Origin of the sequence: Gordonia sp. SMJS1 (assembly GCF_029866425.1) — a bacterium.
Classification (GTDB): domain Bacteria; phylum Actinomycetota; class Actinomycetes; order Mycobacteriales; family Mycobacteriaceae; genus Gordonia; species Gordonia hongkongensis.
Genome location: NZ_CP123381.1, coordinates 1,264,106 through 1,320,655 on the forward strand (window position 1 = coordinate 1,264,106; position 56,550 = coordinate 1,320,655).

52 protein-coding genes, 1 pseudogene and 1 riboswitch (2 of these 54 only partly in view) are annotated in these 56,550 nt (G+C 68.6%); of the genes and pseudogenes, 24 read left to right on the forward strand and 29 right to left on the reverse strand.

Annotated elements, in window-relative coordinates:
• Window positions 1-179 carry the 5' portion of a pyridoxal phosphate-dependent aminotransferase gene (locus QAD21_RS05755; RefSeq protein ID WP_280360752.1) on the reverse strand. The gene continues 988 nt to the left of window position 1, outside the view, so 179 of the gene's 1,167 nt are visible here — the first part of the coding sequence; the start codon lies at window positions 177-179; its stop codon lies off the left edge, out of view.
• Window positions 180-276: 97 nt separating this feature from the next.
• Here QAD21_RS05755 and QAD21_RS05760 point away from each other — a divergent pair, with 97 nt between their 5' ends.
• The 3 genes from QAD21_RS05760 (at window position 277) to QAD21_RS05770 (ending at window position 2,762) form a co-directional block, all read left to right on the forward strand.
• Window positions 277-1,956 carry a protein kinase gene (locus QAD21_RS05760; protein WP_280360754.1) on the forward strand — a complete coding sequence of 560 codons (1,680 nt, stop codon included), beginning with the start codon at window positions 277-279 and terminating at the stop codon, window positions 1,954-1,956.
• A 132-nt stretch (window positions 1,957-2,088) separates the two neighbouring features.
• On the forward strand, window positions 2,089-2,361 hold the full coding sequence (locus QAD21_RS05765) for a type II toxin-antitoxin system prevent-host-death family antitoxin (RefSeq protein WP_280360756.1): 273 nt from the start codon (window positions 2,089-2,091) through the stop codon (window positions 2,359-2,361).
• Window positions 2,358-2,762 (forward strand): type II toxin-antitoxin system VapC family toxin, encoded by a 405-nt coding sequence (locus QAD21_RS05770; RefSeq protein ID WP_280360757.1) that lies wholly within the window; start codon window positions 2,358-2,360, stop codon window positions 2,760-2,762. Before QAD21_RS05765 ends, QAD21_RS05770 begins: the two co-directional genes overlap by 4 nt.
• 1 nt (window position 2,763) lies before the next feature.
• Here QAD21_RS05770 and QAD21_RS05775 read toward each other — a convergent pair whose 3' ends face one another.
• From QAD21_RS05775 to allB, 4 genes are all read right to left on the reverse strand, one after another.
• A complete protein-coding gene (locus QAD21_RS05775) occupies window positions 2,764-4,431 on the reverse strand; it encodes a DNA repair helicase XPB (protein WP_321179980.1) in 1,668 nt (555 codons plus the stop codon).
• Between the two features lie 75 nt (window positions 4,432-4,506).
• Window positions 4,507-5,436, reverse strand: a complete 930-nt coding sequence (locus tag QAD21_RS05780) for an oxygenase MpaB family protein (protein WP_280360780.1) — start codon at window positions 5,434-5,436, stop codon at window positions 4,507-4,509.
• Between the two features lie 55 nt (window positions 5,437-5,491).
• Window positions 5,492-7,840 (reverse strand): helicase-associated domain-containing protein, encoded by a 2,349-nt coding sequence (locus QAD21_RS05785; protein WP_137810534.1) that lies wholly within the window; start codon window positions 7,838-7,840, stop codon window positions 5,492-5,494.
• A 57-nt stretch (window positions 7,841-7,897) separates the two neighbouring features.
• Complete coding sequence (allB, locus tag QAD21_RS05790) at window positions 7,898-9,271, reverse strand: allantoinase AllB (protein WP_137810533.1); 1,374 nt, start codon at window positions 9,269-9,271, stop codon at window positions 7,898-7,900.
• Between the two features lie 246 nt (window positions 9,272-9,517).
• Here allB and QAD21_RS05795 point away from each other — a divergent pair.
• A pseudogene (locus QAD21_RS05795) lies at window positions 9,518-11,029 on the forward strand (NCS1 family nucleobase:cation symporter-1).
• Between the two features lie 18 nt (window positions 11,030-11,047).
• Window positions 11,048-11,770, forward strand: coding sequence for an aspartate/glutamate racemase family protein (locus QAD21_RS05800; RefSeq protein ID WP_068970589.1), 723 nt, complete (start codon window positions 11,048-11,050; stop codon window positions 11,768-11,770).
• Here QAD21_RS05800 and QAD21_RS05805 read toward each other — a convergent pair.
• Entirely contained in the window at window positions 11,767-12,375 is a 609-nt protein-coding gene (locus tag QAD21_RS05805) for a TIGR03086 family metal-binding protein (protein WP_068970588.1), read from the reverse strand. The two genes, QAD21_RS05800 and QAD21_RS05805, sit on opposite strands and share 4 nt — an antisense overlap.
• A 94-nt stretch (window positions 12,376-12,469) precedes the next feature.
• Between QAD21_RS05805 and QAD21_RS05810 the strand changes: the two genes are divergently transcribed.
• On the forward strand, window positions 12,470-13,234 hold the full coding sequence (locus tag QAD21_RS05810) for an alpha/beta hydrolase (RefSeq protein WP_137810532.1): 765 nt from the start codon (window positions 12,470-12,472) through the stop codon (window positions 13,232-13,234).
• A gap of 10 nt (window positions 13,235-13,244) precedes the next feature.
• Here QAD21_RS05810 and QAD21_RS05815 read toward each other — a convergent pair whose 3' ends face one another.
• Window positions 13,245-13,655, reverse strand: a complete 411-nt coding sequence (locus tag QAD21_RS05815) for an STAS domain-containing protein (RefSeq protein WP_137810531.1) — start codon at window positions 13,653-13,655, stop codon at window positions 13,245-13,247.
• An 87-nt stretch (window positions 13,656-13,742) separates the two neighbouring features.
• A complete protein-coding gene (locus QAD21_RS05820) occupies window positions 13,743-14,198 on the reverse strand; it encodes a hypothetical protein (RefSeq protein ID WP_240199402.1) in 456 nt (151 codons plus the stop codon).
• A 93-nt stretch (window positions 14,199-14,291) separates the two neighbouring features.
• On the opposite strand from QAD21_RS05820, the gene QAD21_RS05825 reads away from it, so the two are divergent.
• From QAD21_RS05825 to QAD21_RS05835, 3 genes are all read left to right on the forward strand, one after another.
• Complete coding sequence (locus tag QAD21_RS05825; protein ID WP_280360785.1) at window positions 14,292-14,672, forward strand: helix-turn-helix domain-containing protein; 381 nt, start codon at window positions 14,292-14,294, stop codon at window positions 14,670-14,672.
• 129 nt (window positions 14,673-14,801) lie between these two features.
• Window positions 14,802-16,061 carry an IS256 family transposase gene (locus tag QAD21_RS05830; RefSeq protein ID WP_096905832.1) on the forward strand — a complete coding sequence of 420 codons (1,260 nt, stop codon included), beginning with the start codon at window positions 14,802-14,804 and terminating at the stop codon, window positions 16,059-16,061.
• Between the two features lie 246 nt (window positions 16,062-16,307).
• Window positions 16,308-17,702: an HNH endonuclease signature motif containing protein gene (locus QAD21_RS05835; protein ID WP_249356464.1), complete on the forward strand. Its 1,395-nt coding sequence runs from the start codon at window positions 16,308-16,310 to the stop codon at window positions 17,700-17,702.
• Here QAD21_RS05835 and QAD21_RS25315 read toward each other — a convergent pair whose 3' ends face one another.
• The 9 genes from QAD21_RS25315 to QAD21_RS05875 all read right to left on the reverse strand — a co-directional run bounded on the left by QAD21_RS25315 (window position 17,703) and on the right by QAD21_RS05875 (window position 26,104).
• Window positions 17,703-18,074 carry a prolyl oligopeptidase family serine peptidase gene (locus tag QAD21_RS25315; protein WP_307814825.1) on the reverse strand — a complete coding sequence of 124 codons (372 nt, stop codon included), beginning with the start codon at window positions 18,072-18,074 and terminating at the stop codon, window positions 17,703-17,705.
• Complete coding sequence (locus QAD21_RS05840; RefSeq protein ID WP_307814824.1) at window positions 18,014-18,688, reverse strand: alpha/beta hydrolase; 675 nt, start codon at window positions 18,686-18,688, stop codon at window positions 18,014-18,016. Before QAD21_RS05840 ends, QAD21_RS25315 begins: the two co-directional genes overlap by 61 nt.
• A gap of 4 nt (window positions 18,689-18,692) precedes the next feature.
• Window positions 18,693-19,343 (reverse strand): hypothetical protein, encoded by a 651-nt coding sequence (locus tag QAD21_RS05845; protein WP_068972653.1) that lies wholly within the window; start codon window positions 19,341-19,343, stop codon window positions 18,693-18,695.
• A 73-nt stretch (window positions 19,344-19,416) separates the two neighbouring features.
• Window positions 19,417-20,355: a TAXI family TRAP transporter solute-binding subunit gene (locus tag QAD21_RS05850; RefSeq protein WP_137810528.1), complete on the reverse strand. Its 939-nt coding sequence runs from the start codon at window positions 20,353-20,355 to the stop codon at window positions 19,417-19,419.
• Between the two features lie 9 nt (window positions 20,356-20,364).
• Window positions 20,365-21,756, reverse strand: coding sequence for an MFS transporter (locus QAD21_RS05855; RefSeq protein ID WP_137810527.1), 1,392 nt, complete (start codon window positions 21,754-21,756; stop codon window positions 20,365-20,367).
• A gap of 115 nt (window positions 21,757-21,871) precedes the next feature.
• On the reverse strand, window positions 21,872-23,314 hold the full coding sequence (locus tag QAD21_RS05860; protein ID WP_068972649.1) for a HAMP domain-containing sensor histidine kinase: 1,443 nt from the start codon (window positions 23,312-23,314) through the stop codon (window positions 21,872-21,874).
• 3 nt (window positions 23,315-23,317) lie between these two features.
• Entirely contained in the window at window positions 23,318-23,980 is a 663-nt protein-coding gene (locus QAD21_RS05865) for a response regulator transcription factor (RefSeq protein ID WP_068972650.1), read from the reverse strand.
• Between the two features lie 37 nt (window positions 23,981-24,017).
• Window positions 24,018-24,833 carry a bifunctional allantoicase/(S)-ureidoglycine aminohydrolase gene (locus tag QAD21_RS05870; protein WP_137810526.1) on the reverse strand — a complete coding sequence of 272 codons (816 nt, stop codon included), beginning with the start codon at window positions 24,831-24,833 and terminating at the stop codon, window positions 24,018-24,020.
• Entirely contained in the window at window positions 24,830-26,104 is a 1,275-nt protein-coding gene (locus QAD21_RS05875) for an aldolase/citrate lyase family protein (RefSeq protein ID WP_137810525.1), read from the reverse strand. Before QAD21_RS05875 ends, QAD21_RS05870 begins: the two co-directional genes overlap by 4 nt.
• Before the next feature lie 153 nt (window positions 26,105-26,257).
• On the opposite strand from QAD21_RS05875, the gene QAD21_RS05880 reads away from it, so the two are divergent.
• Window positions 26,258-27,019 carry an IclR family transcriptional regulator gene (locus tag QAD21_RS05880; protein ID WP_058251688.1) on the forward strand — a complete coding sequence of 254 codons (762 nt, stop codon included), beginning with the start codon at window positions 26,258-26,260 and terminating at the stop codon, window positions 27,017-27,019.
• A gap of 11 nt (window positions 27,020-27,030) precedes the next feature.
• Here the strand turns inward: QAD21_RS05880 and QAD21_RS05885 are convergent, their stop codons facing one another.
• Both QAD21_RS05885 and QAD21_RS05890 read right to left on the reverse strand, forming a co-directional pair.
• Entirely contained in the window at window positions 27,031-29,403 is a 2,373-nt protein-coding gene (locus QAD21_RS05885) for a protein kinase (RefSeq protein WP_165630421.1), read from the reverse strand.
• A gap of 126 nt (window positions 29,404-29,529) precedes the next feature.
• Window positions 29,530-31,644: a protein kinase gene (locus tag QAD21_RS05890; RefSeq protein ID WP_165630420.1), complete on the reverse strand. Its 2,115-nt coding sequence runs from the start codon at window positions 31,642-31,644 to the stop codon at window positions 29,530-29,532.
• 100 nt (window positions 31,645-31,744) lie between these two features.
• Here QAD21_RS05890 and QAD21_RS05895 point away from each other — a divergent pair, with 100 nt between their 5' ends.
• Genes QAD21_RS05895 through QAD21_RS05910 form a run of 4 tightly spaced genes read left to right on the forward strand, consistent with a single transcriptional unit; the run spans window position 31,745 to window position 33,501 of the window.
• Window positions 31,745-32,017 (forward strand): hypothetical protein, encoded by a 273-nt coding sequence (locus QAD21_RS05895; protein WP_058251633.1) that lies wholly within the window; start codon window positions 31,745-31,747, stop codon window positions 32,015-32,017.
• Window positions 32,018-32,022: 5 nt separating this feature from the next.
• The gene (gene moaC, locus QAD21_RS05900; RefSeq protein WP_165630419.1) at window positions 32,023-32,574 is read left to right on the forward strand and encodes a cyclic pyranopterin monophosphate synthase MoaC; all 552 of its coding nucleotides are present in this window, start codon (window positions 32,023-32,025) and stop codon (window positions 32,572-32,574) included.
• Entirely contained in the window at window positions 32,567-33,058 is a 492-nt protein-coding gene (locus tag QAD21_RS05905) for a molybdenum cofactor synthesis domain-containing protein (protein ID WP_165630418.1), read from the forward strand. The genes moaC and QAD21_RS05905 overlap by 8 nt, the downstream gene beginning before the upstream one ends.
• Window positions 33,055-33,501, forward strand: coding sequence for a molybdenum cofactor biosynthesis protein MoaE (locus QAD21_RS05910; RefSeq protein WP_165630417.1), 447 nt, complete (start codon window positions 33,055-33,057; stop codon window positions 33,499-33,501). The genes QAD21_RS05905 and QAD21_RS05910 overlap by 4 nt, the downstream gene beginning before the upstream one ends.
• A gap of 129 nt (window positions 33,502-33,630) precedes the next feature.
• Here the strand turns inward: QAD21_RS05910 and QAD21_RS05915 are convergent, their stop codons facing one another.
• The 5 genes from QAD21_RS05915 to QAD21_RS05935 form a co-directional block, all read right to left on the reverse strand.
• On the reverse strand, window positions 33,631-34,251 hold the full coding sequence (locus tag QAD21_RS05915; RefSeq protein WP_165630416.1) for a transglycosylase family protein: 621 nt from the start codon (window positions 34,249-34,251) through the stop codon (window positions 33,631-33,633).
• Between the two features lie 6 nt (window positions 34,252-34,257).
• Window positions 34,258-34,474, reverse strand: a riboswitch (cyclic di-AMP (ydaO/yuaA leader).
• A 225-nt stretch (window positions 34,475-34,699) separates the two neighbouring features.
• Window positions 34,700-34,948, reverse strand: coding sequence for a hypothetical protein (locus QAD21_RS05920; protein WP_058251628.1), 249 nt, complete (start codon window positions 34,946-34,948; stop codon window positions 34,700-34,702).
• Window positions 34,949-34,959: 11 nt separating this feature from the next.
• The gene (gene moaA, locus QAD21_RS05925) at window positions 34,960-36,048 is read right to left on the reverse strand and encodes a GTP 3',8-cyclase MoaA (protein WP_205334244.1); all 1,089 of its coding nucleotides are present in this window, start codon (window positions 36,046-36,048) and stop codon (window positions 34,960-34,962) included.
• Between the two features lie 13 nt (window positions 36,049-36,061).
• A complete protein-coding gene (locus QAD21_RS05930; protein ID WP_058251687.1) occupies window positions 36,062-36,607 on the reverse strand; it encodes a flavin reductase family protein in 546 nt (181 codons plus the stop codon).
• A 5-nt stretch (window positions 36,608-36,612) separates the two neighbouring features.
• On the reverse strand, window positions 36,613-36,822 hold the full coding sequence (locus tag QAD21_RS05935; RefSeq protein WP_058251626.1) for a hypothetical protein: 210 nt from the start codon (window positions 36,820-36,822) through the stop codon (window positions 36,613-36,615).
• A gap of 230 nt (window positions 36,823-37,052) precedes the next feature.
• On the opposite strand from QAD21_RS05935, the gene QAD21_RS05940 reads away from it, so the two are divergent.
• Window positions 37,053-37,466: a cold-shock protein gene (locus QAD21_RS05940; RefSeq protein ID WP_205334249.1), complete on the forward strand. Its 414-nt coding sequence runs from the start codon at window positions 37,053-37,055 to the stop codon at window positions 37,464-37,466.
• A gap of 6 nt (window positions 37,467-37,472) precedes the next feature.
• On the opposite strand, the gene QAD21_RS05945 is transcribed toward QAD21_RS05940, so the two are convergent.
• Both QAD21_RS05945 and QAD21_RS05950 read right to left on the reverse strand, forming a co-directional pair.
• Entirely contained in the window at window positions 37,473-37,985 is a 513-nt protein-coding gene (locus QAD21_RS05945; RefSeq protein WP_205334245.1) for a DUF2771 family protein, read from the reverse strand.
• Complete coding sequence (locus QAD21_RS05950) at window positions 37,982-39,835, reverse strand: MFS transporter (protein WP_280361613.1); 1,854 nt, start codon at window positions 39,833-39,835, stop codon at window positions 37,982-37,984. The genes QAD21_RS05945 and QAD21_RS05950 overlap by 4 nt, the downstream gene beginning before the upstream one ends.
• A 240-nt stretch (window positions 39,836-40,075) precedes the next feature.
• Between QAD21_RS05950 and QAD21_RS05955 the strand changes: the two genes are divergently transcribed.
• On the forward strand, window positions 40,076-40,882 hold the full coding sequence (locus tag QAD21_RS05955) for a DUF3027 domain-containing protein (RefSeq protein ID WP_078113542.1): 807 nt from the start codon (window positions 40,076-40,078) through the stop codon (window positions 40,880-40,882).
• A 17-nt stretch (window positions 40,883-40,899) separates the two neighbouring features.
• Entirely contained in the window at window positions 40,900-43,716 is a 2,817-nt protein-coding gene (locus tag QAD21_RS05960; protein ID WP_280360800.1) for a hypothetical protein, read from the forward strand.
• Here the strand turns inward: QAD21_RS05960 and QAD21_RS05965 are convergent.
• Window positions 43,673-44,269, reverse strand: a complete 597-nt coding sequence (locus tag QAD21_RS05965; protein WP_068971694.1) for a TetR/AcrR family transcriptional regulator — start codon at window positions 44,267-44,269, stop codon at window positions 43,673-43,675. The genes QAD21_RS05960 and QAD21_RS05965 overlap by 44 nt on opposite strands.
• Window positions 44,270-44,358: 89 nt before the next feature.
• Between QAD21_RS05965 and QAD21_RS05970 the strand changes: the two genes are divergently transcribed.
• Window positions 44,359-45,498 (forward strand): acyl-CoA dehydrogenase family protein, encoded by a 1,140-nt coding sequence (locus QAD21_RS05970; RefSeq protein WP_068971693.1) that lies wholly within the window; start codon window positions 44,359-44,361, stop codon window positions 45,496-45,498.
• Between the two features lie 19 nt (window positions 45,499-45,517).
• Here the strand turns inward: QAD21_RS05970 and QAD21_RS05975 are convergent, their stop codons facing one another.
• The gene (locus tag QAD21_RS05975) at window positions 45,518-46,249 is read right to left on the reverse strand and encodes a hemerythrin domain-containing protein (protein WP_280360803.1); all 732 of its coding nucleotides are present in this window, start codon (window positions 46,247-46,249) and stop codon (window positions 45,518-45,520) included.
• Between the two features lie 111 nt (window positions 46,250-46,360).
• Between QAD21_RS05975 and QAD21_RS05980 the strand changes: the two genes are divergently transcribed.
• Window positions 46,361-46,942, forward strand: coding sequence for a phosphatase PAP2 family protein (locus QAD21_RS05980; RefSeq protein ID WP_205334252.1), 582 nt, complete (start codon window positions 46,361-46,363; stop codon window positions 46,940-46,942).
• 250 nt (window positions 46,943-47,192) lie between these two features.
• Here the strand turns inward: QAD21_RS05980 and QAD21_RS05985 are convergent, their stop codons facing one another.
• Window positions 47,193-48,452, reverse strand: a complete 1,260-nt coding sequence (locus tag QAD21_RS05985; RefSeq protein WP_205334253.1) for an HNH endonuclease signature motif containing protein — start codon at window positions 48,450-48,452, stop codon at window positions 47,193-47,195.
• Window positions 48,453-48,454: 2 nt separating this feature from the next.
• Here QAD21_RS05985 and QAD21_RS05990 point away from each other — a divergent pair, with 2 nt between their 5' ends.
• From QAD21_RS05990 to QAD21_RS06010, 5 genes are all read left to right on the forward strand, one after another.
• Entirely contained in the window at window positions 48,455-49,801 is a 1,347-nt protein-coding gene (locus tag QAD21_RS05990) for an ISL3 family transposase (protein ID WP_280360303.1), read from the forward strand.
• 390 nt (window positions 49,802-50,191) lie between these two features.
• Window positions 50,192-52,756, forward strand: coding sequence for a PQQ-binding-like beta-propeller repeat protein (locus QAD21_RS05995; RefSeq protein WP_223259062.1), 2,565 nt, complete (start codon window positions 50,192-50,194; stop codon window positions 52,754-52,756).
• Window positions 52,757-52,826: 70 nt separating this feature from the next.
• The gene (locus tag QAD21_RS06000; protein ID WP_065631957.1) at window positions 52,827-54,077 is read left to right on the forward strand and encodes an acyl-CoA dehydrogenase family protein; all 1,251 of its coding nucleotides are present in this window, start codon (window positions 52,827-52,829) and stop codon (window positions 54,075-54,077) included.
• A 13-nt stretch (window positions 54,078-54,090) separates the two neighbouring features.
• On the forward strand, window positions 54,091-55,161 hold the full coding sequence (locus QAD21_RS06005; protein ID WP_068972497.1) for a phosphotransferase family protein: 1,071 nt from the start codon (window positions 54,091-54,093) through the stop codon (window positions 55,159-55,161).
• A 22-nt stretch (window positions 55,162-55,183) separates the two neighbouring features.
• Window positions 55,184-56,550, forward strand: the 5' portion of a protein-coding gene (locus tag QAD21_RS06010) for an amino acid permease (protein WP_068972498.1). 160 nt of this gene lie beyond the right edge of the window; 1,367 of the gene's 1,527 nt are visible here — the first part of the coding sequence; it begins with the start codon at window positions 55,184-55,186; its stop codon lies beyond the right edge, outside the window.

The following is a 56,550-nucleotide window of genomic DNA, read 5'->3' on the forward strand; positions in this document are numbered from 1 at the left end:
TTGCGGCCGTCGCTGATCGCCTCGCGCGCGGCGTCGAGCATCGATGCCGGCCCGTCGGTGTCGGGGAAGCCCTGCCCGAGGTTCACGGCGTCGTGCTCGACGGCCAGCGCCGACATCTCGGCGAAGATCGTCGTGGTGAACGGACGCAGGCGGTCGACTGTCCGGTTCGCGGATGACATGTTCCAACAGTGGCACAGGTCCTCTCTTCAACGGTCGCGGTGGGCGCTGCGGGGGTGACAGACTGACCCCAGTCGCCGACACGGATGAGGAGGAGCGATGCCGCGCAATCCCGGCGAGCACTTCGCCGGCTACACCATCATCCGACTCGTCGGCCGGGGTGGCATGGGCGAGATCTACCTCGCGCGGCATCCCCACCTGCCGCGGAACGAGGCACTGAAGGTACTGCCCGCCGACCTCAGTCGCGACCCGATGTACCGGCAGCGTTTCGTCAAAGAGGCCGAGCACGCGTCGAGCGTCGTCCACCCGTCGATCGTGACGATCTTCAACTCCGGCGAGTACGACGGCCACCTGTGGATCGCGATGGAGTACATCGACGGCATCGATGCGCTGAAGCTCTTGCGCCAGACCCCGCGGGGACTCGACACCGCGACGGTGATCGCGATCGTGCGCGCGGTGGGCGCCGCGCTCGACCGGGCCCACGCGACGGGGTTGCTCCATCGCGACGTCAAGCCGGCCAACATCCTGCTGCAGGGCGCGGGTGGTCCGGAACCGCGGGTGTTGCTCGCGGACTTCGGGATCGCCAAGTCGGAGCAGGACGTCAGTCATCTCACCTCGACCAACGTCTTCCTCGGCACCGTCGCGTATGCCTCACCCGAACAGCTGCTCGGCGATCCGGTCGACGGCCGCGCCGACCAGTACGCGCTCGCGGCCACCGTCTTTGAACTGCTCACCGGGCGGCCGCCGTTCCAGGGTGCCGGCACCGCGTCGATCATCGCCGGCCACCTGCAGGCGATGCCGCCGCGACCGTCGACCCTGCGCCCGGGTATCTCGGGCGACGTCGACGCGGTGTTCGGTCGCGCCCTCGCGAAAGAGCCGGACCGCCGGTACGGGTCGTGCCGCGACTTCGCCGTCGACCTCGAACGCGCGCTCACCGTTCCACAGCTGTCCAAGGAGCCGACGGTGCGCGCGCCGTCGCCCGTGCCACCGGTTCCGGTGGCCCCGCCCGTTCCGGTGAACCCCCTGTCCTATCCACAAGGGCCGCAGCAGTATTCGCCGTACCAGTCGCAGCCGGGGACCTACCCCGGCGGGTTCCCCTCGCAGGGTGGCTACGCACCACCACCACCGCCGAAGAAGCGGTCCGGGCTGCTGATCGCACTGGGGTCACTCGCGGCCGTCCTCGTGCTCGCGATCGCGGCCGGGGTCGTCTACGTGGCGACGCAGGTGTCGAGTGCACCGACCGCGAGTGACACCTCGACGTCGCGCTCCACCACGGCCGCCGGGCCGGAGACCTCGACGTCCGCCGCCGGCACGTCTGCTCCCCGCACCACCGACTCCTCCACGTCGCCGGTCAACGGACCGGGGGACGTGCAGGTCGGCGAGTGCATCGGCATCGCGACCGACTCCGGATCGGCGACGAGCGTGAACGCGTCGAAGGTCGACTGCGACTCGGCCGGTCTCAACTTCTACACCGCCTCGAAGATCGCCGCGTCGACATCGTGTGCGAGCCCGCAGAACTCGACACTCACCTTCCCGGGCAGCTCCGACAAGGTCTGTCTCACGCCGAATTTCTACGAGGATCTGTGTTATCTGGTGCCGCTGTCGGGCGGTTCCCTCGCCGACTACCGGGAAGCCCCCTGCACGAGCGCCGCAACGGCGCAGACCGTCCTCGCCCGTGTCACGACGCGGTCGGATGCGTCGGTGACTTGTTCGGGCGAGGAGACGACATGGGTTTTCTACGAGCCGGAGTCGATCGGGTACTGCCTCGTCGAGACGTGAATCGACCCTTCGTGACGCGCCCTCCGCAAGCTCCGGGCGCTCCTCAGGGAGCAGTGGACGCGCCCTCCGCAAGCTCCGGGCGCTCCTCAGGGAGCACGGGGCAAGTAGCACTTCAGGTGCTACCCTGCAGGAATGAGGACGATCGGTATCCGCGAGCTCAGGCAGCACGCCTCGCGGTATCTCGCGCAGGTCGAGGCCGGGGAAGAGTTGGCCATCACCAACCGAGGCCGCACGGTTGCGCGGTTGGTCCCGGTGTCTGCGGGGGAGAGAAGTAGAGACGCGCTCATCGAGGCCGGGATACTCCTGCCGGCCCGACGTGCGGGCGGCATAACCGGGCTGCACCCCGAGACGTTGCCGGCGCGCGCGCTCACCGAAGTCCTCGACCAGGTTCGCGAGGATCGTTGATCTATCTCGACACCGCAGCGATGGTGAAACTCGTGGTGCGCGAGGCCGAGACCGCTCAGCTGATCGAGTGGCTCGCGCTGCATCCAGGGGTCCCGACCGTGACGAGTGCGCTGGGACGAGTCGAATTGATGCGCACCGCGTTGCGTGATGGCAGCCCGGGCCTTCATGAGCGAGCGCGTGTTCTCCTCGATGCTCTGGACGTGATCCCGCTGAGCGTTACCGTCATCGACATCGCCGAATCGATCGGCCCGTCTTCGCTGCGCTCGCTCGACGCCTTGCATCTCGCCTCTGCGAGCGTCATACGCGCCGAGATGAGTGCCTTCGTCGCTTATGATCACCGGCTTCTGGCGGGCGCATCGACGCTTGGCTACCCGACCGTTGCTCCCGGCGCCGAATCGTGAATCACCCGGCTGAACCCTCACCGATCGTCGGGCCGAGGAGGTCGTCGGCGTCGGTGATGCGGTAGGCGTACCCCTGTTCGGCGAGGAACCGCTGGCGGTGCGCCGCGTAGTCGGCGTCGAGGGTGTCGCGCGACACCACCGAGTAGAAATGCGCCTGTCCGCCATCGCGTTTCGGTCGCAGCAGCCGGCCGAGGCGCTGGGCCTCCTCCTGACGTGAGCCGAACGTCCCCGACACCTGCACCGCGACCGACGCCTCGGGGAGGTCGATGGAGAAGTTCGCCACCTTCGACACGACGAGGGTCTGCAACTCGCCGGAGCGGAACCGGTCGAACAGGACCTCGCGTTCCTTGTTCTTCGTCGATCCCTGGATCACCGGGGCGTCGAGTTCGCGGCCCAGTTCCTCGAGCTGGTCGATGTAGGCGCCGATGATCAGGGTCTGCTGACCCCGGTGCTTGTCGAGGATCGCCTTGACCACGTTGACCTTGGTGTGGGCCGTCGAGCAGAGCTTGTACTTCTCCTCGGGCTCGGCGACGGCGTACTGCAGGCGTTCCTCGTCGGTCAGGGTCACCCGGACCTCGACGCAGTCGGCCGGCGCGATCCACCCCTGCGCCTCGATGTCCTTCCACGGGGCGTCGTATCGCTTGGGTCCGATCAGGCTGAAGACGTCGCCCTCGCGGCCGTCCTCGCGGACCAGGGTTGCGGTGAGGCCGAGACGACGACGCGATTGCAGGTCGGCGGTCATCCGGAAGACGGGGGCGGGGAGGAGATGGACCTCGTCGTAGATGATCAGACCCCAGTCGCGGGAGTCGAACAGGTCGAGATTCTTGTACTCGCCCTTCGACTTCCGTGTCATCACCTGATACGTGGCGATCGTGACGGGACGGATCTCCTTGCGCTCGCCCGAGTACTCGCCGATCTCTTCTTCGGTGAGCGTCGTGCGCGCGATGAGTTCACGTTTCCACTGGCGGCCGGCGACCGTGTTGGTCACCAGGATCAGCGTCGTCGCGCCGGCCTTGGCCATCGCCGCCGCGCCGACCATCGTCTTGCCGGCACCGCAGGGGAGCACCACCACACCCGAGCCGCCGGCCCAGAACGAGTCGGCTGCCATCTCCTGGTAGTCACGCAGCTGCCAGTCGTCCTGGGCGAGGTCGATGGCGTGTGCCTCGCCGTCGACGTACCCGGCGAGGTCCTCGGCCGGCCAGCCGACCTTCAGCAGCACCTGCTTGAGACGACCGCGCTCGGACGGATGCACGATGACCGTGTCGTCGTCGATGCGCGCACCCAGCATCGGGGCGACCTTCTTGTTGCGCATCACCTCGATGAGGACGGCCTGGTCGAGGCTGACGAGTGTCAGTCCGTGCGCCGGATGCTTGACCAGTTGCAGGCGACCGAACCGGCCCATGGTGTCGACGACGTCCATCAGCAGCGGCTGGGGCACCGCGTAGCGCGAGTACGTCACGAGTGCGTCGACGACCTGTTCGGCGTCGTGACCTGCGGCGCGGGCGTTCCACAGCGCGAGCGGGGTGACCCGGTAGGTGTGGACGTGCTCGGGGGCGCGTTCGAGTTCGGCGAAGGGTGCGATCGCCGCGCGCGCCGCCGCGGCGTCGGGGTGATCCACCTCGAGCAGCAGCGTCTTGTCGGATTGCACGATCAGGGGTCCATCGGTCACCCGCTCCATTGTCCAGATCGCACCGACGATTGTCAGCGTCGGGCCTGCGCTGTGACGCGAGAGACCCCGGCGAACTCAGAAGACGGGGATGCCGAGCTTGCGACGGACCCGCAGGTCGATGATGTTGAGCCGGAAGATCCCGCGCAGAACTGGTGCCACCAGAGGGTCGACGCGGCGGAAGCCGGCAAGCGCCCGCTGATAGCGGCGTTCGTCGCGTTCGGTCCACCGCCACCGCATCATCGTGCGGAACTCCGGTGGCAACCCGGCCTTGATCGCGTAGGCGAGCGACGGCCCGATCGTGGCGTGCAGCAGCGTGCCGAGTTTTCCGACCCGGTACTCCAGGAAGGACAGGTCGGCGAGGCTGCGGAGCTCGTCGCGCACCGGGTCGTCGATGCGCAGCGAGGACAGTTCGGCGTTCCAGTAGACGAGCAGATCGTCGTAGGTCGCCGGCCACTTGTCCCGGGGAACGTTGAGTGCGGTGCCCAGCGGGTGCGCCTCGTCGAGCACCATCTGCTTCTCCTCGGCGCTCAGCGGACCATAGAGCAGTTCGTACTGGTCGATGAAGTACTTGAGCAGACACACCGCGACCCACAGCTGCAGGCGCGAGTCGTTCCCGCTGTAGCGAACGGGACTCGACTGGGTGGAGTACACCTGGTCGTGGATGCGGCCGACGGCCTCGTGGACGTAGGCCTTGTCGTCGTCGGAGCCCATCAGTGCGACGGCGAGGAACGTGCCGGTGGTGCGCCCCCGTTTGATGGGCCGCTTGATCGCATTGCCCGACGGCACGCGGCTCTCGTGGACGCCGTACCCGACCTTCGGATTGGCGAGCTGCATGATCACGTTGGTGCCGGCGAGCGAAGGCCCGATGGCGGTGACCAGATCGACCGGCCGCTTCACCCGGCGACGCTTCGGCGCGGGTTTCATCCGCGCGACGAGGTCGTGCTGGTAGGTGTCGGCGACGAGGCCGAGATGTTCGCGAGCGGGGAGTTTCGGTGCCGCGGTCATACCCGAGGCTACCAAGGATGAGACGTCTTTCACAGGATGTCTCTACCCGCTGGACTCAGGCGTCGAGCAGCTCGACGCTGGTGAGGCGGTGCAGCGAGAACCGTTGCTCGTCATCACTGCCCTCCTCGACGGCCACGAGCTGGCCGGCGCCGAGGATCTTCGGGGTCACCACATGCCGGCTCGCCGATCCCTGTGCGTCGACGTATCCCACGCGCAGCCTGCGGTTGGCGCGCAGTGCGAGCTGGATGAGCGCAGTGGCGGATTCGCCTCCGCCGCTCGCCCGCACCGGGGTCGTCGTGACGGCGCCGCGCACCGGGGTCGCCGCCGCCGCCCGGTCGGTCGAGCGGATGCGGGTCACCACCGACCGCAGCTGTGCCTCCGACGGCGCGTTCCGGCGTGGCTGGGCCTGCCGACGTGCCCGCGACACCGAAACCCGGCTGCCGCGTTCGCGGAGGTCGACCAGGGCTCCGGACGAATCTTCGCCCGCCGGAGCGAATCCCGCCGCCCGCAGCTGATCGATCACGTCGCGGACCTCCGACGGCGACACCGCGACCGTGGGTGCCAGCGCCCGCAGCGCGAGCGGTTCGGCCGCCGCACTGCGCAGCACAGCCGCCAGCACGGTCGGGTCCTCGCAGCGGATGAACGCCGACGCGACGCCCACGCGCAACTGGCCGTGGCGTCGTGCGACGTCGTCGATGAGATACGTGAGTGACTGTGGCACCGGGGTTCTCGAGTGTTTCGTGAACATCGAGAGCAGTTCGTTGCTGCTGCGGCCCGCGTCGAGCGCACGGCGCACGCTCTCCGGTGAGACCCGATAGACCGACGCCGCACCGCCCGATTCCAGATCGGCGACGAGCTCCACCTGTTCGGCGAGTTCGGGCGTCATCGGGCCGGGGACCGTCAACGTCAGATCGGCCTGGGTCAGGAAGTGGTCCACCGGCTCGGGCAGGGCTTTGCGCATCGCGGCGAGCACCGCCGCGTCGACGTCGGCGGGGTCGGAGTCCGGTGACTCCTCGATGGTGTACGCACGACCGACGGTGGTCAGGGCGTCGTGCGCGACCAGTCCCAATTCCCGTGCCTCACGCAGGGTCTCGGCGACGACGCGGCGGCTGAAGCGCCGGATCTGACGGGGGCGGTGCCAGTGCAGGTTCGCGAGGAGAGTGTCGGCGGGGACTCCCACCGCGGGGTCGGCGTGGGCGAGGGTGGACAGGATGAGCTGACGCTGCACCGGGGCGTACGCGTCGTGGAGGTCCGAGCCCAGCGTCGGCAGCGCGTTGCCGTCGCGATCGGGTTCGCCGACCTGCCAGGCGCGGCGCGGCATGTGCATCCAGGCGTCGGCCAGCGCGAGCCACTGGCGTTCGCGCGGTTGGTGCAACCAGGTGTCGGCGGTGGAGGTGGGCGCGAAGGACTGCTCGCCGGAATCGTTGGGCGGCGGGGGATCCGGGAAGCCCGCGTCGATGAGCCGGAGATAGGCGGCGAGTTCGACGAGGAACGCGACCCGCTGTGTCTCGAGACCGGTCAGCTTCGCCAGACGACGGAGCCCGCGGACGCCGAGCGCGCCGGAGCGGAGCACCGCCGCCGGCGTCGCGCCGAGGACCGCGATCAGCTGGGTGAGGTGACGGATGAGTTCGAGTGCCTCGCCGCCGGCTGCGGCGTCGACCGCCTTGGCCCCGAAACGTGGCTTCGCGCCGGGTTCGTGGAGCGGTGGCGGCTCCAACACGTCTGTGCGCCAAGCAGGTTCCTCGCGGAGCACGGCGCCCACCATCGGCGGTAGCTCGACGGTCTGATCGTCGATGCGCGCGAGGAGGCCCGACGAGATCAGTCGGGCGACCGGGGAGGACGGGTCGGCGTCGTGGGCCGCATCACGACTGCGGCCCAGGGCCGGACCGCGGGCGAGGGTGTGCAGCAGACCGAGGGGTCGCTCGTCGAGATCGGCGATCATCGCCGCGATCTCCTCGCCCGACCGCCCGACGAGCGGACCACTGAGGTGCTTGGCCTTCCACGGCATCGCGGAGTCGACGTGTTCACCGGCGCCGAGGGACGAGTCCTCGCCCCAGAGGATCGCGCGGCGTCGGAGGAGATCGAGACGGGCGCGGACGGCGGCCGCATCGGCGCGGCCGGACAGGGCCTTGACGATCGTGGTGACCGACGGACGCCGCGACTTCTTCGGGCTGCGGCTGTGGCGGGCGGCGACCTCTTCCAGAACCGCGACGGCAAGGATGTCGAGATCCTCGCCGGCCAGGGCCAACGACGCCGCCGACAGGGCCCGTTGCGCCAGTACCCGCGTCCCCGACGGCGTCGGTGAGGCGAGGTCGGGGCGCTCGAGGAGGAGCTCGGTCAGCGCGTCGTCGGAACGCGCCGCCAACTCATCGGCCAGGCCGGTGTGCTGGTCATCCGAACTCATTCGGCCCAGCTTACCGGGGGCTCAGGCAGCGGGGACCGGGGCTCAGGCAGCAGGAGGTCAGACGTCGCCGCGGCGGAGCATGCGACCGCGGGCGGTCTCGAAGTCGACCTTCTGCCCGCGCACCCAGGTCCCCTTGACCACACCGGCGAGTGCCCGGCCGTCGTAGGGGCTGACCGGGTTCTTGTGGTGGAGGCGGTTGACGTCGACGATCTGCGCGGATTCCGGCTCGAAGATCGCGAAGTCGGCGTCGCAGCCGAGGGCGATGCGACCCTTGGTCGGCAGGCCGGCGAGGTCGGCGGGTTTCGACGCCATCCACTCGATGACCTGCGGCAGGTCGATGCCGCGCTTCTTTGCCTCGGACCAGATGAGCGACAGCCCGAGCTGAAGCGAGGCGACCCCACCCCATGCGACGCCGAAGTCGCCGTTCTCGGGGTCCTTGAGGTCGACGGTCGAGGGCGAGTGGTCGGAGACGATGCAGTCGATGGTGCCGGCCAGCAGCCCCTCCCACAGCAGTTCACGGTTGCCGGCCTCGCGGATGGGCGGGCAGCACTTGAAGGCCGTCGCGCCGTTGGGTACCTCTTCGGCCAGCAGGGTGAGGTAATGCGGGCAGGTCTCGACAGTGATCTTCACACCGTCGCGCTTCGCGCTGGCCAGCATCGGCAGCGCGTCCGACGACGACAGGTGGAGGACGTGGGCGCGGACGCCGGTCCAGCGCGCCCGCTCGATGACCTCCGCGATCGCCAGGTTCTCGGCGCCGCGCGGACGGGACGCGAGGAAGCGGGTGTACTCATCGCCCTCGGGGGAGGGGGCCTTGTCGATGGCGCGGGAGTCCTCGGCGTGGACGATCATCAGCGAGTCGAATTCGGCGAGTTTGGCCATGTCGGCTTCCATCTCGTCGGCCGTCAGGTGCGGGAACTCGTCCACTCCCGAATGCAGCAGGAAGCACTTGAAGCCGAACACACCCGCGTCGTGCAGGCCGCGCAGATCGTCCTCGTTGCCCGGGATGGCGCCGCCCCAGAATCCGACGTCGATGTGTGTCTTACCTTGTGCCGCAGCACGTTTCTCGGCCAACGCGTCGACGTTCACGGTCGGCGGGATCGAGTTGAGCGGCATGTCGATGAGCGTGGTGACACCACCCGCGGCCGCCGCCCGGGTGGCCGAGTCGAAACCCTCCCACTCGGTGCGCCCGGGCTCGTTGACGTGTACGTGGGTGTCCACGAGTCCGGGGATCATGACCTGATCGTCGGCGAGCTCGATGACCTCGGCCCCGGTCAGTCCGCTGCCGAGGGGCTCGATCGCGACGATCCGACCGTCGCGGATACCGATCTCGCGGGCCACGATGCCGGCCGTGGTGAGAGTCTGTTCACCCCGCACGACCAGGTCGAACGGTGCGTCGGAAGTAGCGGCCGGGGCATCGGGTGTTGCGGTCATGGGGCGGGACTCCTTGCTGGTGCCGTGTCCGGTGTCGTTCCAGAGACTAACCCAGGTTATTCCTCATCATGGAATGAAGCTGCGTCATTTCGGAACTCAACTCGCGAGTAGGCCGGTGTCGTGCTATTGACAACGGCCTCGATCGTCAGGCTAACTGTCACGAACGCGGAAAATTCATTCCACATCACGGAACTCCGCGAGTGTAGGAGCGCGGTCATCGATGACCGTCCGACCGAAAGTGCAGACATGAGCACTGAGTAGCACACAGCCCCCGTCGACGGACCGGTTTCGGAGGTCACCGGCACCGTCCCGGCCGGGCTGAGTCCGAAGCTGTACAACGACGACCTGGCACCGACCAGCCGCGTCGGACGACGCTGGAACACCTACAACATCTTCACGTTGTGGGCCAACGACGTACACAGTCTCGGCAACTACGCCTTCGCCATCGGTCTGTTCGCGCTCGGGCTCGGCGGGTGGCAGATCCTGACCGCCCTGGTGCTGGGTGGGGTGTTCCTCTTCCTGCTGCTGAATCTCTCCGGCTTCATGGGGGAGAAGACGGGCGTGCCGTTCCCGGTCATGAGCCGCATCTCGTTCGGGTTCCGCGGCGCCCAGATCCCCGCCCTCATCCGCGGTGGGGTGGCGATCGCGTGGTTCGGCATCCAGACCTACCTCGCGTCGGTCGTCCTGCGAATCATGCTGGTGGCGCTGTTCCCCGGCGCCGCCGACCTGGACACCAATCGTTTCCTCGGGCTCTCCACCCTGGGCTGGATCTCGTTCGTCTCGCTGTGGGTGATCCAGGTGATCATCGTCAGTTACGGCATGGAGATGATCCGTCGCTACGAGGCCTTCGCCGGTCCGGTCATCCTGGTCACCATGGTCGCCCTGGCCGTCTGGATGCTGAGCAACGCCGACTGGACCATCGCGTGGTCGACGCCCGATTCGCTGACCGGCGTGGACATGTGGCTCCAGATCATCGGCGGCGCGAGCCTGTGGGTGGCGATCTACGGGACCTTCGTCCTCAACTTCTGTGACTTCACCCGCAACGCGGAATCGCGAAAAGCGATCGTGCGCGGGAACTTCTGGGGCATCCCGCTGAACATGCTGCTCTTCGGCGCCATCGTGATCACCCTCGCCGGAGCGCAGTTCCGCATCAACGGCACAGTCATCGAGTCGCCGTCGGACATCGTCCAGACCGTTCCCAACACGTTCCTGCTGGTGCTGGCCTGCCTCGCGCTGCTGATCCTCACTGTCGCCGTGAACCTCATGGCCAACTTCGTCGCGCCGATCTACGCGCTGTCCAACCTGTTCCCGCGCCACCTCGACTTCCGGCGCGCGGCGCTCGTCGCCGCGATCATCGGCCTGGTCATCCTGCCGTGGAACCTCTACAACTCGCCGGCGGTGATCAACTACTTCCTCGGCGGACTCGGTGCCCTTCTCGGCCCGCTGTTCGGTATCGTCATGGCCGATTACTGGCTCGTCCGCCGTTCGCGAATCGACGTGCCCGCGTTGTTCACCGAGGCACCGGGCGCCGCCTACCACTACCGGAACGGGGTCAACATGCGGGCGATCCTCGCGCTCGTCCCGACTGCGGCCATCGCCCTGGTGATGGCCTTCGTCCCGGCCTTCGAGGTGATCTCGGAGTTCTCCTGGTTCATCGGCGCCGGTCTCGGTGCGATCGTGTACCTGGCGGTCGCCGACCGTCGCGGTCCGTTCGCCGAGGTGTCGGGCGAGTCGATCTCCGTCGCCAGCACTCACTGACCCACAAAGGACATCACCGTGCGCATCCTGGTCGCCAACGTCAACACCACCGTGTCGATGACCGAGGCCATCGCCGACTCGGCCCGCTCGGTCGCCTCCCCGGGGACCGAGATCGTGGGGATCACACCGCGTTTCGGCGCCGACTCGTGTGAGGGGAATTTCGAGTCCTACCTCGCCGCGATCGCCGTGATGGACGCGATCCTCGCCTACCCCGAACCGTATGACGCGGTCATCCAGGCCGGTTACGGCGAACACGGCCGAGAGGGACTCCAGGAGCTCCTCGAGGTGCCGGTCGTCGACATCACCGAGGCCGCGGCGTCGACGGCGATGTATCTGGGACACCGCTTCTCGGTGGTGACGACCCTGGACCGGACGGTCCCGCTCATCGAGGACCGGCTCAAGCTCGCCGGCCTCGACCAGCGGTGCGCATCGGTGCGGGCGTCGGGACTCGGTGTGCTGGAACTCGAGTCGGACCCGGAGCGGGCCGTGAAGGCGATCGTGGAACAGTCCACGCGTGCGGTCAGCGACGACCACGCCGAGGTGATCTGCCTCGGGTGCGGCGGCATGGCCGAACTCGAGGAGCAGGTTCGTGAGGCGACCGGAGTGCCGATCGTCGACGGTGTGCGGGCGGCGGTCACGATCGCCGAAGGTCTTGTCCGAATGGGGCTCTCGACGTCGAAGATACGGACCTACGCCCCGCCGCGGGAGAAGAAGATCACCGGCTGGCCGTTCAACCGCTAGTCCGCCTTCGCCGCCTGCGGCCACCGGGGATCCCGTCCGGTCAAGGCGGCGAGGCGGTCGACGAGGGGTGCGTCGTCGGGTACCTCGACCACCGGCCCGAACATGCCGTCGCGCTCTTCCTGCGGTTGGGGTGGGTAGTGGAGGTCGAAGACGACCTGGAGGATGTCGTCGGAGATGTCGAACGGGATGCCCATGGCACGTGCGATGTCCCATCCGTGCAGCACGAGTTCCGACAGCGCCACGAGTCCCATGATCTCGGCCGGCAGTTCGACACCGCCCGCCCGGGTCATGCCGTCCCAGGCGGCGGGGTCATCCCAGGAGTCGGCGAGGTCGTGGACGTGGCGACGCAGGTCGTCGCGCCACTGCGTCGAGAGCTGACTCTGCGCTGGGTCCGGCGGCGTCGAGGTCAGCGGTCCGAAGTCCTTCCGCGCCGCGGCCGCGAAGGCCTGGGACAGGCCGTCGACGTGGGCGACCAGCGCGGCGAGGTCCATGTCGCCGCAGGGGGTCGGACGGCCCAGGTCGGCGTCGGCGACTGTGGCGGTCAGAGCGAGCATGTGATCGGCGGCCGCCGATATCGATCGTGCCTGCGTGGTGTCGGTGGGCATGGGACTCCCTCTCGTCGTGTGTGCACTCAACAAGGCTGACCCGCTCGACGCCGGTTTCTCATCGGCCGCACCGATGCCCCCGTACGGTGGTCACGTGACCTCTCCGATCCGCGAGTACACGACCATCAGTCATCCGACGCCGAATACCCGTGTCTGGCACGAGATCCAGGGCGCCGGGCAGCCGCTCGTGCTGCTCCACGGCGCCTTCTCGGGTGCATCGTCGTGGGGCGGGCAGGTGCCGGCCCTTGTCGACGCGGGGTGGAAGGTCTTCTGTCCGGAACGTCACGGTCACGGACACAGCCCGGACGTGACCGACGAGTTCCACTACGCGGACATGGCCGAGGAGACGATCGCCTACCTCGACGAGGTAATCGGTGGTCCCGCCGAGATCGTCGGGTGGAGCGATGGCGCGGTGGTGGGTGTGCTGGTCGCGCTGCGTCGGCCCGACCTGGTCCGGCATCTGGTCCTGATCGGCCAGTACTACAACAGTTCGGGCCGGGCGGTCGGCGGCATCCTCGACGCGCTCGATTCCGCCGACGACGAGCTGATGGAGTTCTTCGCTGCCGACTACGCGTCCGAATCCCCGGACGGTGCAAGGCATTTCCAGGTCATCTTCGACAAGACGATGGCGATGATCAACTCCGAACCCGAGATCGACCTCGGTGATCTGGCCGCGATCACAGCACCGACGCTGGTCATGCAGGGGGACCGCGACGAGGTGACGCTCGAGCACAGCCGCGACGTCGTTGCCGCCATTCCGGGTGCCCGCCTGGCCGTGATCCCCGGGACGCACCTCATCCCCATCGAGGCGCCGCAGGCGGTGAACGCGGTCCTCGTCCAGTTTCTCGGCGCGGAGTGAGCCGGAGCCGTCAGTCCGGGACCATCGCCGAGAACGCGTCGGCCAGGGTGGGATAGAGGTCGAGCGTGTCGTCCAGGCCCGTCAGCCGCAGGGGCCGAGTGATGGCGGGATGCCCGCCGACGACGCCGAACCGGCCGCCGGCCGGGGTGACGGCCGCGTGCGCGGCGAGGAGCGCGGCGATGCCGGACGACGCGAGGAAGTCGGTGGCGGTGAGGTCGACGATCAGCCCCCGGGGTCGCTCGCTCACTGCTTCCAGCACGGCCGCACCCAACTGCGGGACGGTGAGCAGGTCGATGCTGCCGTGCACAGTCAGGATTATGAGTTGATCGCGCTGCGTCGAGATCACTGCCAGCGCGCGACCTGCCCGGGACGCGTCCTGGTCATCGTCGACGACCACCGGTTCGAAGCTGTCTGCCCTCATGTAGCCCTGCCTCCCTGTTCGCTCGAAGTCGCCCGTCCGTGAGATGGCAGCGCCTCGAGGTCCGCCTGGTGGCGTCGGCAGTTGGCTTCACCGGTGCCTTGGTGTGTCCTCGATATGACGTTCGGCGCCGTCGAAGACGCGGATGGCTGCGTGCCCCTCCCCGAGCACCGCGACATACCCGGCGACAGCTACTGCGCTGATGAGGAGCAGGTACCAGCCGGCAGCGTGATCGAAGGCCAGCAGGTAGAGCGCGGTCAGTGTCGCGGCGCAGATCGCCGCGGGCGGCAGTGCCGGAAGCCATCGTCTGTCTCGCAGGACGAGTATCGCCGCCTGACACTGCACGGCGATCTGCATCAGGGCCAGGAGCGCCCCGGCGCCGGCCATCCCGAGCAACCCCGGCAGTGTTCCGGTGTCGGAGAGGGCCGCAGTCGCGACGGTCGCGAGAATCGCGACCGAGCCGAGGGTTGCTCCGACCGTCGGGGAGGTGAAGCGCGCGAAGTCCTGGTCTACAGAGTTCTCGGGGTTGTCGACGGAAAGGTACATGACTTCTGTCTAACGCCTGATGCACGTCGGCGGTAGTATGCACAATATTGTCCATATGGACGAGAATGTCCACGGCGATGGCAGGGATGTGCGATGGAGAACCAGGATGATCCCGTGTTGCGCGACCCGGTTCGACGCGCCTACGAGGTGTGCCCGGTCGAGGTGAGCGTCGCCGTGCTCGGCGGTTCCTGGAAGATGACCATCGTCAAGAACCTTCTCGAGGGGCCGATGCGATACGGCGCCCTCGGGCGGGCAGTCGGTCCGGTCACGCCACGAGTGCTCACCCGCCAGCTACGTGAACTCGAATGTGACGGCATCGTGCAGCGCACGGCCTATCCCGAAGTCCCACCGAGAGTTGAGTACTCGCTCACCGAACAGGGACGGGCGTTGCGCCCCTTCGTCACCGCCCTCAACGAGTGGGGTAAGACCTACGCGACCGAGGTGATCGAACCCAAGGTCGCGCAGCGGGAGTAGTGCCCCATAGAGTGGTGTAACTCGGTGGCCGAGATCGTCTGCGATTCCGTGTTGTGTACGGATGTAGAGCGGCCACCGTGTGATCCTTCGAGTCAACCTTCTACCGAATCCTCGAACGGAGTCATCACGATGACCGCACCCCATATTGTCGACCCTGCAGGCCTGCTTAGCCAAGCCCTGACCGACGCGTCACCGGATCTGATGCGCGAGCTGCTGCAGACCATGATCAACGCCCTGCTGTCCGCGGACGCCGACGCCGTGTGCGGCGCCGAGTGGAACGCCCGCTCGTCAGAGCGCACCAACTACCGCAACGGTTATCGCCACCGGCCCCTGGATACCCGGGTCGGCACCGTCGACGTCGCCATCCCCAAGCTCCGCTCGGGCTCCTACTTTCCCGAGTGGCTGCTCGAGCGTCGCAAGCGGGCCGAATCCGCGCTGATCACCGTCGTGGCGGACTGCTACCTGGCCGGGGTCTCCACCCGCCGGATGGACAAGCTGGTCAAAACTCTCGGCATCGACTCGCTGTCCAAGTCCCAGGTCTCCCGCATGGCCGAAGACCTCGATGAGCAGGTCGCGGCGTTCCGGCACCGGCGCCTGGACGAGGCCGGACCGTTCACGTTCGTCACCGCCGATGCGCTGACGATCAAGGTCCGGGAGAACAAGCAGGTCGTCAAAGCCTCGGTGCTGCTGGCCACCGGGGTCAACGGTGACGGCCACCGCGAGGTCCTGGGCATGCAAGTCGCCACCAGCGAGACGAAGGCCTCGTGGAACACCTTCTTCGCCGACCTGGTGGCCCGTGGCCTGGGCGGAGTCCGGCTGGTGACCTCCGATGCCCACGCCGGGCTGATCGAGGCGATCGCGGCGAACCTGCCCGGGGCCGCCTGGCAGCGCTGTCGCACCCACTACGCCGCAAACCTCATGGCCGCGTGCCCCAAGTCGATGTGGCCGGCCGTGAAGGCGATGCTGCATAGCGTCTACGACCAGCCCACCGCCGAGGCTGTCAATGCCCAGTTCGACCGGCTCTTGGACTACACCGAAGGCAGACTGCCCGAGGTTGCTGACCACCTCGGCGATGCCCGCGAGGACCTGCTGGCGTTTATCGCGTTCCCCGACGATGTGTGGCGGCAGATCTGGTCCAACAACCCCACCGAGCGGCTCAACCGGGAGATCCGACGCCGCACCGACGTGGTCGGGATCTTCCCGAACCGGGATGCCATCGTTCGCCTCATCGGCGCCGTCCTGGCCGAGCAGACCGACGAATGGGCCGAAGGCCGCCGCTACCTCGGTCTCGAAGTCCTCAGCCGCTGCCGACTCACCCTGACCACCGACCCCGCCACCAGCTCGCCGACGGAGGTGAGCACCGATGACCTGATGCAACTACCCGCCTGACCACCCACGAAGGATCACCATTCAGTTACACCACTTCCAGGGGCTTGACCGCAGCGGGAGAGTGCGGCGAGCTGAGTCGAGGTCGCCGCCAGCCGGCGCAGTGTTCCGCGGAACACTCATGACCTCTGATCGAGGGGCGGGAGGAATTGTCGGTGCCTGGCGATACCTTGTTCCGGTACTTCTCGTTCGGTTCTGGGGGTTGCGATGGGGGTCAGTGCTTTTCGTTCCGGTGGAGATGCGTCGTCGATGTTCGACGATGCGGATCCGGTCTCATTGACGGATGAGGTGCTCGAGGCGCGGGTGCTGGGATATGCGGCTCAGATCACGGCGCTGACAGCGGAATTCCTTGAACTGGTGGCAGAACTGGATGAGCGGGAGTCGTGGCGGGGGCCGGGGATTCATTCGCTGGCGCACTGGTTGTCGTGGAAGGCCGGCATTGCACCGCGAACGGCGCATGAGCAGTTGAGGGTCGCCAAGGCGATACGAGAATTGCCGGCGATCCGCACGGCGTTTCGCGAGGGTCGGCTGACGTATTCGAAGGTCCGCGCCCTGACACGGGTGGCTACGCCGGAGCGGGAGGCGGAGTTGGTGAATCTGGCGTTGTCGTGCACGGCGAGTCAGTTGGATCGGGCGGTACGGGCGATGGGCCAGGTCGACCGCAACTGTGGCGTCGAAGAGGAAAGCCGGCCACCGGTGGAGTCGACGGGCCGGTGGAAGTGGAACGATGACGGGTCGTTGTCGGTGTCGCTGCGGTTGAGTCCGTTGGATGGGGCGCGGTTTTTGGCCGGGACGGTGCGTGCGGAGTATGAAGGCACCCGGACCTGCGATGATCCGGATCTACCGTCGGCTGAGAGTGTTCCGCGGAACACTGACGCCGGTTCGGCACCTGAGGATTCGGAGGTGGTTCCGTCTCGGCGTCGGGATCTGTGGCGGCAGGTGCCGTCGAATGTTGCGCCGGCGGTGGTGGCGATGGCCGACATGGTGCATGACGGGATCGCGATGCCCGATCTTGCGCCGGGTGCGGAGATCCTGATTCATGCCGGTGACGGGGTGGAGTCGGCTCATCTCGATGACGGTCCGGCGTTGTCGGAGGCCGAGGTGGACGAAGCCCGGTGCGGGGCGTCGACGCGGGATGTGGCGAGTCGCCGGGTGCCCGGGCAACTCGGCAAGCTGGCGTTGTTGGGGGTGGGGCGTCGGAAGCGGGCGCCGAACAAGGCGTTGGTGCGGGCGTTGTTCGTGCGGGATCGGTGTTGTCAGGTGCCGGGGTGTGGGCGTACGCGTCATCTGCATGCCCATCATGTGGTGTTCTGGTCGGCGGGTGGGGGGACGGATCCGGACAATCTGATCTTGTTGTGTGGGTCGTGTCATCGGTCGTTGCATCGGGGCGAGTTTGCGATCACCGCGCATGGGTTGCAGCGGTTCACGTTTCATCGCCCGGACGGCACTGAGATCGAGGTGGCGCCACCGACTTCGAGGCCGGGCGGGTGGCGACCCGATCAACGGATCGGGGTAGATGCGACGGTGCCGATCGGTGGGGGTCGGATGGATTTGGGTTACACCACCGAGGTGCTCTACGCGGTGTGGGAATGGAAGCAGCGCAACGAGACTCGCTCAGCACCAGTCGTCCGAGAGGCGGCGTAGCTATTCGTCGCGCAGCTCATCGATGTCGGTCCGCGTGATCTCGGTGAGCCGGTCGAGGATTCGGGTGTAGGACGGGGACTGGCGGTGGACGAGGGAGGTGTGGGTCTCGCCGTCGAACATGTGCAGCTCGGCCGAGCCGCCGGCGGCGTCAAGGGCGGTCGCGTAGCGGCGGGAGTTGGTCGGGTCGACATCGTCGTCGGCCAGTCCGTGGAACAAGGTGACCGGTAGCGCCGGATCGAGATTGCGGATGGGGTCGACCGAGTCATAGCGCGCGGGGACCTGTCGTGGTGTGCCACCCAGGACATGGGTGATCACCCGGTTGTTGCCGTGGTCGACGGCGTGGCGCATGTCCAGCGGGCCGGAGATGGACACCGCCCGGATGGAACGAAGGCCGGACGCGAACCCACTTCGTCATCGGTGAGGCGATGGCGCGTGCCGCCCCACACGGCCAATTGCGCACCGGCGCTGTGACCGACCACCAGCTCGTCGTCGATTCGCAACTGCGGGTAGGTCTCGGCCATCGCGGGCACATGGTCGAGTGCTCGGGCCACGTCGTGGAAGGTCGTGGGCCACCCTCCGCCGGTGCCCAGACGTCGGTACTCCACGTTGTAGACGGCCAACCCCCGGTCGGCGAGGTCTCTGGCCATCTCGTCGAATTGCTCTGCACCGGCCCGGCTTTCCCAACCGCCACCGTGGATGATCGTCACCAGCGGCAGCGAGTCGTCGTCGCGGGCGCCCGCAGGCAGGTACAGATCGGCCCAGTTCTCGGCGGGGTCGGCATCGTCGGAATTGAGATACTCGACGCGGACGACGTCGAAGGATTCGGTCCCCGCGGGGACCGGGGGAGCCGTCGCGGGTCCGTGCGCAGCCGATGGCGTACCGAAAGACGGTGATGGCGTTGACGACTGCTGGTCCGGCGGAGTCGAGCAACCACCGGCCACGAGCGCGATCACGCTGACAGCCACCGCGACAATCCGACGTCTCATCGCCTCACCGCAAACCGGAGGGCACGATCTTGCCGTTGACCGTGACGGTCACCTCGCCGGTCTCGGTGTTCTCGGAGATCTCGCCGTGCTCGAAGGTGACCACCTCGAGGTCACCGTCGACCGTCACGTCGCTCGTGGGCACACCGAGCGGCCCGGCCGAGCCGTTGGTGCCGAGGAGCAACGGGGTGCCGTCCGGAGCGCGCTCGGTGTTCCAGGCGTCCCGGATCTTGCCGGAGGTGACGATGTACCCGGGCGTTGCGGGGTCGCTGTCCCTCGCGATGATCACGCCACCGCGGAACTGTTGGTAGACAACGCCACTCTCTCGTGTCCCCGCGTTGTGATCCCCGGTCAACGGCTTGCCCAGGGCGGCCCGCTGTGCCTCGGTCGCCGACGCGTACTTCGTTGCGATCGGACCGGTGAGGGTCACCTCGACATCGTCCTCGCCCATGACCGTCGTCTCGGTGGGCTTCGCGTTTTCTACGACAGGAACGGGGCCCGTCGTGTCGCCGGCCGCTGAGGTCGTCGTCGAACCCCCGGTCGTCGAGGCTCCGGAGGGTGACTCGTCGGCGTCTGACGTGCCGCAACCGGCGGCGATCAGTGTGATCGCGAACAATCCGGCGACCAACTCGGAGCGGCGGGATGCCACCAGTTTCATGTGATCCTCTCGACCCTCGACTCGTCGGCCTAGGTGTATCACGGACCGCGACCCGTCGCCGAGCGGCTGCGGTTCACCCGTGCCGACGGCGGTACTCGCCCGCGGCACCCGGATGCAGGGGGATGGGTCCGGTGAGGATCAACGACTGCGCGTCGAGGAACTGGCTGCCGATCGCCTGGGCGGGCACGAGGTGAGCAGCCTGGTCGAGCAGGACGTCGGCGATGGCCGCGGCGGTCGCATCCGGTACATCCCGACGGGCGAGCAGGAGATTCGCGATCCCGACGGTGGTGACCGCGGGGTGCCGGCCGTAGATGTCGGCCGGGATGCGTACGGGCTCGTATGCGGGTCCGAACCGCTGTCGTAGGCCCGCGACTACGCCACCGAGGTCGAGCAGGACGATCGGCACGCGCAAGTCGGTGAACGCCGGGGTCGGCAGACCGCCCGCCCACATGACGGCGTCGACCTCTCCCGCGGCAAGGGCGGCGCCAGCGTCGGCCATCGTCTGCTGGACCGGGCGGATGTCGCGGCCGGCATCGAGGCCGGCTGCGGCGAGTACCCGCTCGGAGAGTCCGGCGGCGCCGGACCCCGGTGCTCCGACACTCACCGACCGCCCGCGCAGGTCGGCGACCGTCGCGATCCCGGACCCTGTGCGGACCGCCACCTGAAAGTAGTTCTCGTACACGCATCCGAGCGCCGTCAGCTGTGGGCCCGCGCGCTCGATGGCCGTGTCGCTGAGACTGATGGCGAGTTCCGCGGAACCGTTCGCCAGGGCGTCGAGGTTCTCGGCCGAGCCGCCGGACTGCCGCGGGCGGATCTCCAGCGCGCCGGACCGGTCGGCCGCCGCGGCGAGGAGACCGGCGAACTCCCAGAAGAAGCCACCGGGCTCGCCCGCCGCGAGGCGGACCGGTGCGCCGCGTTCGGTTTCGCACGCGGTCAGGAGAAGCAGCGCGCCCAGGCCGGTGGCCCCGCGGAGCATAGTCCGCCGGTCCACCGGCCCGCGCGCGAACGACATGATGACACCTTAGGCCCGCCGGGCAACGGCCTCTGCGTCGAGGAAGGCCCGCCCCTGCTCGCGATCGAGTGGGGTCTCCGCCTTGTTGCGCAAGACGAAAATGTAGACCATCAGCGACACCGCGATCACGACGGTGACGTAGGCGATGAACCACGGGACATGACCGCCGTTCTTCGCGGCCTGGTAGATCAGCGGCGCGGTGCCGCCGAAAGCCGAGTTCGCGAGCGCGTAGCCCAGACCCACTCCCAGCGCGCGAACGTGAGAGGGGAAGAGCTCCGCCTTCACGATCGCGTTGATGGAGGTGTAGCCGGTGAGGATGATGTAGCCGACTGCGAGCAGGGTCAACGACGTTGCCACCGAGGTGGTCTGGGGCAGGTAGGTGATCAGGACGTAGGTGTACAGGACACCGCCGACGCCGAAGAAGATGAGGACGGGTTTGCGTCCGACCTTGTCGCTGATCATCCCGCCGATCGGCTGCAACACCATCAGGAAGATCAAACCGATGAGGTTGATCCAGGTCCCGGTGCGACCGTGGTCTTCGTAGGCGGTCTTGACGATGGCCGGTGCGTTGACGCTGTAGGTGTAGAAGGCGATGGTGCCGCCGATGGTGACCAGGAAGCAGACCAGCAGAGGGCGCCAGTAGTTCAGAACGAGTTCGCGAATCGAGCCGGACTCGGAGTCGGCCCCGCTGCGGACGGCCTCCAACTGCTCCGGGGTGAGCGACTCGTCCATGCTGCGGCGCAGCCAGAAGACGACCACCGCGGCCACGCCGCCGATGAGAAACGCGATACGCCAACCGAAGTCGGAGATCTGGTCCTTGTCGAGGAAGCCCTGCATCACCAGCAGGGTGAGCTGCGCCAGTACGTGTCCGCCGATGAGCGTGACGTACTGGAACGACGAGAAGAAGCCGCGACGCTCCCGGGTGGCCGCCTCGGACATGTAGGTGGCCGACGCGCCGTACTCGCCACCGGTCGCGAATCCCTGTACCAGTCGACAGAGCACCAGGACGACCGCCGCCCATACGCCGATCGACTCGCGACCCGGTGTCAACGCGATGACCAATGAGCACGCCGCCATCAGCGACACGCTGAAGGTCAACGCGGCCCGGCGGCCCCGACGGTCCGCGTACCGACCGAAGAACCAGGAGCCGACCGGCCGCATCAGGAAGGTGACGGCGAAGATGGCATACACGTAGACGGTTGAGTTCTTGTCGGCCGAGTCGAAGAACTGGCTCTCGAAGTAGGTCGCGAAGACGGTGTAGACGTAGACGTCGTACCACTCGACGAGGTTGCCGGACGACCCGCGCAGGGTGTTGAGCACGGCACGACGCGTCGCCGCGGCCGACGACGTCGGCGGTGCGCTCCGGGCGTTCGCGGGTTGCCGGGTGGGCGAGTCGGTCATCAGGGTCCTCCAGGTCGTCGAACGTGCACCCGACCCGGTCCGGCGTCGGTGCCCCTAACACTGTGAACGCAGTCACAGGCGGAACGGAAGCCGATCGCGGTTTCCTAACACTCCCTTAGGACAGGTCGTCCACGGCCTCGTGGAATGGGACGTCGGAGGCCGGGATCCAGAGGTCCACCCGCAGTCCCGCGGGGCGTCCGGCGGTCACCTCCAGTTCGCCGCCGGCTCCTTCGACAAGGGCCGCGGCGATGGCCAATCCGAGTCCGGAGCCCGGCCCGCTGCCGGACGACGCGCGGAAGAACCGCTCCGTGATGTGTGGCAAGTCGTCGGCCGTCACGCCCTGTCCGGTGTCGGCGACCCAGACCCGGATACGCGCTCCCTCGGATCGACAGCCCAGCTCTACGTGGGCACCTTCCCCGGCGTGGTTGACCGCGTTGCTCATCAGGACGTCCATCGCCCGGATGAGGTCGTCCTCGTCGAGCGCGGCGATCACCGACCCGGGCCGGGGCGGCGAAGTGATCGACGCCGACATCCCCGCGTCGGCGAGCGCGTCCGCCCAGAAATCGTGGCGCTCGACCAGCACGGCGGCGACGTCGCAGACCCCTGTGGTGGAACCGGCGGGCCGCGACTCGGCGGTGGCGAGGACGAGGAGGTCGTCGACGATGCGGTCGAGCCGGTCGATCTCCACGACGGTCTTCCGATGCGATTCCAGCGAGCGGCCGGTCAATCCGAGGCCGAGGGTGTCGAGGCGAAAGCGGACCGCCGCCAACGGATTACGAAGTGCGTGCGCGGTGTCGGCGACCAGGCGGCGCTGGGCGGCGGTGGCGTTCTCGACGTCGTCCGCCATCGCGTCGAAGATCCGGGCCAGCTCGCGGACCTCCGGTGGGCCGGTGTGGCGTTGACCGGGCGATCCGCCCGGGGTCGTGTCGTTCGCCGACGGGCCGCTGTCGATGATCGAGGCGCGCAGCGAGCGCACCCGTGCCGACAACGCCGTGAGTGGGCGAACTGTCCACCGCGACAACGCAACCGCGATCATCGACCCGATCACGAGCATCGCGAGGGCCCCGGCGGCGATCACGGCCCACGTTCTGACGACATCGCGTTTCGCCGCCGTCGTCGACGCCTCGATGACGACCGCGCCGTCGACCTGGGTGCCCGTGCCGATCGGCATGGCCACGAGTACCGAGTCGGGCGACCAGGGCGTAAGCCCCGACGCGATCCGCGTGCGTTGATTGCGCAGCGCCTCGGAGACAGCCTCGGCGACCGCGGGTGACCGGGCTGCGAGGCCGGCCGAAGCGCGCGTCGTGCCGGCTCGATCGACCACCACGACACCTTCGTCGTAGAGGTCGCGGTAGCGCTCGGCGGCCCGCTGGAGTTCCGTACCCCGCATCTCCGGATCCCGATCCGCGAGGTCGGCGAAATAGACCGCGGATGCGGTCCGGCTCTCGGTGAACCGTTGCAGCCGTTCACGACTCGCCGTCGTCGCGAGGGGTACCGCCAGGCCCAGGACCACGATCGCCGAATAGACGACGAGCACGAGCAACACGCGCCGCCACATCGCTCAGGAACCCCAGCGGTAGCCGTACCCGCGGATCGTCTCGATCACGCCGGGCCTGCCGAGCTTCGCCCGGAGCGCGGTCATGTGGACGTCGAGGCTGCGCGAGATGGCGACGTAGGCGTCGCCCCAGATCGCGTCCATCAACTGTTCGCGGCTCACGGCTTCGCCCCGGCGGGTGACGAGGTGCGCGAGGAGTTCGAACTCCTTGGGAGTGAGGGCGACGTCGGTGCCGGCCACGGTCACCAGTCGCGCGTCGAGATCGACGACGATGTCGCCGGTGGCGATCTGTCGCGCCGCGGGTGGAGGTGCGTCGGCGGTGCGCCGACGGGCGGCCACCTCCAGGCGGGCCATCAGCTCGCCGAGGCGCGCCGGTTTCACCACATAGTCGTCGGCGCCCCCGCGCAGCGCACGCACCACCGACCTCTCGTCCTGCCGCGCGGTGAGCACCACGACCGGCATCTCACTCACCGCCCGCAGCCTGCGCAGCACGGTCAGCCCGTCCTCGTCGGGCAGCCCCAGGTCGAGAAGCGCGAGGTCGAAGTCACGGTGACCCAGGAGGAGATCGGCGCCGCGGCGCATGCGACGGGGCTCGTGCCCGACCTCGTTCAGGGCGTCGACGAGTGCGTCACCGACCCCGTCGTCGTCTTCCACCACCGCGATACGCATCGTCTCTCACGGTACGACAGGAACCGGAGGCGACCTCTCAGAGCACGATCTGCCGATTCACGTCCTTGTATAGGAGGTACCGGAAGTTCGACGGCCCGCCGGCGTAGCAGGCCTGCGGGCAGAAGGCGCGCAGGGACATGTAGTCGCCCTCCTGGACCTCCACCCAGTCCTCGTTGAGCCGGTAGACGGCCTTGCCCTCCAGGACGTACAGGCCGTGCTCCATCACGTGGGTCTCGGCGAAGGGGATCGATGCGCCGGGCTCGAAGGTCACGATGTTGACGTGCATGTCGTAGGCGAGGTCCTGGGGATCGAGCATTCTCGTTGTGCGCCACGCGCCGTCGGTGTCGGGCATCGGGGAGGGCTCGATGTCGCGCTCGTTGCCGAACTTCGGGGCCGGCTCGTGGCCCGTGATGGGCTCGTAGCGCTTACGGATCCAGTGGAAGGAGACGGGGACATCGCCGCGGTTGTGTGCCGACCACGGTGTGCCCGCGGGCAGGTAGCCGAAGCCGCCGTCGGTCAGGACGTGTTCCTCGCCCGCGATGGTCACGGTCAGCGATCCGGCGGTGACGAAGACGAAACCCTCGACCTCCGACTGCGGTTCGGGCGCAGCCGATCCGCCGCCCGGGGCGACCTCGACGATGGTCTGGGCGAAGGTCTGCGCGCCACCGGGCACCGGGCGGTTGAGCACCCAGGCGCGGGTGTCGGTCCACTCCGGGAACACCGAGGTCACGATGTCACGCAGCACGCCGCGCGGGATCACCGTGTACGCCTCGGTGACGACCGCGCGGTCGCTGAGGAGATCGGTCTGCGGCGGGAGCCCACCGGCGGGGGTGTAGTACGGCGTCGCGTTCATCGGGTTGTCCTCTGTGAGTGGGGGAGTGCGAAGTCGCGCACCTTCTCGATGGGCAGATCGGTCGCGGTCTCGACCTCGTCGACGGTCAGCGCGCCGCACACCTCGCCGCGTCGGATGAAGCCGGCGAGTGCGCGGGCCGTCGCCGGTTCGTCGAGCACCGACGACTCGAGCTTGTGCGCGTAGTTGCGCAGACGCACTGCGGCGGAATCGAATCCGTCACGGTAGAAGGCGTATGTGGCCAGGAAGCGGGTGACGAGCTGCGCGGGGTGGAGGTCCCACCCCTGATAGAAGCCGCGCTCGAGGTGGCGCCGGACCAGTCGCGCGTGCAACGCCCAGCCGGCTTCGACGGCCTCGGCGTCTCCGACGGGGAGGATGTTCGTCGAACCGTCCGACAACCGCACACCGGTGCCGGCCGCGGCGAGTTGCATCACGGCCTTCGCGTGGTCGGCGACGGGATGTTCCATCGACTGATACGCCGCGGCGATGCCGAGGGATGCCGAATAGTCGTAGGTTCCGTAGTGCAGTGCGGTCACCCGGCCCTCGCCGGCCTGGATCATCGCCGCCACGGCCGCGGTGCCGTCGGCGCTCATCACCGACTGCGGGGTCTCCACCTGGATCTCGAAACCGATGCGACCCTGCGGAAGTCCGTGAACCCGCTCGAGTTCGCGGGCGACGGCGACCATCGCGACGACCTGGTCGGTCGAGGTGACCTTGGGCAGCGTGAGCGTCAGACCCGCCGGGAGGTCCCCGGTGTCCGCCAGGCCGGCGACGAACAGATCGAGGGTGCGCAGGCCGCGGGCGCGGACGTCGGCCTCGAAACACTTGAAGCGGATGCCGAGGAACGGCGGTGAGGCGTCGCCGGCCGCCCGGATCGCGGCGACGGCGGCGCTGACGTGCGCGTCCTCCTCGTCATCGGCGCGGACACCGTAACCGTCCTCGAAGTCGATGCGCAGATCCTCGATGGGCTCGGTGCGCAGCTTGTTCTCGACGAGATCCGCGAGCGCGGTGGCCGCCGAGTCGGTCCGGGCGACGGTCGAGCGGGCGATCGCGGCGAGGCCGCCGTGGTCGGCGGCTGCCTCCAGGGCGGAATGGCCCCACTCCCGGGCGAGCTCGGCGGTGTACCGGTCGGCGGGAACGTAGACCGTGTGGACCGGCTGCCGGCTCCCGTCGTCGCCCGGATACCGATCGGATAGCACCGCGTCCGACGGTGCGAGGGCGGCCTCGATCTCAGCGAGGAAGGTCGCGCCGAGGCGACCGGGTTGCACGCTCATGGCGCCCCTTCGTGTCGGATCAATGGAAATCAAATTCCGCAGAGCGGAGTTTACTCCAGAACTGTCGGATGCGACCACCCGTGTGCGCAGACGGACCCTGATTGTGGTTTCACATCATGGAACGTAGCGTGATGCCGGACTGTGGAGGTGGCGATGGCGGGGAACTCCGGCGGTGTGCAATCCGTCGAGCGCGCATTCGAACTGCTCGAGCTCATCGGGCGCGCCGGCGGCGAGTGCTCACTGAGCCATCTGTCGGCGGAATCCCCGCTTCCGCCCCCGACCATCCACCGGCTGCTGCGAACACTCGTGGGAATCGGGTATGTCCGGCAGCTCCCGAACCGGTCGTACGCCCTGGGCCCCCGGCTCATCCGACTCGGCGAGGTGGCCAACCGGCAGCTCGGCGCGGTCGCCGCACCCGTCCTCGCCTCCCTGGTCGGCGAACTCAGCGAGACCGCAAGTCTCGCCGTCCTCGACGGCGACATGGTCATCTACGTGGCGCAGGTTCCGTCCCCGCACAGCATGCGCACCAACAACGAGGTCGGCCGTCGGGTCACGATGCACAACACCGCGGTCGGCAAGGCCGTGCTCGCCGAACTCGACGATGCGCGCATCCTCAAACACGTCACGCAGGCCGGGCTCACCCCCGCCACCCAATGGAGCGTCACGTCGCTGTCGGGTGTGTTCGCGGCCGTCGAGCAGGTACGGGCGAGCGGGGTCGCCACCGACGAACAGGAACACGAGGTCGGCGTCTGCGGGATGGCGGTCGCCGTCCCCGGTGCGCCCACGCCCATGGCGGTCGGGATCTCCGGGCCGGTCGCCCGATTCGACGACGGGCTCCGGGCCCGCGCGGTCGGGGCGCTCCGCACGGCCGCGGAGACCGTGTCCGAGGCGCTGATCGGGTCGCGCGAGTCCTAGGGGCGGGGCGGCTAGATGGTCAGTTTCGTGGGCGTCGTGCGGTTGGCGCCGTCGCCGCTGGAACCATCGCCGACCTGACCGTCGTTGTTGAATCCCCAGCAGTACACCGACGCGGCCGCCATCGCGCACGACGTCCCGTTGCCGGTCGAGATCGAGGTGACGTCGGTCAGCGTCGAGACCTCGCGGGGGATCTTCACCGACCCGCCGGACGAGCCGAGCTGGCTGCGGTCGTCGTCTCCCCAGCAGAAGGCCCGGTTGTCGGAGACCGCGCAGGTGGTGCCCCAGTCGGTGGAGATGGCCGAGACGCCGCTCAGATTGCCGACCTGAACGGGGGCCTGGCGGGTCTCGGTGGTGCCGTCGCCGATCTGGCCGTAGGCGTTGGAACCCCAGCACCACGCGTCGCCACCGGCGACCGCACAGGTCGTCTGGAAGTACGTGCTGGTGTTCGTGTTCGGATCGTCGTCGTCGGATGCCTCGTGGTAGCCGCCGACGGTGATGTCGGTGACGTCGGTCAGCGCGCCGACCTTCACCGGCGCCGAGCGCGCCGTCGTGCTGCCGTCACCGATCTGCCCATTGTCGTTGGCGCCCCAGCAGAACGCCGAGCCGTCCGACACCGCGCAGGTGGTGCCGTAGGCGGTGGTGATGTCGGTGACGACGCCGAGCCCGGGGACCTTCGTCGGTGCCGAGACCGGGTCGGTGCCGCCGCCGGTGCCGAGCTGGCCGTATTCGTTGTTGCCCCAGCAGTAGGCGTCGGTGCCGGCGACCGCGCAGGTGGTGCCCCAGCCGGTGGAGATCGCCTTGACGTCGGAGATGGCGCCGACCTTGGTCGCGGAGTCCACCGTCGAACCGCTGGAACCGTTGCCGACTTCGCCGTAATGGTTGTTGCCCCAACAGAATGCGTCGCCGGCGGCGATGGCGCAGGCCGTCGAGACGTAGGCGTTCTCGCCGGTGAGGTAGCCGCCGGTGGTGACCGCGGTCGCGTTGGCGACCCCGGTCACCGCCACCGGTCGGGTGTGCGGCGTCGTGGAACCGTCGCCGAGCTGACCGGAGTCGTTGTCGCCCCAGCAGTGCACGCTGCCGTTGACCACGGCGCAGCTGCTGCCGAAGTTCGTGCTCACCACCGGCTGCGCGACGGTCGCCTTCTCCGGGTCGGCGACGGTGCTGCCCAGGACGGCGAGTCCCACGACGGCGGCGACCACCAGCAGCAGCACGGCGCCGAGTACGCCGGCGACGATGAGGCCGGTCCGCTTCTTCTTTTTCGGCGGGACCGGCGGCATACCCGGGTAGCCGACCTGGGGATGCCCGGGCTGCGCGTGCGGGCCCGAGAGGTGAGGGGCCGAGGAGTACATCGGCTGGGGTCCCGACGGCTTGTTCATCAGCGGCTGCGGGCCCGACGGCCCGGTCATGGTCGGCTGCGGCGGCGGGGTGTACTGGCCATGGGGTGGGCCGAACTGCTGCTGGGGTCCCGAGGGGTGACCCGTGAACGGGCCGCCGGTGCCACCGCCGACGAGGGTGGGCGGCGGAACCGAACCCGCGATCATCGTGTTGCCCTGTGCGGCAGGGGATTCGAGCGCCGACTTCAAGGCGGCTGCGAAACTGCGGCAGTCGGGGTAGCGGGATGCGGGATTCTTCGACAGGGCGCGCTGGAACACCGGGTCGAGGTGCGCGAGGTCGCCGCGCAGCTGGCCGATGTGGGGAACCGGGCGCTGGATGTGGCCCAGCATCACCGACGGTTCGGACTGTCCGACGAAGGGCGGCTGCCCCGCGAGCATCGCGTAGGCCGTGCAGGCCAGCGAGTACTGGTCCGACCGGGCCGTGGCGTCGGCGCCCTCGAGTGTCTCCGGGGCCGAGAAGGCGACCGTCCCGATGAACGAATGGGTGCCGGTCAGGTTGGCCGAGCCGGCGAGCTTGGCGATGCCGAAGTCGAGCACGAGGGCGCGTTCGACGGCGTTCGTCGCCGGATCGCGCGTGACTAGGATGTTGGCGGGCTTGATGTCCCGGTGCACCACGTGGTGGCGGTGCGCGTAGTCGAGGGCGTCGGCCACCTGTCCGACGACCGTCGACACCTCCGCCGGCGTCAGACGTTCCTCGGTGAGGTCCTTGCCCTCGACGTAACTCATCGAGAACCAGGGCGAGCCGTCCTCGATGCCGTACTGGTGGATGGTGATGATGCTGCGATGGTCGAGCTTCGCGGTGGTGCGGGCCTCGTTGGTGAAGCGCTGGTTGAACCCGGGCTGGGCACTGACCGCCGTGGAGATGACCTTCAGGGCCTCCCGCCGCTCGAGTTGCAGGTTCTCGACGAGGTACACCTCGCCCATACCGCCCGCGCCGAGCTGGGAGACCACGCGATAACCGGCGATGTGGGTGCCGGGACTCAACGGCACGGCGTCACCTCTTTCTGGCTTGGCGGGAGAGCGGCTGCCAAATGGCTGCTCTCGCAGACGTATGCAGGGACGATACCGAACCGGGAAAGGTCCGGGGCACCCTTCAACCGGATGACGGAGCCGACGCTAGAACGTGACCTGAGTGGGGGTCAGACGGTCGTCGGTGCCCCCGATGCCGAGCTGTCCGGTGGCGTTGAAACCCCAGCACCACAGGTATGACGACGCGAGCGCGCACGTGGTTCGTTCGCCGGTGGACACCGCGCCGACATCGGACAATCCGTTCACCCGGGTGGGCGCCGGCCGGTCGGTCAGGGTGCCGTCGCCGACCGAGCCCCAGGCATTGGCGCCCCAGCAGTACGCGACCCCGGCCGCGAGTGCGCAGGTGGTGTTCGACGTGCCGGTGCTGATGGCCTCGACTCCGTCCAGGCCGGACACCGGCGTCGCCGTGCGTCGGCCGTAGGTGGTGCCGTCGCCGAGTTGGCCGAACGCGTTGTCGCCCCAGCAATATGCACTCGCCCCGGCGATCGCGCAGGCGGTCGCGGCGCCCGCCGAGACCGACGTCGCGCCGTCCAGGTCGGCGACCCGGGTCGGGCGGGCGCGGTTCGTGGTCGTGCCGTCGCCGACCTGTCCGTTGTCGTTGAGCCCCCAGCAGTAGGCGTCACCGGTCGCGACGGCACACGTGAAGTTCACGCCGACGCTGATGGCGGTCACGTCGTCGAGCCCGGCGACCCGGACCGGCCGGTACTGATTCGCGGTCGAACCGTCGCCGAGCTGGTCGAAGTCGTTGGTGCCCCAGCAGTACGCCGAGCCCGCCGAGATCGCGCACGTGGCCCAGTTGGCGGTCGAGATGGCGGTGACATCGGCGAGACCGGCGACCCGGGTCGGCGTCAGCCGCGCGTCGGTCGTGCCGTCGCCGATCTGCCCGTAGTCGTTGTTCCCCCAGCAGTACGCGAGTCCCTCGGCGATCGCACAGCTGTTGGGTCCACCGGTGCTGATCGCGGTGACGCCGCTGAGATCGGCGACCGGCGTGGGAGTCTGGCGGGTGTCGGTCGTGCCGTCGCCGAGTTGGCCGGCCGCGTTGTCGCCCCAGCAATAGGCGGTTCCGTCCCGGATCGAGCACGTGGCACCGAGCCCGGCGCTGAGCTGGGCGCCGGCATCGGCCGCCGCGATCGGCGACGACGGGGCGTCGGACGCGTCCCCGCCATCGCCGCCGCCGAGGGTGAGGACCCCGATCGCGACGACGACGGCCAGCACCGCGACCACGGCGACCGCGGCGAGGGCGAGCGGCCACCGTCGCCGGTGGGAGGGCGTCGGGGGCGCGGGGGATGGGGAGACCCACGGTTGGGTCGGTTTGGCCGGCGGCGGCGGGGTGATGACCTGGGTCGCAGCCACGGGCGCGGGTGGCCGGTTGTCGGAGTGGGTTCGCCCCAGCGCGGCGCGCAGATCCGCGGCGAACGCACCGCAGGTGGGGTAGCGGTCGAGGGGGCCGCGCGCGAGCGCACGGTCGAAGACGGGATCGAGGGCGGCGAGCTCGGGGCGGTGGGTGCTGATCGGCGCCGGGCGTGTCGTGAGCTTGGCGACGATGTGACGGGTCTGCGTGTCGGCGTCGAACGGGGTTGCGCCGGAGAGCAATTCGTAGGCGGTGCAGGCCAGCGCGTACTGATCCGATGCGGGGCCCGCGGGTTTGCCGTCGAGGATCTCCGGCGCGGCGTAGACGAGGGTGCCCACGAACGACGACGGCGCCGTCAGAGTGGTCGCGGTGGTGAGCTTCGCGATCCCGAAGTCGAGCACGACGACGCGGTCGAGGGCGTCGTCCATCGCGCGGCGCGTGACCATGATGTTGCCCGGTTTGATGTCGCGGTGGATCACGCCGTGCTCGTGTGCGTAGTCGAGGGCATCGGCGACCCGGGAGACGACGGCCACCACCTCGTCCGGGCGGAGCGAGGCGCGTCGGAGGTCACGGCCGTCGAGGTAGGCCATCGTGAACCAGGGGTCGCCTTCGGCGACGCCGTAGTGGTAGATCGTGACGATCGACGGATGGTCGAGGGCGGCCGCGGTCTGTGCCTCGCGACTGAACCGGCGCGCGAACTCCTCGTCGACGGTCTCGGCGATCGAGATCACCTTGAGGGCCTCGCGCCGACGAAGTTGCGGATTCTCGACCAGGTAGACGGTGCCCATTCCGCCGCTCCCCAGCCGCGTGATCACCCGGTAGCCGGCGACCTGGACCGGTTGGGCGACCATGGGCGCCTCCTGGGGCGTGACCTGTGTTGCGACGACCATAGCCCCGGCACGGGACTTCCGCCCCGGACACGGGTCTTGTTCATTCGAACGGCATGGCACAATGCACGACGTGGCAAACAAATCTGGCGCTGAAACACCCTCCTCCGGCGAAGCGGGGGCCGGCACCGGCAAGGTCGTCGAATCTGCCAAGGGCAAGAAGCACTACGTCGACAACGGCTGGCCGCAGGACGAGAACGGCGACGCCGCCGAGCACGCGGTCTCCGAACTCGCGACCCACATCTCGGGTGCGTTGTCGCCGTTCGGCGACACGGAGTTCCCGCTTCCGGTCGACGACCTGCCGTTCGTGCAGTCGAAGACCATCGTCAACCGCTGACGTCGATGCCGCCCACCGGGACTGACGAAGGTGGGTCGGACGCCCGGGACACCGGGCCGGCCGGCGGCTCCCGGCTGAGTCATCTGGACGAGTCCGGAACGGCCCGCATGGTCGACGTCGGCGCCAAGCCGACGACGAAGCGTCGCGCCGTCGCCGCCGGCACGTTCCGCACCACCGCCGAGGTGATCGGTCACCTCAGCGAGTCGCGGCTGCCCAAAGGAGATGTGCTGGCCACGGCGCGCATCGCCGGGATCATGGCGGCCAAACGCACCGACGAGTTGATCCCGCTGTGCCATCAGCTGGCGTTGTCGTCGGTGGAGGTCGACTTCGCGATCGGCGCCGACACCATCGAGGTCACCGCGACCGTGGCCACCTCCGGCCAGACGGGTGTGGAGATGGAGGCGTTGACCGCGGTCGCAGTCGCCGGGCTGACGCTTCACGACATGGTCAAGGCCGTCGACCGACGGGCGCAGATGGACGGCATCCGCCTCCTCGCCAAGACCGGCGGCAAATCCGGCGACTGGTACCGCGAACCGTCTGACCCGGCTCATGACTGACCGGAATCCTTCCCGCGTGGCGCGCGTCGTCGTCGCGTCGAACCGCGCCAGCAGCGGTGTCTACGAAGACCGGTCCGGACCGATCATCGAGGCCTGGCTGGTCGAGCAGGGCTTCACCGTCGACGAGTGCGACGTCGTCGCCGACGGCCCGCCGGTCGGCGAGGCCCTCCGCGCCGCGATCTACGCCGAGGTCGACCTCGTCATCACCACGGGCGGAACGGGTTTGACGCCCACGGACCGGACTCCGGAACAGACCCGCCCGCTCCTCGACGTCGAGATCCCGGGTCTGGCCGACGCCATCCGCTGGGCCGGGCTGCCGACGGTGCCCACCGCGGTCCTCTCACGCGGACTCGCCGGAATCGCCGGGACGACCCTCGTCGTGAACCTGCCCGGTTCGACCGGCGGGGTCCGCGACGGGCTCGGCGTCCTCGCCGGGGTCGTCCACCACGCGCTCGATCAGATCCGCGGAGGCGACCACCGATGACCCGTGAGGCCGGCTCGCACATGGTGCACACCGCCGTCGTCGACGAGCCGATCACGCTGGCCGACCACGAGGCGATGGTCATCGACGCCGCCGACGGCAAAGCCGGTGCGGTGGTCGGGTTCGTGGGCGCGGTCCGCGACCACGACGGCGGCCGCACCGTGACCGCGCTGCATTACTCGGGGCATCCCACGGCGACGAAGGTCCTGGCCGAGGTCGTCGCGGAGGTCTCCGCGGTCGACGGGGTGCGCGCGGTCGCGGTGTCCCACCGGGTCGGCGACCTCGTGATCGGCGACATCGCGTTCGTGGTCGCGGTGGCGGCCGACCATCGTCGAGCGGCGTTCGAGACCTGCTCGCGCCTCGTCGACGAGGTCAAGGCCCGGCTACCGGTCTGGAAACACCAGTTCTTCGACGACGGCACCGACGAGTGGGTCAACTCGGCCTGACTCCGCCCCACTGGTTGAGCTGACCCCCCGCTGGTTGAGCTTGTCGAAACCAATGGAAAAGGGCCCCGCACGGATGGTTCATCGTGCGGGGCCCTTCGTCTGGGTCCCAGATCAGGCGTCGAGCGGCGATCAGGGGTTGGGCAGCAGGTGCTTGTTGTCGTTGAACAGCTTGATCTGATCCTGGTTCAGCGTGACGCCGCTGTCCTTGGCCGCCTGCCAGAGGTTCTTGATCTCGGGGCTGACGCCGGCCTCGGTGAGGGCGTCGGTGACCTGGTTGGCGACGTCCTCGGTGGTCTTCGCCAGATCGACGCTGCCGTTGCCGCCGGGGAGCACCGGGGCGATCTCACGCGGGGTGTCGGTCGGCGCGCTGCGCGGGGTCGAGCCCGACAGGCCGGTGCCACAGGTGGGCCAGGCGCCCTTGCCCTGCGAACCGAGCACACGCTCGGCGACGACGATCTGCTCCTCGCGCGAGGCCTGATCGGCGGTCGGGGCGAACTCGCCGCCGCCGTGGCCGGTCCAGGTGCTCGGGGAGAACTGCAGGCCGCCGTGGTAGCCGTTCCCGGTCGAGATGGCCCAGTTGCCACCGGATTCGCACTGCGCGACCTGGTTCCACTCGGCGTCGGTGGCCGCATTGGCGGTACCGGTGCCCAGGAGGGCTGCTCCGCCGCCGAGGACCGCGCCGGTGAGGGCGACCTTGGTGATGGTCTTGGCGGCCGTGCTGGTCGTCTGCTTGCGATGACGTCCGGACATGTATGTGTTTCCTCTCTCCACGCGCCTACGAAGTCAGCTGTCGGGTTCGAGCGAGAGGTGCTCGGTCCCGGGTCGTCGTGGTGGTCGCCGCGACTTCCGGGACTTAACCCCGAGGACACCTGGTGTGGTGCCCGGTCTCAGGGGATGAGGTTGGGTCCCCCGTCCTCGTTCCTAGATTGCTTGTCGTTCCCACCGGCGGAACGAGGCTCGGCGCGGCCGGTGGGACGTTATGTCTTGGTTGCTGTGTCGTGACCTCCGAGGAGGACGCTTCGAACAGTACGTCGTTCGTTGGACTGAATCACCTGCTTGGACGCAAGCGATTTTCGGCCCGGATCCGGGTCTTCCGACCCACTTCGGCCGTCATCCCAGTTCAACGGGTTAGTGGCCGTCCCGTGCCCATCCTGTTACCGCGCCGTGATGTGACTAAGGTCACAAGCCGGGTGTGTCGTCAGCCACCGGCAAACGGGGGGAGGACGTCGAGTGTCGTGCACGTGCCGAGCGCACGCGTCCGATCGGAGAACGCGATCTCGTCGCGCAGATACGAGCAGCGTTCGAGAACCGTGGCGAGGGAGGGGTTTCCGGCGGCGAGGATGCCCTCGAGGGCGCCGAGCGGGGTCGACGGGTCGACGTCGATCACCTTCTCCTCGGCACCGGCCGCGGCGCGCGCGGCCGCGAAGAAACGAACTGTGAGCTGCATCGGACGCGAGCCTAGCCGCCGATCGCCGACATCGGCCGATCCGGTTGGGTGAAGCCCGCCGCGTTCACTTCGTGGCCGGCCGCCTTGGCCCACATGTTCGCGCGCCACAGGCGCGCGAGGGCGGCGTCGATCTCGTCGTCGGGGAGGGTGCGCAGCGCGTGCCGGATGTCGGTTTCCGACGTCGCGAACAGGCAGTTGCGCAGTGATCCGTCCGCGGTGAGCCGGGTGCGGTCGCAGTCCCCGCAGAACGGCCGGGTGACCGACGCGATCACCCCGACCCGTGCTGGGCCGTGGGCGCCGCGGTGGCCGTCGACGAGCCATGTGGCGGCGGGAGCGCTTCCTCGAGGGGCGGGGTCGGGCAGCAGGGCGAACCGTTTCCGCAGGGTCGCGAGGATCTCCTGTGCGGTCACCATCTGCGCTCGCTGCCACGCGTGGTCGGCGTCGAGTGGCATCTGCTCGATGATCCGTAGCTCGTAACCGTGCTCGAGGCAGTAGGCGAGCAGGTCGGGGACTCCGGGTAGGTCGCTGCGGTCGGGCACCACGGCGTTGACCTTGACCGGGTCGAGCCCGGCGCGGCGTGCCGCCGCCAGGCCGTCGAGCACATCCGTCAGACGGTCCCGGCGCGTGATGTCGGCGAAGCGGACCGGGTCGATGGTGTCCAGCGAGACGTTGATGCGGTCGAGGCCGGCGTCGACCAGACCGCCGACCCGCCGGGGCAGTCCGAGTCCGTTCGTAGTCATCGCGATCTCGGGTGACTGCGGGAGGCCCGCGACGGCGGCGATGACGTCTTCGAGGTCGCGGCGCAACAGTGGTTCGCCGCCGGTGAACCGGATGCGCTCGATTCCCAGGTCGCGCACGGCGACGGTGAGTACCCGGATCAGTTCGTCGGTGGAGAGCACCTGGTCGGTGGGCATCCAGTCGAGGCCCTCGGCCGGCATGCAATACGAGCACCGCAGATTGCAGCGGTCGGTGACCGAGACCCGGAGATCCTTGGCGACCCGACCGAAGGTGTCGAGCAACGGCCCGTCGGTGGGCACATCGGAGGTCGCTGCTTCCCGCGGGGAGCGGGGCAGCGGCAGTCCGAGGCCGACCGTGCTCATGGTGCTGGGCGACTCACTTCCGGGTCGGGTCCGTGCGCGCCTCCAGGGCGCGGAAGGTGCTGGCGTGGAAGACCAGGGGCTCGATGTCGGGATCGGCGCGCAAGGTCTCGATCTCCAACAACACGACGGTGTGGTCGCCGGCCTGGATCTCGTTGTGGATCGTGCACGACAGGTGGGCGGCCGCGTCGGGCACGAAGACCGCCCCGCGATCGGTGCTCAGCGGCGTGATGCCGTCGAACCGGTGCTCCGACGACCCGGCGAGCTGCTTGCAGAGTTCGATCTGGTCGCCGGCGAACACGCTGACCCCGATGGCCGGAGCCGTACGAATCCGCGGCCAGGTCGTCGAGGTGTTCTGGACGCAGACCGAGACGAGTGGCGGGTCGAGCGAGACGGTGGTGAACGAGCTCGCGGCCATTCCGATCAATGTGGTCGAATCCCCGTCACGCTGTTCGCAACACACCGCCACGACGCCCGACGGGAAACAGCTGTACGCGTCGCGCAGCGCCCGCCCGTCGGAGACGGGCGAGAGATCGGGGGTGGTGTCAATGGTTGTGGTCACGGTCCTCACCTGGCTCGGCGTCCGGCACGGAGTGCGTACACCAGGCCCAGGACGAAGCCCAGCGGTGCGCACATGGTCAGCAGATAGACGGCGGTCGGCGCGGTGTCGCCGCCGGTCACCAACGGTGTCAGGAACAACGCCACGATCGCCAGAATTCCGATCATGAACACGACCCCGGCAGCCTGCAGCAACCGCGGGGAGGATGTCTTCTGCATACCCGCCACGGTAGTGCAACGCGCGCCGGTGCGACGCCGCGCGATCCGTGCCCGCCGGGTAATGGTGTGACCGCGCGGTGGGGCGTTGGCTAGGATGGTCCGAAGCAGGCGCCTTGCATCCGTCTGGGCTCGCACGGTCTTCCGCCGTCCGGGCCGCGAGATGGGTGACGGCGTCTTTTGTCATGACGGGTCGTTTTTCGACAGATCTAGAACAGATGAGGGTGAGCACAGTGCCGACCGGCAAGGTGAAGTGGTACGACGCGGACAAGGGCTTCGGCTTCCTCTCCCAGGAGAGCGGTGAAGACGTCTACGTCCGTTCGGCAGCGTTGCCCGACGGAGTCGAGGCGCTCAAGCCGGGCCAGCGCGTCGAGTTCGGCATGGCCGCCGGTCGTCGCGGCCCGCAGGCGTTGAGCGTGAAAGTGCTCGAACCCGCACCCAGCGTCTCCAAGAACGTGCGCGAGGCCGCCCGCAAGGACGCCAAGCGCCACACCCCCGACGAACTGCACGGGATGGTCGCCGACCTCATCACCCTGCTCGAGGGCAAGGTCCAGCCGGACCTGCGCAAGGGGCGTTACCCCGACCGCAAGACCGCACAGCGGATCTCCGAAGTCGTGCGTGCCGTCGCGCGGGAGCTCGACTCCTAGGACCGACTACGCGGCGGGCGCGGTCTGAACCGCGAGCTCGCCGCGCGGCAGGACGTCGTCGGCGGGGGTGAGCCGCGCCGACGCCGAGATCACGGTGAACCCGACCAGCACCCGGTCCGGTTCCGACCGGAGCGTCAGGGTGAAGGTGTCGTCCGCGCCCTGCTGCCGCTCGTCCTCGACGATCCCGCGCGGAGTCTGATAAACCGCCGCGAGGTTCCACGGACCCTGCGCGATCTCGCTCGAGACCGTCAGCAAGATCGTCGAACCCACCGGCACCGGCACGGTCGCGGTCTCGTTCGGCGCGGTGATCTCGGGATCGCACACGGTCAGCATCAGGTCGCACCACCAGCGCGGATCGACGGTGTGCAACTCATCGCCGACCGCGACGTGCAGGTAGGGCTGATCGTCGTGCGCCGCGTTGCGGGTCAGCAGGAACACCGACGTCCCCACCACCGCGACGAACAGCACGACGACGATCGCGATGATCGACAGAGCCTTCTTCTCACCACTGCTGATCACTGACGACGTTGTCCTGTCTGGTTGGGCGGCGGGTGATCGCCGGGGCTGTACGGGCGCTCACCCCGGGTCTCGAACGGGGCGGTCGACGGGGTCCGGGTGGGCATGCGGGCGGTCGAGGGCCGCGCGGCGTGCGGTCGGGTGTCGGCGTCCGCCGGACCGGTCCGGGTGGCCGATCGGGCTTCTGCCGCGCGGAAGGCGACGGTGGGCGCGGCGTGGTCGGGGCGTCGACCGCCCAGACCGGGGACCAGTGACTTGCCGCGGGTGGTCATCACCGTCTGCAGCAGCCCGAGGCCGAGCAGTACCGAGACGACCGTGAACCCGATCCACAGGGTCGGCGGCAGCAGCACCCCGAGCGAGGCGCCGAAGACCCACGACAGCTGCAGCACCGTCTCCGACCGGCCGAACGCCGAGGCGCGGGACTCGTCGGGCAGGTCGTCCTGGATGGACGAGTCGAGGCACACCTTCCCGATCGCGCTGGTGCCGGAGGCGACCAGGGCTGCCACGGCGGCCGCGGCGATGTTGCCGAAGATGGCGGCCAGGACCGCGACGACGAAGCAGGCGGCGGTCGCGCCGACGACGATGTTCGGCGGGTTCTTCAGCTCGAGGCGGGTGCCGACGCCGTTGCCGATCATGTTGCCGACGCCGGCGGCGGCGCCGACCGCGCCGAGGAGGAGCAGCTGGGTCCAGTCCGAGGCGTCGCCCTGCTGGGCCTTGGCGTAGAACGCCACGAACAGCGTCAGGAAGCCGGTCAGGATGCGGATCGTGCCGTTGCCCCACAACCCGGCGACGACCTTGCGTCCGAGTGGCTGGCGCATCTTCGCCGCGATCATCTTCGCGCCGTCGCGAGCGCTCGTCGGCTGCTCGGAGTCGCCGGGGGCCGATCGCGCGGGCTCGCCGTGGTAGGTGAGGGTCGTCGGGATCTCGCCCTCGGTGGACTCGACCCACGCCGGGATGCGCATGCACAGGTAGGCGCCGGCGGCGGCGACGACGGCCAGCCACACCATCGCGCCGGGCAGATGCAGTGGGAGCAGCTGGCCGAGGAGGAACTCGATGGCCGCGGCGACCGCGCCGCCCACGATCGTGCCGCCGATGAGGCCGAAGGTGGTCAGCCGTGAATTGACCCGGGGGAGGTCGATGGTCGGCGGCACCACACGCGGCGTGACGGCCGACTTGAGGACGCCGAACGACTTGGACAGCACCAGCAGACCGAGGGCACACGGATAGAGCACCCATGGGTCGTATTCCAGCTGCTGGGTCGCGTCGTTCCACTGGACGTTGGCCATGATGAGCAGGGCCAGGACGACGCGCAGGCCGAAGGTCGTGGCCATGGCGATGCGGCGGCCGCGCTGCAGTCGGTCGAGGAGCGGGCCGATGAGCGGAGCGATCAGGGCGAACGGCGCGATCGTCAGTGCCAGGTACAAGGCCACATTGGTCTTCGACTCACCGGTCGCGGCGGCGAAGAACAGCGTGTTCGCCAGCGCGACGGCCATCGCGGCGTCGGCGGCGAAGTTGGCGATCACCGGCAGCGTCAGCGCGGTCAGGCCCGACTGGTCGGCGCCGTCGGCGGTGGCCGCCCGGTGGATCTTGCCGATCCCCCTGCCGGTCAGCTCGCGACTCCGCATCGCCGCGACCCGCATCACCGTCAGCTTCTTGGGTGTACGGCTTCCACCGTTCTGGGGCCCGTGGTCGGTCGGCATCGCCCGGGTCGCCTCGTCGGCCGGCGGACGGGCGCGGTCGTCGAGCGGCGGGAGATGCGGATTGTGGGTCGGCGGGGGGAGGTAGGCGTTGCGGCCGGGACCCGGCCCGGACGGCGGCTCTCCCCATCCCGGCGCCGGTCGCCGGGTCCGCATCTGCCGCGTCTCGTCGGCCGGATAGTTCGTCGAACCGGGGTGCTGCGCGGCGCGTCGTGCGCGACCGTCTGGTGGCGGTTGCCGAGGGTGCTGGTCGGCGGGACCCCTGGGGGCCCCGCGCCCCTCGTCGTGTCGGGAACTCCGTGGGATCACGCAGACGATTGTTCCTCATCTCCGACTGTGGTCGCTTGAAGCGGGTCGGTTGTGTGGCACACGTCGGCGGTATTGCACACTGGAGCGGTGACTCAGGTTGGTGACGGCGAACGGCACGGTGAGACCGAACGGCTGCTGGCAGCCGTCGACATCGCGCGTTCCGCGCTGCTCGATGAAGGTCAGCGGCCCGGAGCGCACCGGCGCAGTGTCGCCGAGGGCGACTGGGCCGCCGCGCACTACTTCGATGCCGAGCTCACGGGCTACCGGGGGTGGCAGTGGTGCGTCGTGCTGGCGGGTTCCCCGGGCAGCGACGAGATCACGCTCAGCGAGGTCGTGCTGCTTCCCGGTGACGGCTCGCTGCTCGCGCCGCCGTGGGTGCCGTGGTCGGAGCGGGTCGCGTCGGGCGATCTCGCACCGGGCGATCTGCTCGCCGCCGAACCCGACGACCCGCGTCTCGTGCCGAACCAGATCGACACCGGCGACGAGTTCCGATTCGAGTCCGAGTCCGTGGAACCCGACGACATCGGTCAGGTCGCGGGCGAGCTGGGGCTCGGCCGCAAGAGACTCCTGAGCCCGGAGGGACGCGCCGAGGCTGCGCAGCGCTGGTACGACGGCGACTTCGGTCCCGGCTCGGAGATGGCGCAGGCCGCGCCGTACTCGTGCTGTACCTGTGGTTTCTACGTCCCGCTCGCGGGTGCGCTGCGCGCCGGCTTCGGCGCCTGCACCAACGAACTGGCCGCCGACGGGCGCGTGGTGTCGGCCGAATACGGATGCGGTGCGCACTCGGACGTGCAGGGCCCCAAGGGGAACGGATCGCCCGCGTACGACGCCTACGACGACGGCGCGATCGAGGTCGTCGAGATCTCCCGGGACGCGGAACCGGCCCGGACCTGATCCGGCGCGAACCGACCGTGACCGACGATCCGTTCGGCACCGCGACATTGCGGTCGTCGACCCTGGATGCGTGGGCGGCGTCGCCGACCCGGCTGGCCGAGGACGCGGCCGCCGAAGCGGATCTGGTGACCGTCGGCTACCGGGATCGACTGCTGACCGAACTGGCCGCGAACGCCGCCGACGCGGCCGCGGCGGCCGGTGTCGCGGGGCGGCTGGCGGTCTGGGTGGACGGCACCGAGTTGCATGTCGCCAACACCGGCTCCCCGCTGACCGATGCGGGGGTGCGTTCACTCGCCGCGTTGCGGGTGTCGGCGAAGACCGCGGACGACTCGGGCGCCCGGCAGATCGGGCGGTTCGGGGTCGGCTTCACCGCCACCGCGACGGTCGCCAATCGCATCGAGATCCGTTCGCGCAGTGGGTCGGTGGTCTTCGACCGGGCGGACTCGATGGACGCCGCGCGAGCTGCCGGGATCTCCGTCGACGGGCCCGCGGACGTGCCGGTGCTGCGGCTGGTGTGGCCGACGGATCAGACGCCGACCGATGGCTTCGACACCGAGGTGGTCCTGCACCTTCGCGAGGAACCCGGCCCGCTTCTCGCCGCCATGCTCGGCCAGGCGCCGGATCTGGTCGTCGAACTGACTGCGCTGCAACGGATCAGCGTCGGCGATGTCGAGGTGTCGGCCGAACGGTCGGCGGGGCCGGACGTCGACGACGATGACGCGCGCGCGGTCGTGACGACGGTGTCCGTCGTCGGTGCGCCGGACGCGACCGACCTGCCGTCGACGCGCCGATGGCTCGAGGTCGCCCGGGGCGGCACCCGCTGGCTCGTCGACGCCGACGGTGAGCCCGCGGCGGCTGGCGAGGTCCTGCGCGCCCCGACGCCCACCGACATCGAACTCAGCCTGCCATGCCGGTGCATCACCGACCTGGCACTCACGCCGGATCGACGGCACCTCCATCCACGTGCCGAGATCGGCGATGCAGCAGCGGGTTACGTCGATCTCGTGCGGCTCGTCGAACCGGTGCGCAGGGTCGAGCTGGTACCCGAACTGCATCTCGCGCGTAATCCCGACGACGCGCGCCTGATCGAGGCGGTTCGTCGCGAACTGCGGGATGTCGCGTGGCTTCCGGCGGCGGCCGGTGCCGACCTGGTGCCACCGCGCGGGGTGATGCTCGTGGGTCTGACCGATCGGCTCGCGGAGATCCTCGGCGACCTGTTCGGTGACCTGATCCACCCGGATCTGTCGCTGACACAACATCTCCCGACGCTGGGCCGGCTGGGTGTGTCGGAGCTCGGGCTCGCGGAGCTCGCCGAACGTCTCGTCGGCGTCGACCGTGAACCGTCGTGGTGGCACGACCTGTACGACGCCCTGTCGCCCCTGGTGTCGACCGGCCGCGAGGTGGAGGAACTCGGCGCCCTGCCGATCCCGAGATCGGACGGACGGACGGCGATCGGGGTGCGCGGACTCTTTGTCAGTGACCGGATCTCGACCCCCATGCGGTGGATCCCCACCGTGCATCCCGAGGCGCGCCACGAACTGCTGACCCGACTCGGCGTCGCGGATCTGACGGTCGCGCAGGCAGTCTCGGACCCGGCGCTGCGCAGCCTCGTCGACGATGTCGACTTCGATTCGGGCGGCCCCGACGATGACCGGCTCGCCGTCGAGGTGTGTGCGGTGTTGCGGGCCGATCCGGAAGCACCGGTGCCGTCGTGGCTCTCGGCGCTCGCGCTCCCCGACGCCGACGGCGAGTTGCGGCCGGCCGACGAACTCCTGCTGCCGGGCAGCCCGCTGCTCGAGGTCTTGGTCGACGATCACCCGTTCGGTGTGGTCGACGCCGAGGTGGTCGCCGAGTGCGGCGTCGAGGAACTGCGGCGGATCGGCGTCGGCTGGGGTTTCGTGACCGTCGACGACGACCTGCCCGTCGCGCCCGAGCATGACCTGCCCGACGAGGAGGACTGGTGGGCCACCCTCCCGGATGCGCCCGAGAAGCACAGTGCGGTGCGGGATCTCGACTTGATCGAGGACGGGCGCTGGCCGGAGGCGTTGACCATGATGGCCACCGACGAACGCATCCGGCCGCTGCTCGCCGACCGGACGGGCTACACCGCGTGGTGGTTACGACGCCATGCGGAGATCGACGGTCTGCTGCTGGGGGAGTACCGGTCGCCATCGGATGACGTTCTCGAGAACATCATCGATCCCCTCGACCACCCGTATGCCGACGAGCTCGCCGGCACACTCGCCCGGCTGGAACCCGACTCCGCCGACGACGCGACGCTGCTGCTGACCCGGCTGGGCGATCGGGAGCGTGTGATCAGTGCGGGCGCAACGGTGTCCGTGCATGCCGCCGTCGTCGCGGCGTGCCGGAGCGGCATCGTCGATGCGCACGACGTCGAGGTGCCCGAGCGGGTGCGCACCCTCGCCGGCACAACCGCCGACCGCGCGGTGGTCGTCGACCGGCCGTGGTTCCTGCAGACGCTGGCCGACGACGAGGCGGTACTCGCCGGACCCACCGTGGTCTCGGCCGACGCCGACCTGCTGGGCACGCTGCTCGACCTGCCGCTCGCGAGCGAGGAGTATTCGGCGACGGTGTCCGCGCCGGGGGAGGCAGTCGGCTGGGCGCACCCGGCGGTGGTGCGCTTCGGGGCGTCGCGGGGGATCGAGATCCCGCACGGCGATGTCCGGCTACACGACGAACTGTGGATCGCGTTGCGCAGCAACGACGGCGGAGACGGCCCCGATGTCGCACGGGAAGTGCGGGTCGACTGGTGGGTCGACGACGCGGGTGTCACCCACCTCGAGCGTCCGGGCCGGCGTCGATCCCCGCGGTGAGGATCGACGCGAGCTGGCGGTAGGCGGCCGCGTCGTCGAGTCCGGTCGCGGCCCACACCTCGCGACGCTGGATCCGGCTCATCATCGATGAGGCGAGGTCGGCGGCGAACGCGGCGTCGACGTTGCGGAACTCGCCGGCCGACACCCCGTCGGCGATGAGCGCTTGAACCCGGGACGATGCCGCCGCGGTGTTGCGCTCGTACAGCGCGCGTGCCGGTTCGAACGCGTCGAGATCGCGCATGAACGCCTCCGAGGCCGGTGCCAGCGCCTCACCCACCGCCACCAGATAGACGATGACCCGTTCGCGCGGACTCGATGACGCCGCGACACGTGACTCGACTTGTTCGGTCGCGCTGCGGAAGAAGTGCGTCACGGTGGCGGTGACCAGTTGTTCCTTGCTGGCGGCGAGGGTGTACAACGTCGACTTCGAGCAACGGAGTTCGGCCGCGATGGAACCGATCGACAGGTGCGCGAACCCCTCGCGCAGGATCAACTCGAGAAGGGCGTCGAACAGCGCGGCACGTCGGCGGGTGGCGAAACCCTGGGTGGCCATGCGTGCTCCCTTCCGGCTGTACGTACGCTGGCTGAAATAGTACTGTGCAGAAGACCTGAGTACTAGTTTCGTAACCCTGGAGGTCTGGAATGCCGGTCGATCGCCTGCTCCCCAACGACGAGGCGCGCGACCTGATCGCGCTGGTCCGCGACATCGCCGACAAGCGCATGGCGCCGATCGTCGACCAGCACGAGAAGGACCGTCGGTACCCGGACGGGTTGTTCGCCGAACTGGGTGAGGCGGGGTTGCTCGGGCTGCCCTACCCGACGGAGTGGGACGGCGGCGGCCAGCCGTATGAGGTCTACCTGCAGGTGCTCGAGGAGCTCGGCGCGCGCTGGGCTGCGGTCGCCGTGGCGGTCAGCGTGCACGGGTTGGCCTGCCATCCGCTGTTCAACTTCGGCACCGATGAACAGAAGCAGCAGTGGTTGCCGGACCTGTTGAACGGCAAGCTGATCGGTGCCTACAGCCTGAGCGAACCCCAGGCCGGCTCCGACGCCGCGGCGCTCGCGTGCCGCGCCGTATCGACCGACGGCGGCTACTCGATGACGGGTTCGAAAGCGTGGATCACGCACGGCGGCATCGCTGATGTGTACAACGTCTTCGCCCGCACCGGTGAGGGTTCCAAGGGGGTGTCCTGCTTCTTCGTCGCCCGGGACACCGAGGGGCTCAGCTTCGGCAAGCCGGAGGACAAAATGGGCCTGCACGCGGTCCCGACGACCGGCGCCACCTACGACGACGCGTTCGTCGAGGAGGGACGCCGGCTGGGGGCGGAGGGGCAGGGGCTGCAGATCGCCTTCTCCGCGCTCGATTCCGGACGCCTGGGCATCGCTGCGGTGGCCACCGGCCTGGCGCAGGCGGCGCTCGACGCCGCCGTCGACTACGCGCAGGAACGAGCCGCGTTCGGCCGCAAGATCATCGACCACCAGGGGCTGTCGTTCGTGCTCGCCGACATGGCCGCCGCGGTCGACTCGGCCCGCGCGACCTACCTCGACGCCGCTCGACGCCGCGATGCCGGCATCGACTACACGCGGGCGGCGGCGACCGCCAAACTGGTGGCCACCGACGCCGCGATGAAGGTCACCACCGATGCGGTCCAGGTGTTCGGCGGTTACGGCTACACCCGCGACTTCCCGGTCGAGCGCTACATGCGCGAAGCGAAGATCACCCAGATCTTCGAGGGCACCAACCAGATCCAGCGGTTGGTGATCGGTCGGTCGCTGGCGCGGTGAGTTCGCCGGCCGTCGGTGTTCAGCGCGGGTTGTAGTAGAACGCGCGGTCGTCGAGGCGCCGGAATCTCGGTCCGCCGAGTCTGATCATCAGCCGCAGGATGGCGGGGATGCGGGCGTAGACCGCCTCGCGGTCGGGACCGGTCAGCCCTTTCGCCATGAGCGGGCACGTCCGCAGGGTCTCGGCCAGACCGGAGCGCTTGCTCATCTTCTCCTCGAAGGCGTCCCAGTCCTGCGGCGTGAGGCGGCGCTGCACGATGGCGATCGCGTCGGTCTCTTCATGGGCCAGGTGTCTGCCGAGGACCTCCTGGGCGCGGTGCAGCGCGTCCGCGAGGGTGGCCCGGGTCTGTTCGTCGGCGCGTTCGGCCATCCGCGCGAAGCCGGCCGCACACTCTTCGAGCAGCGGATCGATCTCGTCGTGCTCGTCCTCCATCGCCTGCAGGACCTCCGCCTCGGCGTTGTCGCACCGCTCGAGCAGCAGCGGCCACAGTTCCAGGTCCTCGCCGCTGTGGTGGTGGTGCAGCGCATGGGCGAACATCGCCCATCGACGGGAGAGCGCACGCCAGGTCCCCGCGTCGTCGACGGGGGTGGCCGGAACGGTGGCGGCGAAGTCGGCGAGGTCTCGCCGGAATCCGTGGTGCAGGACGTACATCATGAACGGGTCGAGCGGTCCGTCGGGCGCGGCCGCCTGGCCGGGGAGCCGGAGCTGGATCGGGTGAGCGGTGTGGGCGGGGTGGGCGGGGTGGGTCGTCATCGCGGGGGTCCTCATCGATACGTGGTCGGGCGGGTTCGAGGACCACAGTGGGCGGTGACGCTTGCGATGTGCTTGAGGGCGACTTGAGCGACGCCTGGATAGGGTGGCGGGATGTTCATCTCTCCGACGACGATCGACGAGAACATCCTGAACTGGGTGGTCGAGAACCGGTCGGAGCCCTGGGTCTCGATCGCCGAAGTGGTGACGGTGCTCGGCAACACGGTGACGATGTTGGTGCTGACATGTGCGGTCGTGGTGACACTCGCCGTGACCCGGCACCGAGTCGACGCGGTCTTCGTCGGCGCCGGAGTGCTTTTCGGATACGGTCTGATGCAGGCACTCAAGTACTCGTTCGCGCGGGACCGGCCACCCGTCGAAGACCGTCTACTGAACATCGACACCTTCTCGTTCCCCTCCGGGCACGCGATGATGACGATGGTCGTGTTCGGGCTGTTCGCTGTCGCCGCGTTTCGCTCCTCGCCCTGGGTGCGGGCGCATCGCTGGATCCTCGTGATCGCCCCCGTGCTGTCGATCCTCGTCGGCCTCACCCGAATACAACTCGCCGTGCACTGGGCCACGGACGTCGTGGCCGGATGGTTGTTCGGGGCGATCTGGGTGGTGTTCTGTACCTGGATACTGCTCCGGTACGAATCACGCCGCGGCTCCGGTGGTCTCGTCGGGGTTCAGCAGTAGACCACGCGGTCACCCGGACCATCCGCCGCCACATCTCCGGAAGCGGGGGCAGTTTGGTTCGACATGCGACTCATATTGCCCCCCCTGCTTGTGCGACCGCCTGGCTTTTCAACCGGGGGCCCGCCCGGTTGCGAGCGGGGCTAATCGACCGGGGTTCACTGTGGAGTTGTCAAGGGACTGATGCGGTCCCAGGTGTGGCCCGGGTGCGGAAGGTGCTACGCGAAAGTCTGGTGGTCTGTGGCGGCAGCGGTCAGGCGGCGTCGTCGAGTCGCATCGTGCGCCGGTTGTAGGCGGGTAGCGGTCGGCGTTGCGGGTCGATACTGGCGGGTGGGACGAGCCAGGGATGGCGGTCGAATCCCATCACGATGTCCCAGCCGTGGTGGTGGACCTGCGTATGGCAGCGCTGACACAGCAAACAGCCGTTGTCGAGGTCGGTGGGTCCGCCGTCGGCCCACGACTTGATGTGGTGGACCTGGGTATGTGACGGTGGTGCACCACATTTGACGCAACACGCGTCGCGGACGATCACCGCCTTACGTAGGTGCGCCGGATACAACCGATGGGTGTGACCCATCTGCAGCGGTACGCCCTCACTGTCGAGGACGATCTCGGTCAGGGATCCGTCGCAGGAGACCTGTTTCGCGGTGGCATGGCTGACCGTCCCGGTCCACGGCAGCGTTGCGAGTTCTCCGGTGGCGGGGATGGTCAGCAGCAGTTGCGTGCGTGGACTTCCGACGGTATTGATGGTCGCGCCGATCGCGGCTTGGTCGAGGATCAACTCGAAAGCGTCGGCACGGCGCTGCTCGGCGGTGCGACGATCTTCGGCGCCGTCGGGTTCGGGCCGTGGACACGATCGTTCGTCGATCATGGCCTGGAACTTCTCGCCGACGACCTGGGTGAGGTCGGCGCGGACTTCGACGCGGCCGTCGTCGGTGGTGTGTGCATTGACTGAGTTCAAGCTTGCATTGTCCGACGCCGGGACTGCTGTCTCGGAGGCGTCGGCGAGCGTGTTGCCGATAGCCCGCGCATGCCTGCGCACGTCTGTCGGCGTAGCACCTGAGAGCGCTTGGGCAATTAGTTCGAATTCATATCGGGAACGTTCATCCTCGGAAAGAGCGTCGCCACAACGTTTCTCGATTTCATTCATGCCTCGCACGATGGCATCGACGATCTCGCCGGAGAGTCGCCCGTCGGCGGCGTGACGAGCCAGCGCGGGCAACGCCGAGAGGGCATCGACACTCCGCATGGTGCGAAGAGCAGCGGCCGGTGCATGACCTGACTCGATCAGCAACTTCTTGGTGGTGCCGCCGGCTTTCTGAGCGACGCCGAGTTCGTCGAGTTGTGCTGCGTGGGTGACGATCTGGTGGTCGACGGTGTTGCGGATCAAGCGCAGCGTCTCGAGCGCGTCGAATGTTGCTCGGCCCGTGGGGTCGTCGGCGGGTGGGGTGGTCTCGATGAGTTGATCGAGGAGAGTGGCGAGCTCTGGCATGACTCCAAGGTACCGGAACATTCGTGGCTCTTCTGACGTCGAAGTGGGTTCCTTTTCGCGAGCCTAACGCACGCAACGCCCAGTCTCGCTTAGGTTTTGATTTGCGAAGAACAAGACCAAAGGAGTGGGCGTTGCGCACTGTCAGAGTACTGCAGAAGTTGCTCGGAATCGAGCGTGCCCGTGTTGTGGGTGTCAGGTTCGATGAGGATGACCGCGGGCAGATGGTGGTCGTGTCGCTGGAACTGCACAAGAACGCACGATCACGGTGCCCGCAATGTAAGAAGCGCTGCCCTGGTTACGATCAACCTGCGGCGCCGCGACGGTGGCGACATCTCGACATGGGCGGTTGGCGGTGCTTCCTCGAGTTGCCCGCCAAGCGTGTGCAGTGTCCTCGCCATGATGTGAAGACTGAGTTGGTTCCGTGGGCACGTCCGGAAGCGAAGATGACCAGGGCGTTCGACGACACCGTCGCATGGCTGTGCGCGCACGCCCCGATGACCGCGGTCAGTGCCTATCTGCGGGTCTCCTGGCGGACGGTATCTCGTATCGTCGAGCGCGTGGTCGACGACCATGTCGGACTCACTAAACGCTTGAACGGGTTGCGGCGCATCGGTATCGATGAGATCGCCTATCGCAAGGGCCGCCGGTACCTGGTTGTCGTGGTCAATCATGACACAGGTCAGTTGGTATGGGCGGGTGAGGGCGCCAAAAAGGAGACGATCGAGCGGTTCTTTGATGAACTGGGTGATGTGCGCGCACGCAGGATCACCCATATCAGTGCTGATGGCGCCGAGTACATCGGTGCGGTCCTCGCCGAGCAGGCGCCGGGGGCGTACTGGTGTATGGACCCATTTCATGTGCTGCAGTGGGTCAATCAGGCGTTGGACCGGTGCCGGTCTCGGGTGATGAGTCGGATAGCCGGCTTGTCGAAGGTGGAACGTGGCCGGTTGAGGTGGGCGTTGTTGAAGAATCCTGACAGCCTCACCGAGAACCAGGAGCGGTTGCAGTCCATCGTGGTCAGCGATGCCAACAGTGTGCTGGCCCGTGCGTATCAGATGAAAGAAGAGATACGGCACATACTTTCAGGTGCCTACTTGTCATGTTGGGCGCCGTTGCGGCGGTGGTTGAAGAAGGCGGAGGCTTGTGACATACCAGAGATTCGCACCCTGGCGCCGAGTATCCGTAAACGTGAGGTCCAGATCTTTAACGCGGTCGAGTGTCAGATGAGCAATGCGCGAGTCGAAGCAACGAACTGCCATCTGCGGTCATTGACAAAGCGGTCGTACGGATTTCACACTCCCGACGCTTTGATCGCGATGGCGAACCTCACCAGGGGCGGCGCATGCCCAGAACTCCCACATCGAAACTGACCGAAAACCGCCCACTTTCAGATCAGGAGATCCACATTCGTTCGATTTCGAGGGAATTCCACAGGCCGAGAACCGCGAATTCATCGACTGTGCAGCGCTTTTCGTTGACTGGGCGCAGATCGTTGACAGTGATGAACTTCAGTCACACCCGTTTCGATTCCCGGTCGAAAAGTGGTGGGTTTGTCACGAACGAAGGCCTCGACGGTCGCTCGGCGAGCGCCAGTGTGCTCAGCCGGCGGGGCGCACCGGGCTCGCTGTGCAGATGCGGGAACTGCTCGGTCGGCGTGAGCGGACGCCGAAATTCCCCCGGGTGGGGGACAGTCGAACGGCGTCGGACTGGGATTCACTGGACGGATGTCGAATCCGGGGCCACCCGACGATGACGCGACCATGCCCGGATCGTCCGACGGCGACGAGTCGCCGACGACGATCCAACCTGCCCGCCCGACGGTGGTCCCGGGGGTGTCACTGAACAAGGCCCCGGCGCCGGACCCCTACGCCGCCACGCAGACAGGTCCGACGCCGCAGTACCCACCGCCGTATCAGCAGCCGCCGAGTGGCTATCCTCCGCCACCCGGACAAGCCCAGTACGGCTACCCACCGCCGGGCTACCCACCGCCGGGTTATCCACCACCGGGGTACCCCCAGCCCGGATATCCCCAGCCCGGATATCCCCAGCCCGGGTACCCGCGCAGGTCCAATCGGCGCGCGTACCTGATCACGGGCGTCGCGTTGGTCTGTGTCCTCGCGCTGGTCCTCGGGGGCGTCGTGTGGTGGAAGGTGTCCTCGTCGAGTGGCAATTCCGACGAAACGCCGGACCTCGTCGCCGGTCAGCTCACCGGTTCGTTCCCGACCGCGCCGAGTCCAGCCTGGAGCGTCGACGCGAGTTCGTTGGGTGGTACGGGGTACGTCTCCGGTCTGCCGCTCGAGGCGACGTACAGGACTCAGGGTGCGGTCCACGACGACCACACATTGGTGACGCTCGTGCAGGTAGGTGACTCCACGAACGGCCCGGCACTGCGGCCCATCGGGATAGACACCGAGTCCGGCGGGAAATGGTCGTTCGACGAACCCGTGTCCGGGTGCTCGGACTCCATCGTGGACAGCACCATCGCCTGCCTGGGTCGGGGCGCCGCGTATTTCGTCGACGTCCGGACAGGTCGCGAGATCGGCCGTGCTCCCGCTCCGCCGCAGGCGTTCGGGATCGCGTTCAACGGGAAGGCGGCGTTCGTCCGCGACTTCAGTGGTGGCAACGAACGCCAGGTCGTGTTCCACAAGGTGACACCAGGAGGCGTGGAGTGGCAGCGCACGATCGACCTGCCCGAAGCGCTTCCGAGCGGGGACGCCTCGCAGTTCATCGCCACCGACGAGCTCGTCGCCAGCGCCGACGGCGTGGTCGCCGTCATCTCGGCCGACGACGGCCGGGAGATCTTCACTAGTCCGGGCCGCACCGGGATGGTGCCGCGCGCGGACGGATCGGTCCTCGTGGTGACGGGCAGCATGACAAGCGGCACACCGACGAATGGTCCGGTCGTCGTGGTCCGGCCGGACGGCACCACCAGCGACTTGGCGGGTATGAGCGTGGAGTCCGCTGCTGTCATGACTCCGACTCAGAGCGGGCGTGTGCTCATCGACGGTGCATACACTGACGTCGCGGACGGGGCGCGGATCTGGACGACGACTGATCTCCCGGCCCACACCTCGCCGACCGTCGTGCTGGCCGATGACCGTGAAGTCGTGTGGACGACGCACGACGCTGTCACCGCAGTCGATGCCATCTCCGGCCAGACGTTGTGGACGACTCCGACCGGGCCGGTCTACGGGTCGACCGGCCACGCCGTCACCGACGGCGAACGCCTCATCGCGCCCATGGCCGACGGCGGCGTGACCGCCCTGGATCTGGTGGGCGGTGCGCCGGTGTGGTCGATGCCCCCGTCCACGATCGGCAACACCCCCGCCGCGGGTGTCACCGAACCGCGTCCGCCGCTGACGTTCGCCGTCGGCGACCGCCTGATCACGATGACCGCGACCACGATCACCGGCTTCGCGCCCACCGGTCCGGAGGCCATCGTTCCGGGCACGACTCGCGAGGCCGACACCGCCGACGGCGGCGAACCCGAATACGTCACGCCGTGCGGGGCGCCCCCGGTGTTCACGCCGCAGTCGTTCCGCACGTCGGCGGGTGGGCTGGGCGTGACGATGAAGGTCACCGCGAAGTGTCCGGGCGGCGACGTCCTGTACGGGCCGCAGACACGCATCACCATCTCCGACGGCAGCGGCATCGTCGCGTCGGGGAACTTCGACTTCCAGCGGGCGCCGGTCGCGGTGCCCTCGCTCGACGGGGCGGGCGAGGCGCTGACGATGGAACTCACCTATCCGCCCGGGAGCTTCTTCCGGCTGCCGGACACGCTCGGTGCCCAGGGGAGTGCGGCCGGCGACGGCCGCTACCTCGTCGACTGCGACAAGGGCCCGACTTCCGGGGCCGCGCCGAAGCTCGCGACTCCGCAGTCGGGAACGGCCGCGTCGTCGACCGCCACCGGGCCGTCGTTCCCGGCCGGAGCCGACGTGACGGCGAGCAGCGTCAGCGCCCTGCGTCTGCAGGCCGACGCCGATCGGGCCTTCATCGTGGCGAACCTGAACAACCGGTGGGTGGCGCAGCTGAGCTCCAAACGGCCGGGTCTCGTCGCCGAGGGGCGGACCTGGGCCGACCAGGCCATCCTCGACGAGTTCCTGGCACTCCGGTTGCGATTCAACGACGTTCGGCTCCTGTGGAGCGACGAGTGGCCGGTGTTCTCGTACCGCGGCTGGTGGGTGACGGTGGCCGCGGCGACCTTCCCGGGCCCGGTCGAGGCCAACAACTGGTGTCGCGCTCAGGGATTCGGCCCGGACAACTGCTTCGCGAAACTGGTGAGCACCACGGCCGGACCGGAGCGGACGACCCTGTACTGGAAGTGACGGTGCCCGACGCCGCGCCGGTTTGTTCGGAACGATGACGACTAATCGGTTCATCGCGATACGGTCGGGTATGGATTTCTCCCCGTCAGCGCGGTCGGCCGAACTCACCGAACGCGTGCGCACCTTCGTGACCACCGAGATCGAGCCGGTCGAACCCGAGATCCATCGGGACATCAAGACCCGCCGCGACGAGAACGGCAACCCGTGGACGCCGTCGCCGATCATCGCCGAACTGCAGAAGAAGGCCCGCTCGGAGGGGCTGTGGAACCTCTTCCTGCCCGCCGAGCACGCCGGCCGCTATGCCGCCGACTTCGGCACCGACGGCGGGGCCGGGCTGACCAACTCCGAGTACGCGCCGATCGCGGAGGCGATGGGATCGTCCGGGCTCGCGCCGGTGATCTTCAACTGCAACGCCCCCGACACCGGCAACATGGAGGTGTTGCTGCGCTACGGCACCGACGAGCAGCGGAAACAGTGGCTCGAACCCCTTCTGACCGCCGAGATCCGCAGCGCCTTCTGCATGACCGAGCCGGCCGTCGCGTCGTCGGACGCCACCAACATGGCCGCGACCGCCGTACTCGACGGCGATGACGTCGTCATCAACGGGACCAAGTGGTTCTCCACCGGCGTCGGCCACCCGGACTGCAAGGTGCTCATCTTCATGGGCGTCACCGACGCCGAGGCCGACCGGAAGTCGCGGCACACGATGGTGCTCATCCCGATCGACGCCCCCGGGGTCACGATCGACCGGATGCTCACCACCATGGGCTACTTCGACGAGCCGTTCGGCCACGGCGAGGTCAGCTTCGACAACGTGCGCGTCCCGGCGTCGAACATCCTGCTCGGACCCGGCCGCGCCTTCGAGATCGCCCAGGGCCGGCTCGGTCCGGGTCGCGTGCACCACTGCATGCGGGCGATCGGACTCGCCGAGCGGGCGCTGGAACTCGGTGTGCGTCGCGCACTCTCGCGGGAGGCGTTCGGCAAGCAACTCGCCCGGCTCGGCGGCAACAGCGAGCGCATCGCCGACGCCCGCATCGCGATCAACCGGTCGCGACTCCTCGTCCACCACGCGGCCTGGTTGCTCGACCAGGGCATGTCCCGCGAAGCCCTGTCGGCGGTCAGCGAGATCAAGGTCGAGGTGCCCAACATGGCACTCGACGTCATCGACCTCGCCATCCAGTTGCACGGCGGCGCCGGTCTCACCGACGACTTCCCGCTCGCGCAGGCGTGGGTGGGCGCGCGGTCGCTCCGACTCGCCGACGGCCCGGACGAGGTGCACCGCAACGTGGTTGCGCGCATCGAGTTCGGCAAGTACCGCTGATCGGGGGACGAGGATGACCAACGAGGTGGCCGGTGCGGGCGAGGTCCGCACCGAGGATGCATTCGACGTCGAGGCGATGGCGAAGTGGCTGGAGGCCAACGCCGCGGACCCGACCGGTCTCGACGCCGTGCCGGAGGTCCGTCAATTCGGCGGTGGCGCTTCTAATCTCACGTATCTGCTGCGCTATCCGTCGAAGGACCTGATCCTGCGCCGGGCGCCCCGGGGTACCAAGGCGCGGGGCGCGCACGACATGGCACGCGAGTACCGGATCCAGTCCGAACTCGCGACCGCCATCCGCTACATCGCGCCGATGATCGCCTTCTGCGACGACGAGTCGGTCCTGGGCGCGGACTTCTACGTGATGGGCCGCATCGACGGTGTCATCCCGCGGACCGAGTGGCCCGCCGACGTCCCGCTCGACGCCGAGCAGGCACGCCGGCTCTGTCTGAACTTCATCGACACCCTGGTCGAGGTCCACTCGGTCGATCCGAGCACGACCGGACTCGCCGATCTCGGCAAGGGGCCGGGTTATGTGCGACGGCAGGTCGAGGGCTGGTCGGCGCGATTCCGCAACGCGCACACCGATGACGTGCCCGACTTCGAGTCGACGATGACGTGGCTGGCCGACAACCAGCCCGACGACGTCGCCAACTGCGTCATCCACAACGACTTCAAGCTCGACAACGTCGTCCTCGACAAGGACGATCCCACGCGGGTGATCGGCATCCTGGACTGGGAGATGGCAACCCTCGGCGATCCCCTGATGGATGTCGCGGGTTCGATGGCCTACTGGATCCAGGCCGACGACCCGGATGCCATGCAGCTCATGCGACGTGTCCCGACGCACCTGCCCGGCATGCTCAGTCGTGCCGAGTTCGTCGAGAACTATTGCGAGCGCATGGGATTCGACATGACGCCGGAACGCTGGCGCTGGTATGAGGTGTTCGGACTGTTCCGGGCGGGGGTGATCGCCCAGCAGATCTACTACCGCTACTACCACGGCCAGACCACCAACAAGGCGTTCGAACGTCTCGGATACGCGGTCGGGATCATCGCGCAACGGCTGGACGACCTGCTCGTGTAACCACCCGACGAAGGGGACCGCCATGGCGGAGGACGTGGTCACCCCGGCGGGTGCCGGCAGCGGATCACCCGACGAGATCCGCATCAGCGGCTACCGTCCGGAGCTGCGCCGGACGCTCGGCGGGTTCGCGGTGTTCGCGATCTCCTTCGCGTTCATCTCCGTCGCGGTCGGGATCTTCGCCACCTACGGCAGCGTGCTCACCACGGCGGGTCCGGTCGGGATCTGGTTGTGGATCGTCGCCGCGGTCGGCCAGACCCTGATCGCGCTGGTCGTCGCCCAATTCGCCGCCCGGATCGCACTGAGCGGGTCGTCGTATCAGTGGGCGTCGAGGCTGGCGAACCCGAAGATCGGCTGGTTCTTCGGCTGGCTGAGCTTCTGGTACCTGGTGATCGGCGTGGTCGCCATGGACAACGCGCTGGCCAGTCAGGCGCTGATGCCGCTCGCCGGGATGGCCGAGGACGAGGACGTCGCCCGCGTCATCACGCTCGTCGTGCTCGTCATCCAGGCCGTGCTGGTGATCGCGTCGACCCGGTTGCTCGGCCTGTTCACCTCCGGCGCGGTGGCGGTCGAGTTGGCGATCGTGGCGATCCTGATCCTGGTGCTCGCGGCGGTGATGGTGTTCAGCGGAAGCGGTCACCCGGGCAATTTGGTGTCCGAGGGGGTGGCCGCCGGTGCGCCGGACTACTGGGCGATCGGTGGCGGGGTGATGGCCGCGATGGTCATAGGACTCACCACCCTGGTCGGGTTCGATTCCGCGGCCAACCTCGCCGAAGAGGCGAAGGATCCGTTCCGCAGCGTCCCCCGGGCGATCGTCGGATCGGTGGTGGCCGCCGCGGTCCTGGGACTGGTCTTCCTCATCGTCCTGACCACGGCGATCGAGGACGTTCAGGCGGTCACGGCCGACGGGTCGCCGGTCGCCGCGATCATCCGGGAACAACTCGGGCCGGTCGCCGAGCGAATCCTTCTCGCCTGCATCGTCTTCGCGATGTTCGGCGCCGGCATGGTGGTGATGGCGGCGTGCGCCCGGCAGGTCTTCGCGATAGCCCGCGACCGGCGCTTCCCGGCGCACCGGCTGATGGCCAGGGTCAACCCCCGGACCCAGACCCCGGTACCGGCGACGCTGCTCATCCTCGGCGTCGGAGTGGTGCTGATGCTGGCCCTGCCCGGGGCGGCGCTGATCGAGCTGATCATCGCGTCGACGATCCTGCCCGCGCTCATCTACGGCGGGACCGTCGTGCTGTACCTGGTCGTCCGAAAGCGTCTGGAGCGCAAGTCCGGTGGGTTCAGTCTCGGACGCCTCGAGATGCCGGTCGCCGTCGCCGCGCTGATCTGGGTGGGGGTCGCCCTGTTCGTGCTCGTCACGCCCGACGACGCGCGGGTTCCGACCCT

Excerpts from the sequence above, each read along its gene's own strand:
- QAD21_RS05780 (WP_280360780.1), bottom strand. The coding sequence starts at position 5,436 with ATGACCGCGGCACCGAAACTCCCCGCTCGCGAACATCTCGGCCTCGTC.
- QAD21_RS05895 (WP_058251633.1), top strand. The coding sequence starts at position 31,745 with ATGCACGACGTGGCAAACAAATCTGGCGCTGAAACACCCTCCTCCGGC.
- QAD21_RS05785 (WP_137810534.1), bottom strand. The coding sequence starts at position 7,840 with ATGAGTTCGGATGACCAGCACACCGGCCTGGCCGATGAGTTGGCGGCG.
- QAD21_RS05950 (WP_280361613.1), bottom strand. The coding sequence starts at position 39,835 with ATGCGGACCCGGCGACCGGCGCCGGGATGGGGAGAGCCGCCGTCCGGG.
- QAD21_RS05915 (WP_165630416.1), bottom strand. The coding sequence starts at position 34,251 with ATGTCCGGACGTCATCGCAAGCAGACGACCAGCACGGCCGCCAAGACC.
- QAD21_RS05905 (WP_165630418.1), top strand. The coding sequence starts at position 32,567 with ATGACTGACCGGAATCCTTCCCGCGTGGCGCGCGTCGTCGTCGCGTCG.
- QAD21_RS05880 (WP_058251688.1), top strand. The coding sequence starts at position 26,258 with ATGGCGGGGAACTCCGGCGGTGTGCAATCCGTCGAGCGCGCATTCGAA.
- QAD21_RS05820 (WP_240199402.1), bottom strand. The coding sequence starts at position 14,198 with ATGTACCTTTCCGTCGACAACCCCGAGAACTCTGTAGACCAGGACTTC.
- QAD21_RS05935 (WP_058251626.1), bottom strand. The coding sequence starts at position 36,822 with ATGCAGAAGACATCCTCCCCGCGGTTGCTGCAGGCTGCCGGGGTCGTG.
- QAD21_RS05835 (WP_249356464.1), top strand. The coding sequence starts at position 16,308 with ATGTTCGACGATGCGGATCCGGTCTCATTGACGGATGAGGTGCTCGAG.
- QAD21_RS05965 (WP_068971694.1), bottom strand. The coding sequence starts at position 44,269 with ATGGCCACCCAGGGTTTCGCCACCCGCCGACGTGCCGCGCTGTTCGAC.
- QAD21_RS05890 (WP_165630420.1), bottom strand. The coding sequence starts at position 31,644 with ATGGTCGCCCAACCGGTCCAGGTCGCCGGCTACCGGGTGATCACGCGG.
- QAD21_RS05875 (WP_137810525.1), bottom strand. The coding sequence starts at position 26,104 with ATGAGCGTGCAACCCGGTCGCCTCGGCGCGACCTTCCTCGCTGAGATC.
- QAD21_RS06005 (WP_068972497.1), top strand. The coding sequence starts at position 54,091 with ATGACCAACGAGGTGGCCGGTGCGGGCGAGGTCCGCACCGAGGATGCA.
- QAD21_RS05975 (WP_280360803.1), bottom strand. The coding sequence starts at position 46,249 with ATGACGACCCACCCCGCCCACCCCGCCCACACCGCTCACCCGATCCAG.
- QAD21_RS05845 (WP_068972653.1), bottom strand. The coding sequence starts at position 19,343 with ATGAAACTGGTGGCATCCCGCCGCTCCGAGTTGGTCGCCGGATTGTTC.
- QAD21_RS05805 (WP_068970588.1), bottom strand. The coding sequence starts at position 12,375 with ATGCCCACCGACACCACGCAGGCACGATCGATATCGGCGGCCGCCGAT.
- QAD21_RS05870 (WP_137810526.1), bottom strand. The coding sequence starts at position 24,833 with ATGAACGCGACGCCGTACTACACCCCCGCCGGTGGGCTCCCGCCGCAG.
- QAD21_RS05860 (WP_068972649.1), bottom strand. The coding sequence starts at position 23,314 with ATGTGGCGGCGCGTGTTGCTCGTGCTCGTCGTCTATTCGGCGATCGTG.
- QAD21_RS05840 (WP_307814824.1), bottom strand. The coding sequence starts at position 18,688 with ATGAGACGTCGGATTGTCGCGGTGGCTGTCAGCGTGATCGCGCTCGTG.
- QAD21_RS05995 (WP_223259062.1), top strand. The coding sequence starts at position 50,192 with ATGCCCGGATCGTCCGACGGCGACGAGTCGCCGACGACGATCCAACCT.
- QAD21_RS05920 (WP_058251628.1), bottom strand. The coding sequence starts at position 34,948 with ATGCAGCTCACAGTTCGTTTCTTCGCGGCCGCGCGCGCCGCGGCCGGT.
- QAD21_RS05980 (WP_205334252.1), top strand. The coding sequence starts at position 46,361 with ATGTTCATCTCTCCGACGACGATCGACGAGAACATCCTGAACTGGGTG.
- QAD21_RS05910 (WP_165630417.1), top strand. The coding sequence starts at position 33,055 with ATGACCCGTGAGGCCGGCTCGCACATGGTGCACACCGCCGTCGTCGAC.
- QAD21_RS05865 (WP_068972650.1), bottom strand. The coding sequence starts at position 23,980 with ATGCGTATCGCGGTGGTGGAAGACGACGACGGGGTCGGTGACGCACTC.
- QAD21_RS05830 (WP_096905832.1), top strand. The coding sequence starts at position 14,802 with ATGACCGCACCCCATATTGTCGACCCTGCAGGCCTGCTTAGCCAAGCC.
- QAD21_RS05855 (WP_137810527.1), bottom strand. The coding sequence starts at position 21,756 with ATGACCGACTCGCCCACCCGGCAACCCGCGAACGCCCGGAGCGCACCG.
- QAD21_RS05985 (WP_205334253.1), bottom strand. The coding sequence starts at position 48,452 with ATGTTCCGGTACCTTGGAGTCATGCCAGAGCTCGCCACTCTCCTCGAT.
- QAD21_RS05970 (WP_068971693.1), top strand. The coding sequence starts at position 44,359 with ATGCCGGTCGATCGCCTGCTCCCCAACGACGAGGCGCGCGACCTGATC.
- QAD21_RS05825 (WP_280360785.1), top strand. The coding sequence starts at position 14,292 with ATGGAGAACCAGGATGATCCCGTGTTGCGCGACCCGGTTCGACGCGCC.
- QAD21_RS05850 (WP_137810528.1), bottom strand. The coding sequence starts at position 20,355 with ATGTCGTTCGCGCGCGGGCCGGTGGACCGGCGGACTATGCTCCGCGGG.
- QAD21_RS05765 (WP_280360756.1), top strand. The coding sequence starts at position 2,089 with ATGAGGACGATCGGTATCCGCGAGCTCAGGCAGCACGCCTCGCGGTAT.
- QAD21_RS05815 (WP_137810531.1), bottom strand. The coding sequence starts at position 13,655 with ATGAGGGCAGACAGCTTCGAACCGGTGGTCGTCGACGATGACCAGGAC.
- moaC (WP_165630419.1), top strand. The coding sequence starts at position 32,023 with ATGCCGCCCACCGGGACTGACGAAGGTGGGTCGGACGCCCGGGACACC.
- moaA (WP_205334244.1), bottom strand. The coding sequence starts at position 36,048 with ATGAGCACGGTCGGCCTCGGACTGCCGCTGCCCCGCTCCCCGCGGGAA.
- allB (WP_137810533.1), bottom strand. The coding sequence starts at position 9,271 with ATGACCGCAACACCCGATGCCCCGGCCGCTACTTCCGACGCACCGTTC.
- QAD21_RS05760 (WP_280360754.1), top strand. The coding sequence starts at position 277 with ATGCCGCGCAATCCCGGCGAGCACTTCGCCGGCTACACCATCATCCGA.
- QAD21_RS06000 (WP_065631957.1), top strand. The coding sequence starts at position 52,827 with ATGGATTTCTCCCCGTCAGCGCGGTCGGCCGAACTCACCGAACGCGTG.